This window comes from Sphingobium sp. B11D3A, assembly GCF_025961695.1.
GTDB lineage: Bacteria > Pseudomonadota > Alphaproteobacteria > Sphingomonadales > Sphingomonadaceae > Sphingobium.
In genome coordinates, this window is record NZ_JAOQOE010000001.1 from 2,079,403 (window position 1) to 2,137,073 (window position 57,671).

The window sequence follows — 57,671 nt, forward strand, 5'->3', positions numbered from 1 at the left end:
GCCGATATCGCGCGCCGACGCATTGGCGACTGCATCGGCGGCGCGTGATATTTGCGTATGAGCCGGCGTATCCTCCGCCGCTATGGCCGTATCGATCATGGTGGCGATCCCGCGGCCGGCATTCCGAACCGTCGTAACCGGATTTGTCGTCAAGACCGAGCGCACCCCCACGACCGTCTCTTTCGCCACACCGTAAAGACCTTCACCGACACCGCCGACAAACTCGGCGGCGGGATTTGGCTGCTCGCGCGGCGAACCAGCAGGCCTCGGCTGCGCCTCGTTTCCCGTGCCCCCGTTCGGCCTTTTGCCGAAACCCTGTGGTTGCTTGGCAGATGACGTCTCTGGTCTCGGTGTCCGCGCGATACGGAGATTGCCGCGACGTACGTTTCCTGGCGTACGAGACGCTGGCCCACTCCGGCCTCTGCCATGATAATTTCCGGATCCGGCAAAAGTGAACCGGCCATCTTCCGGATCATGCCACGGATTAAACTTGCACTCTATTGCATCGTTTTTTGGCACCGAAGCCACTTTGCCGGTGCGCAACCACGTCGAAAAGGCACGACGCCATTCGTCCTCTGATAACTCGATCATTCGCCGCACCCCTACATTGAGGAGAGAACATTTCAGGAACATTTTTCCAACAAGTCAAGCGGGAGCTGGTCGGTTTCTACCCCGGTCTTCAAGAATCACGCGACACCGCGACGGCTCCCGGCGGTAAAGCCACAGAGAATTGTTCTCAGCTGATAATGTATGTGGCTTGTCTCAATCCGGCTTTCCTGCCGGTTCAAAAATGGTGCCGCTTAGGTGACTCGAACACCTGACCCTCGCATTACGAATGCAATGATAACGTTGTTTTTAAAGTAGAATAACTAGATTTATAACATATCTTATAATACTTTCGCTAATGGCCGCACGCTTTCTGGTTCGTCATTCTGACAGGCTGGCGGCACCTTATGCGCCCTCATATTCCATTTCCTCCGGGATTGTAGTGCTCATACGGTCTGTCGGCACAGCAGTTCTGGCGAGCAAGGATCGTCAGTCTATCCACTTTCACGCAAGGTCAGCGTTCTAGGAAAGATATTGTATATAAATTATTGTTTTTGAATGAATTCAATTATTGCTGAATTAAGCTTAGAAATAGCTGAATATCTGGAAATGCACGATACCTTGTGGAATAAGATGTCTGGAAATGCGCTTATTTTTGGCATTGATATGCAATTCCAGAAAACATCGGATTTTATCGAGATCGAGTTTGGTACGGCGTCGATCAGAATTGATCGGTTCACCTATGAACTCTTGCCGGCTCAGCGCCTCTAGCGTTAACCTATATCCTGAATAGTAGACTCGGCTTAGGTCAAGAACGCGTTCGGGCTTCGCAACCTAGTTTTTGCCGGTGCAGCCAGAGGGGTAATCAGTGATTGCCAGCTGTTTGAAGTCTGATCCATTCCATTCGAAATAACCCTGCCCATGGCATTTGGGTTCGGCCCAAGCGTCGACCCACGCAACCTTCATCAGCCTACTATTTTTCTGAAATTCCCATTCGCTGTCAGGATGCTCTTCGCCTCCCAGCGGCAGGCTAACAATGTTACCGGTACTGAGATCTATAGCCAAACCTGACTTGCAACTCGTTCCGCAGCCAAATTGCGCTATCGCAACTCGACCTGCAAACACAGGCCCTTCAGTCACAGCTGCCTTTATGCGGGTCCGAAACGAACGAAATTCTTTTTGCGCGCCATCTAGTTGTGGTTCCACAACGGTGAAGATCGATGCTACGATGGGAAAGTCAGCGAAACTATAAGCATTTTCCAGAGGCGGTGTTTCCGCCCGATTCTTCGTTAAGGATCCTTCCGGATTTGGGTCTGCCGACGGATATCGTTTACCTAAAGTCTCTGGGTTCGACCTATTGCCGTCAATTATTTGGTTTGAACGTCCTGCTGAGCAAGCGGCAAAAACTCGCCTCACTATCGGATCATCCTGCTCAATTCTCAGCACCCCCTCTCGATCATTGGCCTGAATCGCTATTCTCAATAGTCGGGCGGAGGCCATATCGTTGACATCTACGCTCGATCTATGTCCATAGATCGCCGAGAGCTCCTTCATCCATTTCTCAGTGTTGCCAGCCAGATAGATTTCATTGGTGTAATTTTTGAAAGGGACGGTGAAACTCACTGCTGTTCGCTCATCAATGCGGACCTTGACCGTCGTAAACTGTCGAGCTTCACCCAGAGCATTTTCACCCAGCTCGTATCGAAACGGAACCCCCTCGCCCTCCGCATCGAAGGCTAAGAAGGTGTACGATAATTTCTCTGGAGCGATGCATTCGATATCGACGGCCATGTTGCCTCCGGCCCATGCGAAGTTAGCCGATGCTTTGCTGTGCGTCCGATCCGTCATTTCATCAACAGACTGGCTGTAGCTCCAAATGGAACCCGCCACGTAGTTTGCTTCGGCCTCATTCGACGTCCCCTGAAGCACCGTTTGTGCCTTCATGGTCAATGCATCCCAGTTTGAAATGGCGAAAATCGCTCCGCATGCTCCCGTCACCGCGAACGCAACCTTTGAGAACTTATCCATTTAACCTTGCCACCCCCTTTCTGCCGGACGACTCCTGAAAATCCTGCGAGCAACGACCTCACTTCGACAGCAGCCTCGCCGAGCCATCTCAGTAGACCTCCAGATGTCCCTAAAATGGGGACACTCTGGGTCAGCTATATGAGGTCTTGCTTGTTATCAAGCAGGTCCATTGATGAGCCAGGGATGGGTAGTTTCGCCTGCGTATCGTGCCACGGCCAATGCGGTCAGGCATGCTAGAGAAGCAGCAGGTGTTTCCCAGAGAGAGTTAGCTCGACGGCTGGAAAAGCCACCTTCGTTCGTAAACAAGATTGAGCTGCTAGAGCGTCGGATGGACCTCGTCGAGTTCATTGCTATTGCTCAGGCGCTGGAAATTGAACCGGAGCTTTTCCTCAACCAGGTTATCACAGAAATTGACGGCTCTGCCGTTCTTTAAGACTAGCCCTGTCTAGGGTGCGTGGACGAATTCCGCCCGGACGGGTGTCCGGAATTAATCGGTACGGAATACGCGGCCGACGGCTGAATGGGCGTGGGAAGCGGACAGACGGTTTACAGGAGTTAAGATATGAAAACGGCCGCTGCGCATTCAGTGTTTTTCGTTTCTGACTGACGAAGCGAAGTCAGTTATGCCCGCAGCATCAAGGCTTTTCATAATACAGGAAGTGACATCGAACTCCTTAGCCTGGACAAGAGTCAGTTCGCCATCCTTAACCAAAAGCATTCCTTCGTCTCCGCCGCATCTTGTAGCGATACCGTCTGCTTGGCTCTGCGTCAGTTCACCTGATTTAGCTTTGATAGATGGCGCACCACAGCCAGATAAAAGTGCCGCCGCGAACAGGCTAAGCCATCGACATTCCATTAGGGCGCCTCGCATCTTTGTCTCTCTAAAGCCGAGCCCGACCCACAGCGTCAATGTCCGGTTTAAGGCGGTGCATGATCGTTGTCGTTAGACCAGAAATTAGTGGGAAGCAGACATTGACCATTTCAATCGATGCGGGGGAAATCGGTGTAAGATGAAGCGCTGGTCAGACCTATCACCAACCGTACGAACTGGCATGGGTATAGTAGCGCTGGCGGCGATACCGCTTTGGATCGGGCAAGCATGGTTGATGGGCCTTTTTAGCTTGTCAACTGAGCGATCACTAGAAGGGGCACCGCCGGCTTTTGAGCAAACGACGAGCAGCGATGTCGAAAGCCTGAGCTTCTGCTTGGGAAAGAACTACAGTGGTCGATTGGCACTGGCCCATGTCCGTTCACCCTCCTCACCGGCTAACGCTTTGCGGTACAGGAACAGGTCGCAGCATATCGTAGTGGATGTTTTTCCTTCGGGGGATCGAACGAGCGTTAGGTTATATAAGCTGAATGGTCGGGCGTTGGCTGCAATCCATCGCAAGGCTGTGCAGAGTTGCATTCCAGAAAACAATTTCCCTGCTGCGGGCGATCCTCGGAATCGGAATTTCTACGCAAGGTGAATGTCCGCAATGGCATGGAAAGCGGACATCGCCGGCTCATTGACTCCAAGACCAGAAGTAGAGGTAGTTGTGTTCGTAAAGGACGCCACTGCTCCCATCGATCATGCCGCTTGGCACCCGGATTTCGGCATATGCTGTTGTCTGCTCCATGAAGGTTTTGGGCCAGAAAGGGGCTTGGCATATGGCTTGATCAGTCGGAACTGAGCGAGCAATCTTTTCGTGAGGGGTGAAGAGGCTATTTATGAAGTCGTTGGCCTCCGCAGGCGATAACTTCACCCTCATGCACATCGAATAATCGAACGCACCCTCGCGATAGATTTCGAGCGGGCTGAACAAAAAACGCGGGGGTAGACGCCAGCGCATGGGCTCGACAGTAAGGAAGGCTGCTCCCGCAAATAATACTGCGATAGCCGCTAGAATCCCCATGCTCCGTCGCGTCATTCGGGTCGAACCTACGATTGCCATCGCCTTAGTCTGCCAACTGTGGCGAACGTCAGCAATGTCGTTGTGTCCGGTCAGTCCGCTTTGCAAGTCAAAGTTCGGATGATAGCCATGACCGCTTTGGAGCACTGACGACGGATCGACGAACGGCGAGTTTGGCGTGGGGAGCGGACTGTCGGGTTTACGATTTGAAGTGGAGCAAGCGCCCTCAACGATTAGGAAGGTTTCGAACGCGACCATTTGCCATAATGGTGAACCTGCCGCCGCCATATCCAGTTGCGCCAGTCGTCGTAGATATTTCATAGACAACACCTCGGCGGAGTGGTTTCGCCGCGATCTGTTCGATGTCCCGTTGATGCCTTCCCCTGAGCGCTTCGCCATAAGAAAGGGGGAATTCATTCGCACAACTATCGTCGTAATCGACGCTCTCCAGCCACATCGTGTCGCCGCCTTGGGTGATCTCGATCCGGCGCAGGCAAGTCGGTTGCTGTGAGGACTTCGAGTCTACAATGAATACAACTCGCCCACCTCGGACGATCGCTGAAACGTCATAAATGTATGAGCAGCCACTCAGAATAAAAGGCAACAGGGACAACGCGGCGGTGCGGTTCAACATCAAGCTAGGTTATCCGATGTCCGCTCGCACACAAGGGTCCGCGAAGTTTGACGACAGCAATGGCGTGGAAAGCGGAAGATCGAGATGCGAAAATATTGAGGCGAAAGGTAGCGATTGCTACGCGGCGCGTGAGGCTTCAGGACACACCAGTGAGAAAATTGTTTGCTCTCTCGTTTGTCGTTCTTGCCGCCTCGATGGTCATGAGCTGCGATCGTGCCCCTGAGACATATGCGTCCAGCTGCTCGACGCCTCCCGCGGATTGGGGCGGCGAACGGGAAGGCATCGCTCATCTGAGATCCATTCAGTTCGTCCACATCAGGCAAGACGGTTCAACGCTTTGGAACAACGTGGCAATTTCCGACGAGAAGTTGCGGCGCTACATGGCGTTATCGTCTAACTTCAATCCCGAGCCGCAAGTTATCCTCGAAGTTTCGCCAGAGGCACCGTGCGCTCGAGTTGATGCCGTCCGAGCGATCATGGATGCGACTTCGCTTTGTAAAGGGCCTCATTCGCTTTGCAGCGAAGGATCAAATTGGAGGCGATGGCCCGAGCCAGCACAATAACGCCCTTCAATGGGGTTATGTCCGGAATGTCGTCGTGTCCGGAAAGTCCGCTTTGGAGGCGGCGCCCCTCATTTCCTGCCGTTCGCCCCTGTCCTCGTTAACCATCTTTCATCGACGACTGCGGAGCAAGTGGTGACGGTTGTAACAGCTAGAACCCTCAGAAAACTGCGATATTTTCTCGGGCAGCCCTTTCTCTCTTATTCAAGGATACCTGTGTGACTCAGCCACAACTCTATTTGGATGAAGTTGCGCGCAGCATCATCCTGAACAGACATCGCTTCTATGTGAAGCAGGTTCGAAAGCGCCTATTTTCTCAGTTTGACGACCTAGAGGGCCAAGCAGATCAATATAAGGATGAGCTGTTGGGCGCTCTCTCTCAATCACCACAATACCAATTCCGCGAGGAGCCAGACTTAGCTGAATGGGCATATGACGAGGCCATTGGTCACTACGGCCAACTGGTCGACCTGAAAAAGCAGGTTCTGCTCTCCAGCATCGCGGGAATGTATCATCAGTGGGACAAGGAGCTACGCGAGTTTTTAGAATTGGAGTTGCGTCACTACACGTCGCAGAAGTGGATAGATGACGAAATATGGTCGATCAAAACGAAAGTATCTGACCTATTTGATCTGCTTATCCAATTTGGGTGGAATGTGGAGGGACAGACATTTTTTGATCCCATTGAAGCCTGTGGATTGATCGTCAACGTCTATAAACACGGCAAGGGTCGATCACTTCAAACCCTGCAGAAGAAACACGGCAAATATGTTCCACCACGAACGTGGGATGACAAATTGAAGGCACTCATTGATCACAGGCGGATGGAAGTCAGCGACGCGGATTTTGACGAGTTTGCGCAAGCGATTGATGACTTTTGGAGCCAGTTTCCTGAGCGCTCTCATCTTTTGGATCAGCCAAGCCCTGAACCTTGAGCAGCGTTCTTACCCTACAAATTACCGTTAATCGGCACTGGCGCGATGCGGGCAAGTGGTTCCGGTTGTAACGCCCAAAATGTTGCAGAAAACTGCGAATGTCCGCTTTCAAGGCACTCGACTTGAAGCGGCTATGGCTTAAATGTCGGGGAAGCGGGTGTTGCCAATCAACACAACCCATGACATTATTTCTCGTATGTTTGTTAGTGAAAAGAGTATTGAAGAGCTTGGCCCTCCGTACTGGCGTGACTGGATAAATGGTATCTTCGCAGGCCTAATCGCGCTGGGATGGCTGATCGGCTTTGCAAAAAGTGTTCCGTCTATTCTAGTGGGGGGGCCACTTCTGTTTGCCGGTAGCGCTGTTTTCTGGTCATCAGACCCAGCTGTGTTTGCGTTGGCGACTCTCGTGCACGTTCTGCTAGCGCTGGTGGCACTGTTAGGAGCATGGTGGTGTTCGATTGTTGTTCGCCGACATCTAAAATTTCGATCCCGCTGACTGCCCAATGGCACCCTACCGGAAAAGCGATTTAGTAGCCAACTGTCGCATAACTGCCATGAGCGCTGGTAGCGCTGAGGAGAGATCAGCGAACGCCAAGTTTGTCGTCGTGTCCGGAAAGGCGTGGTTAGCGGGACTGGCGGGTTTCCGATCTCAAAGGCGAATTGCAGTCAGAGGCTTGGCAATTACGCCCCCATCTCATATCGTCAAGGCAATGATATCTAGAAGCTTGCAGACGTCTATTTTCTCGCTTTGCTGGGTATTAAGCGCCAGCGCGGCGTTTGCATGTTCGCCTACACGGCCAGATTACAAATCGCTACCTCTCTCTGATCAAGTGAAACAGAATATTAGGCAGGCCGACGCCATAGTAGATGGTGAGATCGTCCGAGTCAGCGGTTATGACTATAAGAACAAGAGAGAAATTCAGGCCCTTCTTAAAGTTAGGAAAATAATCAAGGGACCGAGTGTTCGAGTCTTCTCTCTTCGACTTCCGGCGGGAGGTTGCGAGATTTTCTTTCGCCGGAAGGAGAAAGTCAGATTGCTGCTGAGCGAAACGGGAGGAAGCTGGGCCGCTCGCGAAACTTTAAATCTGCCCTCGCCCGCATTGTCAGAAGCGCCGGGCGACCGTTTGATTGACAACCGTCTTCCTTACGCAAAGTTGATAGATAAGCAGATCGGAATACCCCGCAGTGCGGATACCGCTGTGGTGCCATGGGGATTTTGAGGACTTAACTTAGGGCAGCTTTGTTGTCGTGTCCGGACAGTCCGCTTTGCGAGTCAAAATTCGGATGATAGCCATGACCGCTTTGGAGCACTGACGACGGATCGGCGAAAGGCGAGTTTGGCGTGGCTAACGGACGTAGTATTTACGACAAGCGAGCCACACCAAAATGCTTCCCGCATATAATGCACCTAGAGCTGTCAAAACGAAAAAGGGTGACAGCCCGACACGGACCGGAACGAAAGGTATATTATACAGCCAGTTACGTACTAGCGTGAGAAACACGCCAAGAGCAGAGAGGGCGACCCAAGTTCGGATGGGCGCGTACTCCACTCTCAGTTGTGCTTGCGTTGGCGGGATCGGTTTCACATCGCCATTCTGGCCAATTAGTGGAACGTCCGCAATGTCGTCGTGTACGGAAAATCAGCTTTTACATCTAAGGGGCGGATAGCTGCCATAACAGCTTTATAGCGCCGACCGAGGATCGGCGAATGGCGTTTGGCGTGGTCAGCAGACGCTCATGGCCGTGGCGAATGAAGGCTCAAGAATGCGGTGTTGTCCCCTTGGGGACTCTCACCGGGCCTTGGTTCGGTGCCGACCATAGCAGAAAATGCAAATCCTACTTTACTTTGCACGCACCGCACGACTTCTAGGATCGATGGTTTGTCTGGCCGCCAGTTGGTTGGAAAAGCCACATATATTGAATGATTCCATGAGAGATCAATCGTTGCTATCGAAGGGCCGCAGGCAAGAACCGCCTCCGTCAAAGCTCTTTCCGAAGGCAAGCATTCCTCCCTCATGAGCATCCTGCCTGCTTTGTCCGTGCATCGCGCAGTGCCCTTTATTGCCCCGCCTGTTAAATCGGTGATGCTAAGGACGACAGATTTTTGCTCTACCGATGCACTCTGATCTTGAGTTGATGGTGAGGAGCAAGCTGTCAAACAAATCAGGCCGCAAGTTGCCGCGAAGGTATGCGCCCATATCTTGGTGACTGTCCGATCCATAGGACTGTATCAGATGGTTGCTTAACGTCTGCAAGCACGTCGTGTCCTGGCAGGCCGCTTTTGAAGTATCGCCCCTCAATTGAACCCTGCTAAGGTTGAACGCTTCGGCCGTTCCGATAGGAGTTGTTTGCACAGCGCGAGCCCCAGCGGTATCTTACGGATCTCAGGCTAAACCTTCTTGGCGTTGGTGATCGAGCAACGGGAAGTCGTAACTTGGCTATTGATAAAGCCCATGTTGACCTCTCTGATACGCTTCGAACCGTTAGCCGGAACCATGTCGTAAACGACCCGCGTATTGCTATCCATATCCGTGCCAGAGGGGCCTTGGTGGATACACTCTAACGTAAAGTCTTTGATGGCAAAGGGGGCCGAGTTCTTAACGGTAAAGCGGAGGAGCTGGATATTGCCAAAGCCTCCTTTTTCCCAGCTTATCTTCGTCAGTTCCAGCGCCTCCTCTGGATGACCCTCAAAGCGGGCAACCTTTGACAGAGCGGCTTTATACTTGTCCCGCTTAGCGCTGAACTCAGTGTTTGCAGGAGCCAGTTTGACCAGCTCCTCGTAAGCACGAGCATTGCCGCTTATGTCTGAAGCCGGAAGAGCCCTTGCCTCTTTCAGCCTAGCTGCGATCTGATCTTTGTTGCGCTCTTCAAGCGCTTTCGCTTCGGCAGGTGAGATGGCAGCAACTTGTTCGGTGTCGTTAGCGGGGGTCGGCTTCTCGTTGCTAGATGAAAACATGCTTATGAGCAGGATCACCACAATTAAAACCACGCAACCGATCGCGCCGTTCTGTTGGTTTTTAGCTTCCTGCGCCTTATCTGCGGCGATTTGCGCCTCTGAGTATTCATAGCCACAATGCTTGCAAACGCGCGCATCTTTTTTGATGACCTCAGCGCACCTAGGACACTTCTTCTCATTTGCCTTCATACACCCACCCCCTCAGATGATTTAAATGCTTGGACTGCATGATTACCGCTGGCTGGAATTCCTGCAATAACCTGGCAAGGATCAGATGATCCTTGGGACCTGGCTCGATCCGGTGAGCCTCAATTCCAATGTCCAGCAGCGCAAGGGCATTGTCGATCACTGTGCGCAAATCGTCTCCGCTACTAATCCCAAGGCCATGCCTGTCGTCCTTGAACCAGAAAACTATAAAACGTGGCTGACCGGTGATCGCGGTAGGCCTATGCGCTCACAGTTCCTTTTTGCGGGGAATCGAATGCATGTGAACTGAGCAACAACAAATTCAGTCAGTTTTTCACATCAGTTAATCATTTTCTGTTTGAGGGAGGCAAACTCGGCATCGCTCAGGATGCCCTGCTCTTTCAGCTTTCATCCCCGCCGGGGGCACGTCAGCCTGATATCAGCTTCCGTTACCAGTGTGAATCGCACTTGCGCCCGCTCGAGTTTACTTCTTACCAGTAAGGAGGTTAAAAGTTTTAACTCAACCTTTTCTGTTTTCAGTGGGTCGGTTCATTTGGGGGTAAGGTGCGGAAAAAACGTGGCACAAAGGTTACCGATTTCGAAGATATCGATGCTCTTCGAAAGGAAACGGACGAACTAGAAGCAGACTTTGCGGACTGGCAGTCTTCCGATGTCCAAGGAACTCATCAGCTTTGGAGGGTGCTTGGAAGAATTTATGAACTCGGCCACCGCTTAGAAGAAAATCAAACCGCAAAGTCGAACTTGGTCGCAAAGGTAGCTACCGACTCGAATGTTAGGAATAATCCGCGTTGGGATCCCTCCACTAAAGCTAGTCACGAACTCCTTCTGGTGAAGCTTCTAAGCTTGCAGGAAAATACCAAAGCCAAGAAAAGCCAGTGGCTCAGTGCAATTCGCGCCGCGAAAAAATCCAACATTCCTTACAGCCAGGGCGATTTTGTCAAATTTCTAGAGCAGATTGGCGGTGTGGACAAAGCGCGGCAATCTGCCCTTAAAATACCAAAAACAAAGCCAACTTTTGAAACCCTCGCAAAAGAATGTCTCTTGGCGCTAGACGCTCAGGCGCCTGAGTTCACAGTTCCAAATCCCTTGATGGACGAGACATTTTTAAATGGTGTTGCAGTGGTGCTGGTCTCGGGAACAAGCACGAAAGATGGTATGCGACCAGTCGCGGCAATAACCACAAAGGCCGTTGTCGAACGAGCGATATCTGCTTTTTTGCGGTCTTTGCAAGTGGCGGAAAGGGAGCAGTGGGCCGAGATTCAACAGGGATGGCGAGCAATTGCCCTGAATCAGCGCCGCCGGCTTCGAAAACTCTATGTCGAGTGGAAAAAAACGCCGGCTGGCAAGAAATATCGTCTCGAGTTTGAGGAGTTTGTAGAGGAGAAAATGATCGAAGATTCGGAGTTGGAGGAACTTGCTCCAGAGATACCTGATTTAGAGAAGCGAATTATCGATGGATCTAGGTATAGATCTTAGGTATTAAAAGCATCACTATATGATGTGTATCACGTCTCGGATACTGATATTACAGTCATCATATGATAAAACTGAATTTGCTTCGCAAATTACCTTCGGTGATTTAGATTTAATTTCTACACTTAGGCATTCACAGGTGGTCTGTGCAAACTTCTCCCCTTGAGGGGAGAAGCGGCTCAAAGGGACATTCACAGTCCGGTCCTAAGCCAATTCCATAAGAGCAACCTCTTTGGAGGGAAGGGCGGTTAGCCGTTCTCCTTTTACGCTCCGTCCTATCCAACGGATCCTCAGTGGCGCTATGGAACGACGATCCACTGAAGCGGCGGTTGCTTATTCCCAGAGCCGCCATCGTGCCAATCAACGAAAGCTGATCAGCTTATTCACAATCTTTTACCGTTCATGACGGAATCGATTGTTACTGCCTCGCGCCTCAATCCGCAGGGCTTCACTACGCGTCATGTTCCGCGCTCGTGGGACTTCTACTGGTGTCCAACCATGGCATACAGCCAATGAGGTGTCGGGTTATTTATGTGTCCGCGCAGATCCAAATTTTAGCGCTTAGCTGATTTTGCTTAGGCTAGAGAGAAGCAAGTTCGACCACCTTGCGCAGTGCTTCTCGATCCACATCAATGTAACGCTGAGTCATGACAAGTGACCGATGGCGCGCCAATTCTTGCACATCGCGGATGCTCCCGCCAAACTTGCTAATGTTGCGAGCCGCACGGGTTATAAATGTTCGCCGACCGGAATGACTGGAACATCCTTCAAAGCCTAGTTCCCGATACCAGTGGGAGAAGAGGTTTACGATAACTTGTGCTGAGGTCTTCCTGCTCCGTTGCGTCAAAATGACCCGGCACTCACCAGTCGTTGCGAAATTCGTCGCATAAAGCTCGCACAGCGTGGATTTCAAATCGCGAGCAATTGGGATTACGCCTCCGCTGTTGCCCTTGGTAGCGATGTTTAAAAGCTGGAGGCTGTCGGATACACTGCCTTCTGCGTCTGTGACCATTCCCCAAGTGAGAGCAGCTATTTCTTTAGCCCTTAACCCCGCTCTGATCGAAAGAAGGAATATGGCTCTGTTTCGCACGGAATACCGGGTTGCAGCCAAGTAGTTAAGCACGGCTTTTTCCTGCGAGACGTTTAGCAATTTGGCCTGCTTTTGGAGCATGATATCCGCTATTTTTCTGATCACCTTCATATTTAAATAACGGTATTATTGTCGCAAGGAGAGGGCGGAACAGAAAAATCACCATTTATTAAAAAGTTATCCGGAGTCGTGAGGTAATTATATTTATATAACGACTGACTGAAGCCATGACACGAGGTGACTGAAGTGTATCGGCCGCACGCACGGTGAGGTAGAGTACGCCAACAGAGCCTACGTTTCCGGAGCGAAATGACCTGGTCAAAAGCCGTCGTTCATTCACATCCTAGACGGTGACTTGGAAAGACCGCGTCTGGGACAGAGCCGCCAATCGCTACCGCGCTATGGAATGACCGGTTCCGCTGATACCGGTCATTTCTGACCAGCGAATATGGGTTCGCCGACGGTGGCAATTGGGCGGGTAGCAGACTGACCGCTAACGGATCGGCAGATCGCAAGACCGGACATTGTTACAAGCCCATCGAGCGGCGGCTGGATTTGGGCCGGATGCGGACTTGCCCGCCAACGGAGTGCTAGTCCTATGAAGCTGTCATTCGTCTGCTGACCCGACCCAGCCAAGCTTGAATACGTTTTGGCGCACACGGTCCGGCGCAATTGAGACGCAGCTTTACGGGATGGCAGGCCATAAACCCTATGCAGCTAGCTCGGTCGCAACCGATGAGAAATACGATGGATACGCCGCCAGTGCCGGAAGCATTGCCTCATGCCGACAGGCTGTGCGCACCCCGTCTCGGTCACGCACATTATTCCACAAAAACGACAGGAAGTTTGCCACCACGCGGTCGGCAAAACCCGACTCCATGAAAGCGATAGCGGCTGGATCACTGTGCCCGTATTTGATTTGCTTCTGGAGCCTAGAGAAGCCGTTGAAGAGGGTTTCGTCCATCGGCTCGGCGAGGTCGGCGACGGAGGCGGTGATCATCGCCAAGTCATAGGCAAAGGCCCCCTCGCAGAGGGCGACAGCATCCTCGACGGTTGCATGATCGCCGCTGACCCGGATGCCCAGTGCTGCCATCTTCGCATGGATATGGTGGAAGGGGCGGCCTGCGACCCAGTCCGCCAGTGCCTCGGGCAAAAAGCCATCGTCGGACAACGATCGGATGGAGGGGGCCGAATTCCAGGATATGATCTTCTCGCCCACCACTTGCAGTAACTGGTCGGCTTCGATCGCAGCCCGAAGCTCCGCTGCATTCTCGACAAGCCACGCCTGTAGCTCGGCGATGATCGCTGGCGGTAGCGGCGACTTCCGTATCACGGCCCGCTGGTCGCCGTCGGTGTTCGCAGCTATGGCGGCAGCGATCATCTGGAAAACATCAACTAAAGCAGGGCGAACCTCCTCGGGTGCCAGATGATAGGCCAGCGTGTGCGAGGCGAGGTCGGAAACACGATCCTGACCTTCCTCTTCTAGAAAGGTCATATTCGCGACGAGAAATGCCGCCATGGCCTGAATAGCCCGTGCCCGACGTTCGATAAATTTTCGAAACTCTGCTGCGCTGATGTTCGGCTGTATATTAAGCGCTTCCTGCACCACCGCCTCAATCCGGGCCTGATCCGCGAAAGCTAGGTCGAGCCATTGAGGCTGAATTGGTTGGACTACCGGCGGCGCGTCTTTCTGCCGCTGCACGTAATCGTCGAACAGGTTGAGGATGCTGCTTTTCGTCGGCTCTGACTTGGAAGCGTCCAGCAGCTCCTTTGCCTCATTCCAACGCCACCGGTTTCTATAGTCGTTGCGCTGGTCGAATATCGACGGTGTTGCAAAGATCACGCTTCCCTCGGTGTGCATTCCGGCGCGGCCCGCCCGACCCATCAGGTTTTGGAAGTCGCGCACCATGATGCTCTCCGCACTTTGGCGCGTGGAGGTGACAATCAGGTACTTGAGAGGGAAATTGACGCCCTGCGCGAGCGTGGAGGTGCAGACCACAAATTTGGCCAAACCGACCTTCATGGCATGCTCGATCGACAGCCTGAGGCCTTGGGGCGTGTCCGCATGATGGGCGAATATCCCGAGGGGCGCCGCTTTAGTCGCCACCGCATCGGGTCCTAGATGTGCTTCGGATAGACTTCTGAGTTTTTCGACCTCCATCGCATCCGACACATCGACGGGCTTCGGCAAATTTGCGCCACGATCAAAGATGTCGACGGCACGCCGACAGACGGTCGTCACGCTATCTTTCTTGCCGCAGAAGACCGCGACGCTCCCGTTGCCGACGACGTAGAGCCCGAGAAATAAACCTACTTCGCCGCCCTTCGATTTTTCAGGGAATCGTCGGACCTTTTTCTCTCTCCCGCGAAGGTTCAGGGGAAAGTCGTCGATGATGCGAGGAACCCAGAATTCGCTTTCTTCGGGATTAGTCGGGCTCACATATTCGAGTCGTCCTCTGGCATCCTGCCAGCTGGCAAAAGCTATGCTTTTCGACGTAGGGAGAAGCCCCGCGCCGTCAATTACGGCTTCCGGATCTCCAACCAGCCATTCCGCGACGGCGTTGGCGTTCCCGATCACCGCGGAAATCAGAATGACCTGCGTTGCTTCCGGCAGGGTCAATTTCAGGGAGGTGAGGAGAAGCTCGTACGTCGGCCCGCGCGTGAGACCATCAAATTGATGGCCCTCGTCATAGATGACGAGCCCGATGCGATCGACCAGCTCCGGCGCGCGACGTAGCATGTAAAGCAGCTTCTCTGGCGTCACGATCAGCACCGTGTTCACTGCAAGAATTTGCTCTAGCTGAACATCGAATTGAAAAGAGTCCGAAGCCTCGTCCAGACGGATGTCTTCACCGGCAAATGCCGTCACAAGATCGCCTCTGATGTCGTGACAGAGCGAGCGATAGGGGGCGACGATCACGGCCAAGGACGCCCGCTGAGACAAAAAGGCCGAGCGGATTATTAGTTCTGTTGCTCGGGTTTTACCCGCGCTCGTCGGCATTTGAATGACGGCGGAGCGGCCTCGCAGCAGGCCTGCGGAGGCAATTCGTTGTTGGGCAGGCCAAAGTTCAATGGGAAAATGAGATTTTTCGAGCGCAGGTTGCCACGCGGCAGGATCAAGACCCGATGCTTCAGGCAGGATCATGCGTGACGCGTTTCGGAGCTTGGTTGCACAGACTGCAGCTGTCAAATCCGCATAGAGCAGCTCGCGGGGCGAGCCGTTCTGATAAGCGACTTCCCGGAGAGTGCCGCATGCGGCGGACACCTCAGGCACACCAGATGCGAAAGTCATGAAGCCGTTCATGCCGGCGAGGACTGCATTCACCCGATCGGAGCCCGCATCGATTGGCGAAAAGTCGTTGAGCAAAATCTGATAGATCAGTCGGGCCAGCCCGGCGGCAAAATCCGGGGGCGGCGGTTCCATTTTTTTGACGATGACAGTCGCGTTTCCGACGCTGTTGTTGAGGTAATAGGCGCTTGCGCAAAGCAGCGAGAACTCGACCGAAATTGTCTCGTCGAGCTTGGCATTCAGGTAGGCGTCGAAGAACGTTGAAGCGAAGCGAAGGCCTTCCGATACGGAAAGCTCTTCGCCATCCCAGCTCACCGGCTCGACATCCGGATTGAACCCTTCAACGCTGTCAGCCTCGCGAAACTGATCGGCGGTGACGGCGGCCACGTCACCGAGGATGCCCACTGCCAGATCGAATAGCGTCGATGGGTCCCGGTATAGCTCAATGAAATACTCCGGGGCGACGCGGAACTCGTGCATTTTTGCCCGCGCCCGCGTTGTGGAAAGTACCCTAGTCGCGGTTGCTCTAGGCTTCATTAGCCGCTCTTTCGTAAAGGGCTTGGACAAGTTGCATCAGGGAGGGTCCCTTGATGACGAGCAGTCGCAGGTTTGCTGCGTTCTTGTGCCCGGTCGCGTCGGTTTCCTCCAGCGTCGTTGTCGCGAAGACATCGATGTCCAACACTGCGGCTGCTCCGTTGATGCGACGGAACGGCCGCTCGGTTTCGTTTTGGAATCGCTGGACGGCCTCGACCTGCGCGGTCTCCCCGCGCACCAGAAGGCGCTGCTTCATCGCATTCAGCGTCATGGCTTCGCGAAGGTGGTCCTTCATCGAGTCCGTAACCGCGTCTTGAAGTCGATTGCTTTTTGTCGCTGACAGCCCGGACTTTGATTCGAAGATGTAAAGCTCGTCGTTCGCGTTTTCGCCTTGGTTATTCACAAACTTGAAGCCGACGATGTCGCAGCCCTTGGTGGAGTCCTGTCGATTCCAGCGATCCTGATACCGAAGCTCCCGAGGGCACCAATATCCCAATATGAACTCGATAAAGTCGGCGACCAGTATCTCACCAAAGTCACCTGACCGAAGGCTCGGGCCGGGTGCCACCTTCGCATCGGGAAACAATATCGTGTTAAGAAACTCGGCTTTGCTTTTGCCGGTGCCGTCCACGAGTGCCGGAAGATCAGCGTCAGCGCAGTAATGATGTCGGAAATGTGCCGCCCACGCCGATAGAACGGCCTGGTCGTCAACGGGATCGAGTTCCCAGATTTGGATTTCTTGCCCGCATGCCGTCTGTCGACGTTCACCCGTGTCCTTGATCCAACCTATGTGCGGCGGCGCAGCCACTTCCTTCAAACCTCAAATCTAGATGCCGTGTCACGGCCAGATGTTATACAGCGGCGCCGTGGTTGACTACGATGTAATGGATCGAAAAAGGCCACAGAATTGCGTCGAAATTTCAGTGTTATTGCCTGCGGTGCATAATCGGGCCGATGGCGACCAATGCCAGCGAACGCAGTGCCCGCCGGCAGTGTAAGCGCTCGGGAAATTTCCCTGAACAAGCGTCTGCTTTTGGAAAGCGTATCAGGGATGCTGGCTGTCCGAAATTAGGGCGCAAAGCTGACTGGCCGCTGTGGGTATCCGATCGGCAGCTTCTGTCAGAAGCGGACGTCCACGGTGGTTAAACTGAACGATCGATTGTGGTCGCAAGCCGACACCTCGATCGCTGTTAATGGCACGGCAAGTATTGACCAGACCAGCTGCTCGCGCCCTTAAAAAATGTCGATGTAGGTCGATGTAGGGTTAGGCCAATTAGCCCTCAACACTTTCTCGATCCTTTTTACAAAGGCTCGATCCAAGGCGGCGGCAGTTCCGCAATACCCGTTTCCAGCGTCCCAAGTTTCGAGGCGAAATGTCAGATCAGAGATTTCTTGGCTGCCTACAACATCCGACAGATAAGCTTTCCCTTCGGAACTTACTCTCAATTGCCGATGCTGACTGTCATCTTTCGACGCCAAAAGCTTAGCGACGTCCTTGGTTGTGAATGACCGCCCCAAATCAAGCATCATGTCGTTTCCCCAAATAAAGATTCTATCGACTACCGAAAGCTCTGGAGGTTAGCAATTTTATCAGCAGGGTTGACCCTGCTAAGATAGAACCGCTCCAACTGATCCACACTTGTGCCTGCGTTTTTTGCAAGCGCCAGAATATCCACATTCTCGCCCTTAACGAACCGGAACATCAAGGCGGTGTGCCTCAGGCTGTACGTCGAACGCTTATGTCCAAATTGGTCTGTCTTCATGCCGAGCTCAGCTAAGAGGCTTTCAAAGGCATCGGCCATCCTCTCCCGAGCGGTTTGGCGATTGTGATATCCCGGTTTGAAGAGATAGGCGTCCGGAGCGCTCCCCTGCCGTTTTAGGATTCTCTCGAACACCTTAACGGCTGGTCCCATCGTGACTGATCTCCGTTGGGTTGTCTTACTGCGGGTCACAGCAAGCTCGAGATGAGCATTTACTCCACTGACCACTTTCACATGCCGTTGCCTCAGGTCTGGCCATTCTCCGGGCCGTAAAAAGGAGGCGACCATGAAGATGATGAAGTCCGAGAGCTCTTCCCAATGGTCCGCCATCATTAGATCGCCCTTGCTTCGGAAACCTCGAGCCTTGTTTCGTGAAACGATGTGAAGCTTCCGATACTCATCATGTTCGAACCATGCCCGGGGATTATCTTTCGTTCTCACCTTGGGCATGAGCGGCATGCGGTCGAGCAGACGAGCCTGATAGGCGAACTTCAATGCAACATTTAGGAGTACGATATTTCTCTTAATCGTCGTCGCCGCCAGCTTTCCCGTCGTACTTTTCTCTCGCTTGAAAGCGATGAACTGCTGAATTCGTTCAGGTGTAATAGTGTTGACATCGGCTTTGCCAAAGTAGGTGGCGAACCCTGTCTTGCCCAGAGCCGTTCCCCGGCAGTCCTTCCAATGCCGAAGGCGCCTCTCATCATCTCCAGCCTGCAGACTGATTGCATCCAACCACTGATCGACAATCCTATCAAATCTCAGCTGAGATTTTCGAACAGCTTCACGGGCTACTGGCAGCGTACCGTCCCTAATGCCCTTCTCGATCAAGCACTCACTGAAGAACTCCTGAGCCTTCTGACGAGCAAGCTTCGTGTCTGTCGTGCCCGTACTCTTCGTATGCACCGCTCGACCATTGAAAGGCATATAAACCCGAGCATACCAATTAGGACTGCCACGGCCCTTACTAACTGGCTGTTTATAAAGGCTCAGACCTCTCTGGATCGTGATCGATTCTGTTTTACCGGGGATAGCCTGTATTCCGCTGCTGAACTTACGTGTAAGCGTTTTATAACAGCAATTATAACAGTCTCAAGGAGCCCGAAGGCTCCAAAATAACTCGCTGATATCAATAGGAAAAAATGGTGCCGCTTAGGTGACTCGAACACCTGACCCTCGCATTACGAATGCGATGCTCTACCGGCTGAGCTAAAGCGGCTCCGGCTCGCCGGCAAACCGGCGATCATCATGATGCGTGTCCAGCGCGGCACACGATCATGCAGGCGGGGCGCTTATCAGCGTGTGCCGGGCATGGCAAGCGCCGATCGCGTTTTCGCCTGTGGTATCGCGCGGGCCGGCGGCGATATTTGGTGCCTTTACCGGGCCTTTACCCTTCATGGCGCAGGGTTCGCCCGTTGCACGCGACCACAGGCGAATCCTCGAATGGACGTACATCACAGCCAGGCCGACGCGGTCACTACGCTGGACGAAGCCATGGATGCCCCTCCGCTCGTCCGCTTCGACGAGCGGCGCATGCACATCCGCGCCTATAATTACTGGTCTTCGCTGCTGCGCGACCGGTCGCTGCCGAGCATCGAGGATCTCAATCCCGAGGAACTGCAGGATTTCGGCTCGCACAGCGTGCTGCTGGACTTCACGGCGGGCGTCGAGGATCCGACCATTGCCTTCATCGGTCCTGCTCTGGCCGCGCAGTGCGATATCGACACCTCCGTGCGCCGGGCCAGCCAGGTTCCGGCGCGCACATTGCTCTCCCGCCTGACCGACCATTATCTGCAGATCGTGGCCAACGCCGCACCGATCGGGTTCGAGGCGGAGTTCACCAACCAGCGTGGCGTCGAGGTCATGTATCGCGGCATCATGATGCCCTTCTCGACACGCGATGACGCGATCGACTTCGTCTATGGCGTGATCAACTGGAAGGAGGTCGCGACGGACGCGCTGACCGAAAGCATCATCGCGCAGGCCGAGGCCGCCGCGCCGGTGCGTGTGAGGACGACCGACGCCACCGCCATCTGGGCCGATGGCCCCTCCGCGCAGACGATCGCGGCTGCGTCCGTGACCGATTTCGCCGAAGACGTGCCGACCGACGATGCGCTGGACCTGACCAGCGAGACGATCACCCTGCCGGACCAAGATACGGCGCTGGCCGACATGCTGGCCCTGGCGCGCGATGCCGCCATGGCCGCCCATGCCCAGGAGGGGCGGACACGCCACGCGCTCTACCGCGCGGTCGGGCTCGCGCATGCGCTGGCGCAGGTCGCCGCCGCCCGGCCGGAGGATTATGCCGCGCTGCTCGCCGACTCCGGCATAGCCGTGCAGCCCCGCAGCCCGCTGACGGCGCTGGTAAAGCTGGTCTTCGGCACGCACTATGACAAGACGCGCTTGGCCGAGTTCGTCTGCGCCATCCAGTTCGCGCTCGATTCGCGGATGCAGCCTGGCGCCCTGATCGCGCATCTTCATGCCACGGTGGGCGGCCTCAAGGGCGTGGTAGCGCAGGTCCGCGCGGCGCGCCGCAACGAAGCTCCCAAAGAGCCGCACAAGGCCATCATGCGCTCCCGCCGGGTGCTGAAGCAGGCCCCTGCCCTCCCCGCCGATCAATTGGCCATGGACGGCGAAGGGCTGGCCGTGGTGATCATGCGGCGAGAGGCCGACGGCTCACTTGCCATGGTCGCAGCGCTCGATGGCGCCGACCAGCTTGCCGAACGGGTTCTGGCGAAGGCAGCCAAGGCCCTTCCGGCATCCTGAGCCGGCGCGGAGCCTAAGCAGGCCGAGCAAGGGTCCGGTTGCGGACCCTGCCGGGGGGGTTTAACCACACAGGCCCGACACTGCTTCCACAGATGTGCGTTAGGCAGACAAGGGCCGGCACAAGTGGAAGAGGATGTCCATGACCATCAAGACCAATCGCGACGACGCGCTGACAGCAGCCATCGCGGAGGCACTGGCCAAGGGCGTGCTCGAAAGCGAGCAACAATCGCCCCAACCGGACCAATGGGACGAGGCGGCGCGCTTCGTGCTGGAAGCCGCCGCAATGCGCAAGGATGGCGAGAGCGCCATCCTCATCGACAGCCTGACCGATGAGCGCAGTGCCGGCGCCGCGAGCCGGCGGCAGCGCATCGCCATCATCAACGCCGACATGCCCTTTCTTGTCGACAGCATCGGCAATTGCCTGAGCCAGGCCGATCTGGTGATCCACGTGCTCGCCCACCCGATTCTCCCGGTGCGGCGTAACGAGGACGGCGGGTTGCTGGCCATTGGCGATGAGGACGGCGCCGTCCGCGAATCGCTGATTTATATCGAGACCGACCGCATCGACGCGCGCGGTCGGCGGGAGCTTTGTCGGGCGCTGGAGGAAACCCTGTGCCACGTCCGCGCGGCGGTAAGCGACTGGCGGGCGATGATCGATGCGCTCAATGCCGACGCCAATCGCCTGGGTGCCGGCGAAGGCGGCGACTTTCTGCGCTGGCTGCTCAAGGGCAATCTCACTCAATTGGGGCACGAGCTGTGGACGCCGAATGCCCAGCCAAGCCGGCGCAAGGGCATCTGCCGGGCCGCCGAAAGCCCCGTGCTTTCGGACCAGTCCGCCGCTGCGGCCCTGGCTTGGTTCGAATCTGGCCATGCCGGGCCGCTGATCCTCAAATCCAACATGATGGCCAAGGTCCATCGCCATGTGCTGATCGACCTGTTCCTCGTGCCGGTGCGGGAAGAGGGCAAGATCACCGCCATTTCCATCCATGCCGGCCTGTGGACGAGCGCGGCGCTCGCCACCGCGCCGGAGGATGTGCCCATCCTGCGCGACACGCTTTCTGGATTGATGGCGCGGTTCGGCTACAATCCCTCCGGTCATGCCGGCAAATCGCTGGTGCACGCCCTCACCGCCCTGCCGCACGACCTGATGCTGGCGTTCAGCGCGCAGGACCGGGACCGCATCACGCTCACCGCCATGTCGCTGGCCGACCGGCCCCGCCCCAAGCTGGAGCTGGTGAGCGACGTGTTGGGCCGGCACCTCTTCGCCTTCGTCTGGATGATGCGCGACGACCTCTCGACCAGCCGCCGCGAAGGCATCTCCGCGCTAATCGCCTCGGCGGCGCACGCCAGCCTGCTCGGCTGGTCCATCGCGCTGGAGGAAAGCGGGCTGGCGCTGGTGCGCTTCACCTTCGACCTGCGTGATGAAGGACAGGTGCCCGATGCCGAGGCGCTGGACCTGCAGATCGCGCAACTGCTGCGCGGCTGGACCCCCGCCGTGGAACAGGGCCTGATCGAGCTTGGCGAAAGCTCACGCGCCGCCGTGCTCGCCCAGCGTTATGCGCCCACCTTCCCGATGTCCTACCGGGAAAGCGCCGGGCCGGATGAAGCCGCCCGGGACGTGCTGGCGCTGCACCAGCTCACCGGCCCCGATGATCGCAGCGTGCGCTTCTACCGCATCGCGCAGGATGGCGACCACCAGCTGCGGGTGAAGATCTATTCGCTTGAACCGCTCGTTCTGTCCGAAGCGGTGCCGGCGTTCGAGAATTTCGGCTTCCGGGTGCTGGAGGAGCGCAGCACCAGCGCGGGCTCGGAGGGGTCGCTCGGCCATATCCAGCGCTTCACCCTCGAGCGGCAGGATGGCGGCCCCGCGGCCGAGGTGCTCGACCGCGCGGCAATTGTCAGCGAGGCGCTGGATGCCGTGCTGGAGGGCCGGGCGGAAAATGATCGCTTTGCCGAACTCATCGTTACAGCGCAGCTGGGGCCGCGCGACATCGTCTTCCTGCGCGCCATCTTCCGCTATCTGCGCCAGACCGGGCTTGCCTACGGCCTTTTGACCGTCGTCGAAACACTGCGGCGCGAGGCGCATATCGCCCGCCAGATCGTGGACCTGTTCTTTGCGCTGCACGATCCCGCGCGCGGTAAGGATGCCGATGACGCCGCGACGCTCAATGCCGCCATCGACACCGCACTCGAAGGCGTCAAAGGCCTCGATGAAGACCGCGTCCTGCGGCTCTACCGCGCTGTGGTCAACGCCACGCTGCGCACCAACGCCTTCACCCCGGCCGCGCAGGAGGCGCTGGCTTTCAAGCTGGACAGCGCGCTGGTGCCCGGCCTGCCTAAACCGCTGCCCTGGCGCGAGATCTGGGTCTATTCGCCGCGCGTAGAGGGCATCCACCTGCGCACCGGGCGCATCGCCCGCGGCGGGCTGCGTTGGTCCGACCGGCGCGACGACTTTCGCACCGAAATCCTGGGGCTGATGAAAGCCCAGCGGGTGAAGAATGCGGTGATCGTGCCGACCGGCGCCAAGGGCGGCTTCTACCCCAAGATGCTGCCCAACCCGGCAAGCGACCGCGATGCGTGGCTGGCCGAAGGCACCGAGAGCTACCGGGTGTTCATCCGGGCCCTGCTCTCCGTCACTGACAATATCGTCAAGGGCAAGACCGTGCACCCAAAGGGCATGGTCATCCGCGACGGCGCCGACCCCTATTTCGTGGTCGCGGCCGACAAGGGCACGGCGAGTTTCTCGGACATCGCCAATGCCATCGCCATCGATCATCATTTCTGGCTGGGCGATGCCTTCGCCAGCGGCGGCTCCAACGGCTATGATCACAAGGCGATGGGCATCACCGCGCGCGGAGCGTGGATCAGCGTGCAGCGCCATTTCGCGGAAATGGGCGTCGATGTGCAGAAGGACCCGGTGCGGGTCATCGGCGTGGGCGACATGTCCGGCGACGTGTTCGGCAATGGGATGCTGCTGAGCAAGAGCATCCGCCTCGTCGCAGCCTTCGATCATCGCCACATCTTCATCGACCCCGATCCCGATGCCGCGGCGAGCTGGAAGGAGCGCCAGCGCCTGTTCAAGCTGCCGCGCTCAAGCTGGGCGGATTACAAGGAAAGCCTGATCAGCGAAGGCGGCGGCGTGTTCGCCCGCAGCGAAAAGAGCATCCCGCTCAGCCCGCAGATGCAGGCGCTGGTCGGCACCGACCAGACGGCCATGGAGCCGGCGGCGCTGATCTCGGCGCTGCTGCGCGCGGAGACCGATCTGCTCTGGTTCGGCGGCATCGGCACCTACATCAAGGCCGCCAACCAGAACAACGCCGAGGTCGGCGACACCGCGAACGACCGTCTGCGCGTGGATGGAGAGGACGTGCGCGCCAAGGTAATCGGTGAGGGCGCCAATCTGGGCGTCACCCAGGCCGGGCGCATCGCCTATGCGCTCAAGGGCGGCCGGATCAATACCGACTTCATCGACAATAGCGCGGGCGTCGATTGCTCCGATAATGAAGTGAACATCAAGATCGCGCTCAACAAGGAGGTCGCCGAAGGGCGGCTTGCGCAGGAGGCGCGCAATGACCTGCTGCGGGCCATGACCGATGAGGTCGCCGCCATCGTTCTGGAAGACAACCGCCTGCAGGCGCTCGGCCTCTCCATTGCGGAGCAGGGGGGGAGCGCAGACCTCGCCTCCTATGTCCACCTGATCCACACGCTGGAGGATGGCGGGCATCTCGACCGCAAGGTGGAAGGTCTTGCCCCGGATGAGGAGCTGATGCGCCGCGCCAGCGAAGGGTTGGGATTGACACGGCCGGAGCTGGCCGTGCTGTTCTCGACCGCGAAGCTGACGCTGCAGGACGCCATCGAGAAGAGCGACCTTGCCCGCGATCCCGCGCTGGAAAGCGACCTGATCGGTGCCTTCCCGCCCCTGATGCAGCAGCGCGAGGGGGATGCGATTGCCGCCCACCAGCTGCGCGACGAGATCATCGCCACCAAGATCGCCAACCGCATCGTCAATCGCCTCGGCGTGATTCTGCCCTTTGCCCTCACCGAGGAAGCCAGTTGCTCGCTCGATGAAATCGCCCATGCTTTCGTGATCGCCGAGCGCCTGTTCGGCGTGCGGCAGCTTTGGGACGATATCGATAGCGCCGATCTCTCCGAGCAGGCGCGGCTCGCCCTCTACCGCAGCGTCGCCAACGCGATGGCAGGCCATATCGGCGATGCGCACCGCTCCTTGCCGACCGGCATCGCGCCGCACAAAGCGATGGCGATGCTCGATGGCGCCATCGACACGCTCAAGACCAAGGTCGACAGCCTGCTGCAGCCCGAGCCGCTCAAGGCCGCCGAAGCCATGAGAGCCATGCTCACCAGCCTTGGCGTGCCGGATGCGCTGGCCGAACGGACCGTGATGCTGGTGAAGATGGATGGCGCCATCGGCCTTGCCCTGCTCGCGCAGAAGGGGTCGCAGGACGCGCTGAGCGTTGCCGCCGCCTTCACGCGGCTGGGCAGCCTGCTCGGCATTGACTGGCTTCAGGCCCTCGCCGCCCAGATGACGCCGAGCGACCCGTGGGAACGCTTGCTGGTTGCCGGCAGCGCGCGGGAATTGCAGCAGATGCGGCTCGGCTTCCTGGCCCGCGCCGGCGCGAAGACGAGCGAGGAGCATCTCGATCGCTGGCTCGCGGAGAACAAGGTTGCGGTGGAGAAGTTCACGGACTTCATCGCCCGCGCCCGGCAGGCCCCGGCACCCTCTGCCGCTATGGTCGCAGAACTGACCGGACAGGCCCGAACGCTGCTCAGCCGCTAGCGAACCGCGCCGCGCGGGCTCACCAGCCAGGGCTTCACCACGCCGCTCGGCTTGGCCGTGCCATCAAGCCGCACGGCGCGCTTGATCGTGACGCGGTCCTTGATCATCTGGCCGAACATCACGCCGCGCCCGCAGCAGGTGTCGCGCGCCATGATGCGCCTGACCACATCCATCCCCGCGACCACCTGGCCGAAGGCGGCATAGCCCGCATAGCCCGGCCTTGCATCGAGCGTGGGGTTGGCGCCGACCTGGATGGAGAAGTTGCCGGTACCCGAATTCGGCTCCTTGTGGCGCGCCATGGAAATAGTGCCATCGAGATGCTTGAGGCCGGTCTGATCGGTCGGCTCCAGCTCCACAGTGGGGAAGTAGACCCGCCGCGCCTCGGTATCGATCCCGCCCTGGACGAAGCCCGACTTGGGATCGTTCTTGCGGCGGAAGGCGCGGTAGAAGCTCGTCCCGTCCAGCCGGCCATCATCCACATAGATCATGAAATTGGCGACTGTCTTGGGCGCGCGGCGGGCGTTCAAAGCGAGCACGATGTTGCCCATGTCCGTCTCCAGCCGCACGCGGATGAAGCCCGGCGTCGGCTTCGTCGCGCTTTGCGCAAGCACCGGGCCGGGCAGCGCAACCAGCAGCAGGGTGAAGAGAGCGAGGAAGATGAGGTTCAGGCGCAGGACGGGGACAGGCTGAAGAAACAAGAGCATCGATCCGGGCAGTGGCAGGGCGGGCGAAGCCGCACCATGTCACATCGCGGCGCCCGGCATCAACCCGCCGGCGCGCAGAACCGGGCGGACCGAGGCGCGCTCCGGCTGCATGCCTACGTCTGCCGGCACAGCTTAGTGGCGGAAGTGACGCATCCCGGTGAAGACCATCGCCAGCCCGGCCTCATCCGCCGCCGCGATCACCGCGTCGTCGCCCAGCGACCCGCCCGGCTGGATCACCGCGCGTGCGCCAGCCTCGGCCGCTGCGAGCAGGCCGTCGGAGAAGGGGAAGAAGGCATCGGACGCTACGGCGCTACCGACGGTGCGCGGCTCGCTCCAGCCCGCAGCCTCGGCCGCCTCGCGCGCGCGGATGGCCGCGATGCGGGAGGAATCGCGCCGGTTCATCTGCCCGGCACCGATGCCCGCCGTCACACCATTCTTAGCATAGACGATGGCATTGGAGCGGACATGCTTGGCGACGGTCCAGGCGAACAGGCAGTCGGTCAGTTCCTGATCGGTCGGCGCCCGCTTGGTCACCACCTTGAGGTCATCCCGGCTGATGCGGCCATTGTCGCGCGTCTGCACCAGCATGCCGCCGGCGATGGACTTCATCGTCATGCCCGCGCGTGCCGGATCGGGCAGCGGACCGGTGAGGATGAGTCGCAAATTCTTCTTCTTCGCGAACACGGCGCGCGCCGCATCATCCGCATCCGGCGCGCAGACGACTTCGGTGAAGATCTCGGTGATCGCTTCTGCGGTCGGCCCGTCGAGCGGCCGGTTGACTGCAATGATGCCGCCAAAGGCCGAGACGGTGTCGCATTGGAAGGCGGCGCGATAGGCGTCGATCAGCGTCTCGCCGGTGGCGACGCCGCAGGGATTGGCGTGCTTGATGATGACCACCGTGGGCGGCCCGTCGCGGAACTCGCTGACCAGCTCCATCGCCGCATCGGCATCGGCCAGATTATTGTAGCTCAGCTCCTTGCCCTGCACCTGCCGGTGATCGGCAAGGCCGCCCTCGGGCGCGAAGGCCGGCAGATACAGCGCGGCCTGCTGGTGCGGGTTTTCACCATAACGCAGCGACTGGCCGAGCCGCAGCGGGACCGCCATGCGCGGCGCGAACGGCTCGCCCTGATCCACCGTGGCGAACCAGCTTGCGATCATGGCGTCATATTCCGCGGTCGCGGCATAGGCCTTGGCGGCGCAGAGGCGCCGGAAATCATAGCTGGTCGCGCCGCCCTTCTCGTCCATCTCGTCCATCAGACGCGCATAATCGGCCGGATCGGTGAGGATCGTCACGCTGGCGTGGTTCTTGGCCGCAGAACGGACCATCGAAGGGCCGCCAATATCGATATTCTCAATCACCTCGTCCCGGTCGGCGCCCTTGGCGACGGTGGCGGCGAAGGGATAGAGATTGACCACGACGAGATCGATCGCGCCGATCTCATGCGCCTCCATCGCCGCGACATGCTCGGCATTATCGCGCACCGCGAGCAGGCCGCCATGGACCTTGGGGTGCAGCGTCTTGACGCGCCCGTCCATCATCTCGGGAAAACCGGTGAGGTCCGAAATATCCTGCACCTCAAGCCCCGCCTCGCGCAGCGCCTTGGCCGTGCCGCCGGTGGAAACCAGTTCCACGCCATGGCGCGCCAGCGCGGCGCCCAGCTCGAATAGCCCGGTCTTGTCGGACACCGAAAGGAGTGCCCGCCGGATCGTCACATCCTGCATCTGTCTTGTCCTTATCCCGATTTCTTGAGCAGCCAGCCGATGCTTGTTCCGCCCGGCCCCGTGGTGGCGCTCACCACGAGTTGCTGCGTGGGGTGGGGCCTGCCTTCGCCGTCCACCCAGAGGCTTTCTTCCACTGCGAGTTCCCCGGCGCCGACCCGGAACTGCCACAAGGCACCGCTCGGCAAGCGCAAGAGGGCGCCCTGCCGATCGGCGGTTAACGTCGGCTCGATATCCGGGCCGAGATGGAAGCGGATGGCGAGCGGGCAGCTGACCGGCTTGCGGCGGCGGCTGCCGGGCAGCAGCACGTCCTCGCCGCGCAGCTCCCGCCCTTCATGCGTGAGAACCAGCGTGCGCCGATGCAAATGGCCAAGGCGCCGCGCATAGCCATCATGCGCAATCTCGAGCCGGCTGCCCTGCTCATGCTCCTGCCGATCCAGCTCCACTTCGCTCACGCCCTTACCGAGCGCGCCATCGGGAAGAATCGCGGTGGAATTGGTATCGTCCAGCACCAGCGTGGAATGCGCCGCCGTTGTGCGCAGACCCTGGGTCAGATCAGCCGGGAGAGACGCGCCCGCCAATGCCGCGCCGCCGCAATTGACGATGAGCCGCACCGGCCCATCCGAGACTTCCAGCGCCGTGGTCGAGGCGCAGCCATTGGAGGCCAGCCGGGCCACCGGCGGCGGGGCCGCATCGACCTGAACGACAGTCGTGCCGCCGCTCAGCCGCTGATAGCCCCAGTCGCGTGCCTGCCGCAGCGGCCGGGCGCGAATGCCGGAGGCCGCGACGATAGCGGTAATCCGTGCGGGATCGAGCGGCGCCCCGCCCTGCCAGCTTCCGGGCGCGCCATCGCCATGCAATATGCCGAGCAGAGCCGCGACGATGCGCTCCATCGTTTCAGCCAGCCAGGCCGGCAGGTCGGCGCGGCGGACGTCATAGACGGCGCGCAGCATCGCAAGCAGCGTGATCGCCTCGACCTGCTCCAGCGGCGAGCGGGAAATGATGCCGCCATCGCTCGAAAAGCCCGTCTCCAGCGCGCGCCGCAGCCCGGCCTCGCCAAACATCCGTCGCGGATCGCCACCGGGCAGCAGCAGGCCGGCCGCAACGATGCCGGTCCACGCGATCACGCGCGGCAGGCCCAGCGGCGCCTTGTCCGCGCCCCGATCGAGATGGCGCGCCGTGCGCGCGATGCTGTTGAGCACCAGGCTGCGGTAGACGAGATCGTTGCTCGAGAGGATCAGCGGCGAATAGGCCGTCCAGTACAGGATACGCCAGCCGGCATTATCGGCGCGCCAGGCAGGGTCGGTCGGCTTTTCGGCATGGGCGGTCAGCCAGGCCCGCATCTGTGCCTCGGCGACGGGCACCGCATTGTCCCGCGTGGTGGCGGCCGCCAGATCGCGCATCCAGCGGAAGCTGTGGAGATAATCCACGAACTCCGCCGGCTGCTCGATGCGGCGCCAGTCCAGCGTGGCCACGGGCTGCTTGAGGCCGCGAAACAGGAAATAGCCCGCCCGCAGCGCCTTGCCCGCCCGCGCGTCGCCCGGAATGCCGTCATCCGGCACGGCGAGCAGCTTGAGCGGATATTTGCCCTTGAGCCGCATATTGTGGAACGGCGTCGCCCAGCTCAGGCGGTAGAAATGATTGGCGAGCCGCTCGGTCAGCGACACGCCGCGATCATCCGAGACGCGAATCAGCCGCTTGCCCCGCTCAATACCGTCTTCCACCGGGGGTTCCGGGGGCGGCGTAGGCGTGGGGAGCGGCCGGGCGCTCATCCGCCCCTCAGCATCCGGATGTTGTCGGCATAGGATGCGGGGCCACCCCGGAAGGTCGCGGTGCCCGCCACCAGCACATCGGCCCCCGCCGCAATGACGCGCGGGGCGGTGATAGCATCCACGCCGCCGTCGACTTCCAGCGCAATCTCCTTGCCGGTCTTGTCGATGGCCTTGCGGACCGCCTCGATCTTGCGCAGCTGGCTGTCGATGAAGCTCTGCCCGCCAAAGCCGGGGTTCACGCTCATGATGAGGACCAGATCGAGATCCTCGAGCAGATAGTCCAGCATCTTGGCCGGCGTGCCGGGATTGAGCGAGACGCCCGCCTTCTTGCCCAGCGCCTTGATCCGCTGAACCGTGCGGTGAATGTGCGGCCCGGCCTCGGGATGCACGGTCAGGATATCCGCGCCGGCCTCCGCAAACGCATCGAGGAAGCTGTCCACCGGCGAGATCATCAGATGCACGTCAAGCGGCTTTTGAGTGTGCGGCCGCAGCGCCTTCACGACCATCGGGCCGATGGTGATGTTGGGCACGAAATGTCCGTCCATCACGTCGACATGGATCCAGTCGGCACCCGCCTCGTCGACCGCGCGGACCTCCTCGCCCAGGCGCGCGAAGTCAGCGGAGAGGATCGACGGGGAAATACGCACGGATGGCATCATGAATTTCGCTTAACCCTGCGATTCGGACAGTGCAACTGCCACAGGCCGAAAGTTGTGGATGGATTGCGCCGCGCGTGCCCTAAACCGAGTCAGAGCGGGACAGGCTGGCGATGAAGAATCCATCCAGCCCGCCCGCCGGCATCAACGCGCCGGGGAGAAGGCGCAGCACATGCCCTTCTGCCACGAGTCCCTCGGGCAGCAAGGCCGTGTCGATCGGCCGTGGCAGCATGTCGGGATGGTTCGCACGCAGGGTGTCCATCTGCGCCTCGCCCTCCTCGGACTCCAGCGAACAGGTGGCGTAGACCAACACGCCGCCAGGCTTCAGCCAGCCTGACACGCGCGCGACGAGCGCCGCCTGGATTTCGGCCATCTCGGCAATCTGTCGCGGGCCAACGCGGTGCAACACATCCGGGTGACGCCGGAAAATGCCGGTCGCGCTACAGGGCGCATCGAGCAGGATCGCGTCGACAGGTGCGTCCGGCGCCCAGTTGGTGAGGTCGGCGCGCAGCACAGCTGCCTCAAGCCCGGTGCGCGCGAGATTGGCCTGCATCCGCTCCAGCCGGCGCTGGGACTGGTCGACGGCGGTGACGCGCCAGCCCGCAGCCGCAAGCTGCATGGTCTTGCCGCCCGGCGCCGCGCACAGATCGAGCACGGAACGGCCCCCCCCCGCCCCGAGCAGCCGGGCCGGCAGCGAGGCGGCGAGATCCTGCACCCACCATTGCCCCTCAGCATAGCCGGGCAGGGCTGTTACCTCGCTATCCGCCGGCAAACGGACGTGACCGGGCATGAGCGATACGCCGCCAAGCCGCTTCGTCCATTGGTCAGTCGTTCCGGCATCGCGCAATGTGAGATCGAGCGGGGGGCGGTGCGCGATCAGCTGCCGCGCCGCGCCGACGACCTCTTCGCCCCACGCCGCGCCCCAGCGCGCCTCGACTTCGTCCGGCAGGCGTGGCGCCTCGGGGACGGCCAGCTGGCGCCGGAACAAGGTGCCCAGAACGCCATGAACGAGCTTGCGCGGCCCGCCATCGACCAGGGGCAGGGACGTCGCAATCACGGCATGAGGGGGTGTTTCGAGGATGAGCGCCTGCGCCAGCGCCAGCCGCAGCACCATGCGCGCCTTCGCGTCCACGGGCAGCGGACGGGCGGTTGCGCTGTCGATCAGCGCATCCAGTTCCGTCATGTAACGCAGCACCCCGGCCGCGATGCCATGCGCCAAGGCGCGGTCTGGCGGATGGCTGATGTTGCGGGCCGCAGCCCCCAGCGCCTGTTCGAGCGGCTGCCCCCGCCGGATCACGGCATCGAGCAGGCTGAGCGCCGCTCGCCGCGCAGGCAGACCGGCAGGTTGGGCATTTTGAGGGACGTGCTGCGATTTGGCGGTTGGGCGGGACATGGCTAGGCCCTATAACAGCTAAAGTCGATACGTGGCCGGGAAATGCCGCTTATGGCATCATCAGGTCACGAACCGCGTGCCATTGGCACGAAAACGGAGCACTAAAGCGTGGGAAAACGCCCCGATCATCTCAAGCCGCCGAGCTACCTTTCGAAAAGCCCGCCGGTGCCCCAGCCCGAGGAAGCCCCGGCGCAGCCGCGCCCTTCTGACGAGGAGCTGGACCCGACCCGCTTCGGCGACTGGGAGCGCAAGGGCATCGCCGTTGATTTTTGAGCGCCGCCCCCTGCACGCAATGTTGCATTTTTTTGGCGTTCGCCTTGGTACAACGCAATTTTCGGATGCACTATCGGCGGCTATCAGTCATATAGTACACTTAACACTCCACAAAGAGAGTGGGACGAAGAGTCGGTTCGCTGGTCTCGGGGCGAGATGCCATTGTGTCTGCTGTGATGATCCCACCATCATGCCGATGCGCGCTGTTGCCTGACGGATGAGCAACGTGTCCGATTCCCACCGAACTTCTGCTTCGCCCGGCAACAATGCCGGTGTCGAGCAAGGAACGCCGGTCGGTTCTCCCACGCCGACCGGCGAACCACTTTCAGAAGACCAGCCCGATCTTTTCCCCGGCGCACGACCTGCGACTGCGCCTGCCGATGGCGATGCTGCGCTGTTGCAGGCGGTCGGCCGCCTGATTCTCGCCTGGGGCCAGCTTGAGCGGACGACCGCCGACAAGGTTTCGACCATGCGCGAGTCGTTCGGCGATGTGCGCTCCGTCGGCGGACGAACCCGCCCCACGCTGCAAAAGCTGCTCGCCGAACTGCGCGCGCTGGTCGCCATGCGCGACCGGCACGATCAGGATGCGCTGGCGGTGATCGCCACCATCGATGGCAGCCTCCAGCGCACCGCGCAGTTCCGCCAGCTGATCATCGACGGCGCACAGGGCGCATCCGGCAAGATCCTGAACTGCCGGGATATCAAGAACTGCCCGCTGGAAATCGGCCTGCGGGAAGTCGAGCGGGAAGCCGCCTCACTTGACCGGATTTGCGCGCAGATCGCGGAAATCTAGGCGAGCGGGGGCGAGGCTGATCCTTAGCGCGCGCTGGCTAGTTCCAGCTCCCGCTCCACCTCCTGCTGGCCCTCGTCGATCTGGATGATGATCGCCCTGTAGCCCTGCCGCAGCAGCTCGCCCAGCCGCTGGACCGTGTTGACGACGATCGGAGGCCGCGCTGGCCCAGCCAAAGCGCTGGTGGGCGCGATTACGCCCAGCGTGAGATTGGCGGGCAGGATGATCTCGCCCGTGCCGGTCACCTGACCGCCGACGGGCGTGATGAACGTGTCCGTGATGATCTGGTTCGGGTTGATCTTGCCGCCAGCCACCACAGGCTGATCGTTGACCACGAACGACCCGTCGCCATTGCTGCTGATCTCCTTGAACACACCCTCGATGGTGCCGCCGGGCGCATCGACGATGAGCGCGCCGCCGTTGACCTGCACGTTGAGCGGCGTGTTCGACTGCAGCGAGATCGTGCCGCCCGAGCTGATGGTGCTGGTCACCGCGCCCGGTGCCGCCACCGACACGGCGCCACCGGCGTTGATCGCGCTGGAAATGCTGCCCGTGCCCGAGGTGACCGACGCGCTGCCCGCCGTGACGATCTGCGAGCTGATCGACCCGGCACTGGCCAGCACGGTGACCGGGCCGGTCGCCTTGATCGATCCGCTCACATTGCCGGACCCCGCCAAGACGCTCACGCCGCCGCCCGCATTGACCGTGCTCGATATGCCCGACTGCGAGGCGATGGACGCAGAGCCACCGGAGGTGACGGACGAGCTGACCGGCCCCGTCGCACTCAGCGCCACCGGCCCGGCCGCCTGGATGGAGCCACCCACGCTGCCGCTCGAGGTGAGCGAGACGCTGCTTTGCGAACTGACGTCGCGCGAGACATTGCTGGTGTAGGCAAGCTGCACCGGGCCGCCCGCTATGATCGAGCCAGTGCCCGAACCGCCCGCGCTGACCGCCACGGAGCCACCCGCCACGATGGGGCCGCTCTCGCTGCCAGTCACCGAAGCGCTCACATTGCCGAGCGTATCCAGCGTGTTCGCGCTGAACAGCTGGTTGCCACTTAATTGCGAGGTGAAGTCGCCCGCCAGCTTGACGGTTGCGGCGGAGAAGTTCCCGCCCGTGACGGACAGGCTGCCCAGCCGCACGCTTTCGCTGCCCAGATTGCCGAGGCTGACGTTACCATCCCCTGTGGCACCCGCAAGACCGGTGCCGGTGAGGAACGCCACGCTTTGCGCCGCATTGGCGGTGCCGATCAGATTGGGGCTGATCGCGATCGACCCGCCGGGACGCGCATCGAACTGGGTGAGCGCCTGTGTCAGGCGCAGCGCTGATCCGCTCGCCGTTCCGCTGAACGCCAGCCCGCTCGCCGTGTAGCTGCTGCCGTTCAGCACGACCTGATTGCCGGTCACGCGCGTTGCGCCAAGCCGGGTGATCTGGCCGATATTGCCCAGAGCCGCCGTGCTCGCATTCAGCGTAAACGTCTGGCCACCGCCTGCACTGCCGTTGATGGCGAGGAAACTGGCCACCGCCAGCGCATCGACCGTGGTGGCGCCGGCCAGCGTGGTGGCGCCGTTCACGGAGAAGCCGGTTGCGCTGTAGGTGCCGGCCAGCGTCGTCGCGCCGGTGTAGCTCTGCGCTCCCGTCGTGACAGCACCTGCGGTCATGATCTGACCGCCGGTCGCCGTGATGCTGCCGAGGTTCACCGACCCCAGCTCGATCGCGCCTTGCCCGGCGTTCACGGCCAGCGTCTGGGGTCCGCTGACGATACCCAGACGGACAGCTCCGCCGTTCGTCACCAACGTGGTTGCGCCACCAAGCGTGGTCGCGCCATCCACTCGGAAGGCGCTGCCGCCTGTGCTGAACGTGCCGGAGAGGCTGGTCGCGCCGGTATAGGTCTGGCTGGCGGTCGTGGCGATGTTGGTGGCCGAGAGCGTCGTACCCATGGCGTCCAGACGGCCGATCGCGGCGCTGCTGATCGCCACATTGTTGCCGCTCAGGCTCAGCCCATGGTTTCCGTCGACCGAGGCCAAGCTGATCGTGCCCGCCTGCGCTCCAATCACCATATCCCCGGAAAGGGTGAGGAGACCGGCGGCGGTAAAGCCACCCTGCCCCACCGTCACCGAGCCCCTGATGCTGCTGCCGGCCGCGCCGCCGCCAAGCGTCATCCCGTCCACAGTCGCGCCCTCGAAGATGAGCGCGCGCAGGCCGGACAGGCTGGCCGCTTCATTATAGCGCCCGGCGCCGACGAAGATCGCGTCGCCCGTGTTAGAGTCGTCGAAGGCCGACTGGAGCGAGAGCATCGCCGTCCCCCCGCCATCGAGCTGCCCCTCGCCGACATAATAGATGCCGCTGCTCGCCGTGCCCGACCAGCCCTGAACAAGGCTCGCGTTCGCCGCTGCAAGGTTGACGGCATAATTGAAGGCGTCCTGCCGGCTCTTCTGGAAGAAGGTGAACTGCGCGCCGTCCTGCCGGTGCTCCGCATTCCGGACGATATAATCGTAGCCTAGGATGTTGATCGCACCGGGCGCCGTCATCGTGGAAGAATTCTGCAGGTAGAGGCCGTTCGATTCACTGAAGCTGTTGCTCGCCTCGATCGTGATATTGGTGAGTTGCTGGGTGCTGCCACCACCGTCGATGTTGTTGGCCTGATAGAGCGCCAGCCCACCCCAGGCATTGCCGGCCGTCTGGCTGTTGCGCACAACGACATTGGCGCTGTCGGTGATCGAAATGCCGTTGCCGGCCACGACGCCGCTGACCGAAACCCCATCGATGGTCGCGCCGACGACGGCGTTCAGATCGAGACCGGTTTTGTGCGATCCGCTGATCGCCACATCAGTAATAGCAAAGCCAGTGTTGCGGGAGTCGGCATCGCCGCGCTTTTCAACCTTGATGCCATAGGTAGAGCTGGTGTTCGCTTGCGAGCCGAGCAACGCAAAGCCGCTCAAGGCGACATCGTCGGCATTCACCCTTATGCCGTAATGGCCGTGCCCGCTGGCATCGATCACGGTCAGCCCGGAGCCTTGGCCAACCACGTCGATATCCTTTGTGATAAACAGCGTGTCGGTGAGACTATGGGTGCCCGCCGACAGGTTCAGCCTGTTGCCATCTTGGCCCAGCGCCAGGGCGCGCCGCACAGCATCCGGGCCGGATACCGTGGTGACGAAGAGCTGGCCGGCCACCACATGGGCGAGACCCGCGCCGGCCACGTCGACGCCATGGGTAATCCGATCTTCGACAGCGAAGAGCTGGTCCAGCGTCAGTGCGCTCGCCAGCACCCCGTTGAAGCTGACTCCGGTCAGATCGAGATCATTCGCGCTGCGCCACACAATATGCTGCACGGTGGCGTCACCCGCGACGAAATTGTTGCCGCTGCCGAAGCTGAGTGTCCCCCCGCCGGCGACATTGGTCGGCAGGTAGAAATCATAGCGATTGTTGATGAAGCTGTTGCCGGTGATGGTCGTCGCCGTCGGCAGGCCAAAGCCGGGCTCGACAGCCAGAACCTGATTGTTGTTGGTGAAGATGTTGTCGGTGAGGTTCAGCGCCTCGACGCCGCGCATCATCAGCACGGCGCCGTAGGTGGCTTCGCCGCCGGGAGTCCAACTGCTCACGCCGACATCGCTGACGCTGTTGCCGACGAAATCGACGGTTCCGGCGCGGAACGCCTTGAAGATCGCGCCGAACGAGAGGTCCGAATCGCCGCCATTGCGCACGATATTCTGGGCGATCGTTACATCCGGATAATCGAAGTCGCCGCTCTGCTGCCGGAAGGCGATGTGCCCTGCCGTGTGGTCGAGCAGATTGCCGCTGAACACGACACTCCCAATCTGCGCGCCGTCATTGGCGCCACCCGCACCGCTGCGCGTATCGAACGCTGCCCAGCCACGGATATTGAGGAATTCCGAGCCGGTAATCGCGATATCGCCGCCAATCTGCCCGCCAATGAAGCCGTGGCGACCAGCGACATTCTCGCCGTCGATCCGCACGCCGCTCAGGGTTAGCCCGGTGATCGTCCCGCTGTTGCTGATCACCGCGGAGCCGGCCGAGCCCCGCACCGCGAAGTTCCGCAGGGTCAGTCCGCTCGGGCTGCCGCTGATCGTCATGCCGCCGGTGATGATCGTCTCATCCATGCCTGCGCCGCTCAGGGTCAGCGCCTTGGTGATGGCTGCGGTCTCTTCATAGGTGCCGGCGGCGACATTCACCGCCGCGCCGGACCGCGCATCGCCGATCGCTGTGTTGATCGACAGACCTTCGGCCACGGTGAAGATGTTGGTCAGGCCGCCCGGGCCGTATCCCTCGATCGAACTGGCCGCAGCATTGCCCACGTCCCGCGCGAAGCTGAGCGCATCCGCCAGGTCGGTGCGATAGAAGATGAACTGCCGGTCGAGATCATCGCTGCGATGATCGCTGTTGCGCACCGCATAATCGAAGCCGGTGAGGTTGAGCTGGCCGAACTGCTGCGTGGTCGATTCAAGCTGGCTGAACAGACCCAGCTGTTCTTCGAAGCTGTTGAGAGCAGCATCGATGGTGATGTTCGTCGTCTGCCCATTATAGCCGCTGCTCTTGTTGCTCTGATACAGGGCAACGCCGCCCCAATCATTGCCAAAGGTATGCACGCCCTCCAGCACCACATTGGCACTATCGGTGATCTGCACACCGGCCCCTTCCGTGAGAATTGCGTCGTCGGCGACGCTGCGGCCATCGGCGGTGAAGTTGGTGATGCGAGCACCGACCACACCGTTAAGGTCCAGCTCGGCTCGCCGCGAGCCACGCACCGTCACATTGCTGATCGCAAAGTCGTGGACCCGCTCGCTCGTTCCGCCCGGCGTGCTAACATGCCCCGCCGGATTGGGCTGGACCTTGATACCGTAATTACCGCCGGCGAGCGTGCTGCCATATAGCGTGAAATTCGACAGAGACACATTGTCGGCAAAGACGGAGATCGTCCCGAGCCCGTTGCCGCTGACCGCGCGTCCATCGAGGATCACGCCGCTTTCCGACTGGCCAGTCAGGGTCAGCGCCTTGCGGATGACGAGTTGCGAACTGCCAAGATCGTAGGTGCCGTCCCGCACCTCCACCATGCCGCCGGACACGACGGCGTTCACGCCAGCCTGTACCGACGACAGAGGCGTCGCCGCCGATCCCTGAGCGCCTCCGGAACCGTTTGTTGCGACTGTGACATGCGTTCGGTTCGAGGCGGTATAGGCCTGGTTGAACACGGACATACCGCCATTGGCGCCGCTCAGCGCCAGCAGTCGCCCCTGCTCCTCCAGCGAGATATTGGCGCCGAGCAGGCCGTTTCCGGACGTGGTCGTGGTGCCGTTCCACACCCCGTTCAGATGCAGGTTGATGCCCCACTCGTTGCCGAAAGCACCCGCGCTGTTGCCGCTGATCACGAACCCGGGGGCGGACCCATCGACATATTGGAGGGAAATGCCGCTCTTTGTATTGTCGATCAGATTGCCGGTGATCCGCAGATCGGCGACATTGCGTCCATCGACGAGAATGCCGTTGCGCACGCCGATGATGCTGTTGCCGGCGATCGTTGCGTTATCCGCGCTATTGAGCAGCGCGATGCCACGCGTAACCGAGCCTCCCCAATCAAAACCCGATGCGGTCGCGCCTTCGGGCAGCTTACCGATGAACCGCATGCCGGTAATCGTCACGTCATCGGCATTGACGGTCAGGCCGTTGATCTGCCCGCCGGTTAGCGGGAGCAAAATTGTCGCGAGACCATCTCCATTTATGGTGACGTTGTTACGCGAAACGGTCGCGCCGGCGGCGTAGATGCCCTCGCCCAGGTTCAGCAGCGTGCCACCGGCGACGGTGCCGATCACACCGAGCGCATCCCCGATCACATCGCCATTGCCGCTCACATCGGCACCGCCGATGTTGAGGGACATTTCCAGCGCCCCGTTGCCTACATTGATCTGCCCGGCCCCGCCGATGCGGGCGCCCTCCACGAGCATATCGCCAGACACGGACAGCGCCGAGGTGACGTCGATCCCGCCGGCCGCTCTGGCGCCGACCAGACCGTCCGCACCGGCATCGATGGTTCCGCTCATCGCAAGGTCGCCGCTCTGGGCGAACAGCACGACCGTCCCGTCGGGTTCGGAGGTCATGCCGGACGCCGTGAGCGTGCCGCTATTGACCACCTGATCGATCAGGGCACCGGCTGTCCGGGCCGTGAGCAGGATCTGGCCCCCGCGCGCGGCAATCGTGCCGCTGTTCTCGACCAGCGCATTGTCTGCACCGAGGCCGATTTCCAGAAAGCCGGTGCCATCCAGATCCAGTGTGGCGCTGCTGCCCGAGGCGAGCACGACGCGGCCAAGCCGGGCCGAAATCACGCCCTGATTGCGCACGCTCGGCGCAAAAAGCGCGGCAAGGCCCTGATCGGCAATGCTGATATTGGCGCCAGCGCTGACCACGATCTCGGCTGTCGATCCCTGCATACCGGTGAAGGCGAGCGGGCCGCCGTTCATGAAATCGGCATCCACCACATTGGCGCTGCTGGCGATCAAACCGCCGACATTCACGTCAGCCGTGCCGGCAAACATCACGCCATTGCTGTTGATCACCCCGACGATCCCGTTGGCATTGAGCGACCCGGCAATCTGCGATGGCGCGGTGCCCCCGACGACGCGGTTCAGCGCGACGGCGCTGGCGCCCGGCTGCGAAAAGGTGACCTGCGCATTCGAGCCGATGTCGAAGCTGTTCCACTCGATCAGCGCCCGATCGCTCGTCTGGGTGATGGCGAGGCTGGAGGAAGCAGGCGCGCCGATGATGGCGCTGCCGCCGACCACGACGCCGCCCGTCGGCAGAGTATTTGCGTCCTGCGCGAGAGCGGGGCGTGCGCTGGCCAGCGCGAGAATGGCTGCCGAGAGCAGCAGCGCGGTCCGGCGGCCACGAAGGGGTGAGAGGGCGGGCTGTGCTGCGAGAGTGGACGTGCTCATATCAGGTCTCCACGAAATCGGAACGATCGGCGCGACGAGGGTCGCGCCGGCTCAGTAAGCGGCGCTCAGGGACACGAAGATGCGGCCATCCCGGTTGCCCTCTGCGCTGACGGCGCGGTGGACGGGCTTGGCGTATTCCATCGAGAGGCTGAAACGGTCGGCAATGCCGGCCCGCAGGCCGACGCCATAGGATCGCAATCCGGCGCGCGGGCGCTCGCCCGGCAGCAGATCGTTCTGCCAGACACGGCCGCCTTCATAATAGACATAGGGTTCGACCGTCCCCATGCCGCGCGCGGCGATGGTGTAGAAAAGCTCCACCTTGCCGGCGATGCCCTTGTCCCCGGTGATCTCGGAGGGATCATAGGCGCGGCCATATTGGGCGCCACCCAAGCCGAACTCCTCAGAGGCCAGCAGGCTTTCGGCCGACCACTGACCCGTGGCGCCGAGCAGAAGATGCAGGCCGCGATAGAGGGGCTGCACCCGCGTGACTTCGCCATTGAGACGGGTGAACATCGCCGATGCAGTCCCTCGTGATTTCGCGGGGTCGCCCAGCCTTGTCGCATCGAAAACGTCGAGCCCCTGCGTCACGGAGGCGCGCAGCGTCGTCTGGCCGCCCAGCCGGTCGGCATGATTGCCCAGCAATTCGGCGGTGACGGTGCGAATGCGGTCATCGAAAACCGGATCGATCAGGCGATTGCGGGAACTGCTCTCCCGCGATTGCCAGGAGAACCGCCCGAGAACGTTGGTCTGCCGGCTGCGCACCAAGGGGTATTGGAGAGCAAGGCCCCAGCTGAAGCTCTTGCCCTTCACGGCCAGCACTCGCAGCTCGTCGCCCGGCTTGGTGCGCGCGAAGCTGGCAAAGCCGCTCATCCGCAGCCCGGAACCGCCGAGCGGCTGATCATAGGCACCAGACACGAAGGCCAGTTCACCGCTTTCATCAGGGGCGGCCACCGCGGTGAGGGCAAGGCGTCCGCCCAGCTGCGCGAGATCGTTGAAAACCAGCCCTCCGAAGAGTTGCACCGGCCCGAGCCAGCGCGATCCGCGATTATCCACCGCGACAAAGGCCTCGATCGGTTGGCGCGCGACGAGGAGAGAGAGGTCGGCGGCCCCTTCGTCGCTCGACGGGGTCAGCACGGCACGCACGCTGGCGCCTTTGAGGTCGCGCGCGAGCAGCAGCGCACGTGCGAGATCATCGCCCGAGGTCGGCCGCTCGGCCCGCACCGGCGCGAAATAGCCTTCGAGGAGCGGGCGATAGCCGCCGGGATCGCCCTCGACGCGCACGTCACCGATGAAGCCCTCGACAATGTTGATCGTCGCAACGCCGTTTTCGATACGCTGCGGCGCGACCACCGCGCGGGACAGCACGAAACCCCGGCGCCGATATTCCGTCGTCACCGCTTCCGCGAGCCGGAAAAGGTCGGCCAAGGTGATGTCGCGGTTGAGATAGGGTTGGGCCAGAGCGTTCAGAACGTCGAGCGGCACCGCGGTCGCTCCCTCGAACCGGATGAGGGAGAGGCGGAGCGGCGCCGTGCTCTCCGGCGCAGCCTCCGATGTGGGCGCCTGCGGGAGTTCCACCGGCGCGACCGAGGGCATGGCCGGCTGCCCGCGCAGACGCTCGTCGACCCTTCCGGGATCGACAGTCTGCTGCGCATGCGCGGATGTGCCCGCCAGCGCGATGGCGGCCAGCAATAAGCTACGAGTCGTCATGGTCATTCCGATCCCCTTGTTCCCCATCGGAAAGTGATTGAGCGCCACGATGCAGCCCCCCTGCATCGCGGTGTGCGAGCGCCGTCAGGCGGCTCTGAAATCTTTAACGAGAGCGGTTGTCGCGCGGCGGTCGGTAACCGTGACAGGCTGGCGGCCAAGTCCCGGCCCAGCTGAAGCCCGACAAGCCTTTTGCTCTTGCTGCAAAGCCCGTGATCGCAGGGCTCCGCAGGGCCACCTCACCGTGCCGGCCCGCTCATTCTGCGGTGGCAGCGATGTCAGCGGCTCAAGGCTACGCCATCGCGCGCCCCACATTCGGCGCGCGAAAACGCGCCTGTTTTCAAGATATTCAAAGGAAAACCCGCATAGCTCCACGACGGAGCATGGCGGCTTTCGAAGGCTCCTGGGGGAGCCCGGAAGATCACGCGGTGTCATGTTCGACCTTTCGGCAACCCCGCTATCCTGAAGGCTCAGGACCGGAGGCTTTGCGTCCCGCCGTTACCGACGGTTTGCCCTTTCGAGATCAAGGCGATCTCATCGGTCTGTTAATGGGCATAGTTAATCGAGCCCGTCAAGGTTAATGAGAGCCGATTGCAAAGATGAAGGATTAATAGAAATTTCACGCTGACCCACGTTCGCGTGAAAATTTCGTAGATTCCGGAATAATCCGGGCAGTCGCCAAGATAAGGAACGAGATTTGTCTTATGGCATTGCGGCTTCGCTACTCGCGCATCGCAATTGCTCTGCTAGGTTGCGCTGAAGACTATAGTTAAACTCTATTTAACTGACGCGGACCCTGGGATTTTGACATGCTCACTGCGATCGGCGGCGCGGTCGCTCCCCTGGCGGCCAACTGCTTACGCCGTAGGCGCGGACAGACCCACGCGCAGAAGCGCTCCGCACGTCCATTCAGACTGCCGGCGCTAGCTTTATCGCTGGAAGGAACCCGCGCGCACCTCGGCGCGCCGGGCGACCGTCAGAACGGAATTTCGTCGTCGTCCAGCCCGTCGTCGAACGCGCTGCTGCTCGAGCGCGCGCCGCTGCCGCCAGACGAGGAGCGACCACCGCCGAAGTCGTCGTTACCGCCGCCCCAGCTATCGTTGCGGCTGCCGCCACCACCGCCCTGACCGCCGCCGCCACCGCCACCGCCTTGGCCGCCGTCGAGCATCGTCATCACAGCGCCGGGGCCGGAGAGCACGATCTCGGTGGAATAGCGGTCCTGCCCGTTCTGGTCCTGCCATTTGCGGGTCTGCAACGAGCCTTCGAGATAGACCTTCTTGCCCTTGCGCAGATATTTTTCGGCAATGCCGATCAGGCCATCCGAGCGGATCACGACGCTGTGCCATTCGGTCCGCTCACGGCGCTCGCCGGAGGCGCGATCGGTCCAGTTTTCCGACGTCGCGATGCGCAGATTGCAGATGCGTCCGCCATTGCTGAAGCTCTTCACTTCAGGATCGGCACCGAGATTGCCGACCAGAATGACCTTGTTGACGCTGCCTGCCATGGAGCCCTCCGAAAAACGCGACGAGGATAGGAAATCGAACGGCTGCTTATAAAGCTGAACGGCGTCTCGTCCAGATCGCAATACCGCTCTGCATGTGCCTTGCGTCGATTAAAGGCCGAAGGCGACGGCCGTCCAATAGGTCGCGCCCGCGGCCAGCCAGGCCAGCCCGAACAGATAGGCCGTCATGAAGAGCGGCCAGCGCCAGCCATTGGTCTCCCGCCGGGCAACCGCGATGGTCGACAGGCATTGCGGAGCGAACACGAACCAGGCGAGGAAGGCCAGCGCCGTCGGCAGCGACCAGCGCCCCTGCAGGCGTTCGCCAAGTGTGCGGGCGGTCTCGTCCTCATCCTCACTGGCCTCGATGGCATTGGCCGTCGCGAGCGCCGACACCGCGACCTCACGCGCTGCCATGGCCGGGATCAGCGCCAGCGCGATTTCATGATTGAACCCCACGGGCCGCAGCACCGGCTCGATCACGCTCGCGATGCGCCCCGCCGCACTATACTCGACCAGGCTGGCCGAACTGCCCGCCGGCGGCTTGGGGAAGGAGAGCAGCAGCCACAGGACAATGGTGGTGCCGAAGATGATCGTGCCGGCGCGGCGCAGGAAGATCCACGCACGCTGCCACAGGCCGATGATGACGTCGCGCAGCATCGGCATCTGATATTTCGGCAATTCCATCAGGAAGCTGCCGCCCGGCCCCTTGATGACGCCCATGCGCAGCAGCATCGCGACGATGACCGCGCCGATGATGCCGGAGACATACAGCGCGAAGAGCACCAGACCCTGCAGGCCAACCCCGCCCCAGACCGTGGTCGAGGGGATGAAGGCGGCGATGATCAGCGTATAGACCGGCAAGCGCGCCGAGCAGGTCATCAGCGGCGCAATGAGGATGGTCGTGAGGCGATCCTTTGGGTCCGAGATGGTCCGCGTCGCCATGATGCCGGGAATCGCGCAGGCGAAGCTGGAGAGCAGCGGAATGAACGCGCGACCGGACAGGCCGACCCGCGCCATCAGACCATCCATCAGGAAGGCGGCGCGGGTCATGTAGCCCGTCGCCTCCAGCATGAGGATGAAGAAGAAGAGAATGAGGATCTGCGGCAGGAAGACGACCACCGACCCCACGCCGTTGATGACGCCCTGTACGATGAGATCGCGCACGAAGCCTTCGGGCAGGATCGCTTCCATCGCTGCCTGAAGGGAGGCGAACGCTTCCTCGATCATCGCGATCGGGGCCTCTGACCAGGCGAACACGGCCTGAAAGATGACGAACAGCAGCGCCAGCAGGATGAGCGGACCCAGGAGCGGGTGGAGCACGATCCGGTCGATCTGGGCCGTGATCCGGCGGGTCGGCGTTTCGGCGACGATGGCGCGCTGCGCGATCCGGCGCGCTTCGCGCCGCAGATCATCTGCGTCCCGCGCTGCGTGCGTTGCGAGGACGGCGGGCGCGGGAGCATGGGCTGGCACCGCCGCCACCATGGCCGCCTTCAGATCATCCAGCCCGCGCCGGCGCACGGCGACGGTCGGGATGACCGGTACGCCGAGGTCGGCCGCAAGCTGCGTCGCGTCCAGTTCCAGTCCGTCGCGGGTCGCCAGATCGACCATGTTCAGCGCCAGAACGCAGGGCGAGCCGAGCGCGATCAATTCCAGCGCGAAGCGCAGGTGATTGTCGAGATTGGCGGCATCGACGACGATGACGAGGAGGTCCGGCCGCCGTTCGCCTTCCTGATGGCCGAACACGACGTTGCGGGTCACCTGCTCGTCCGGGCTCTTCGCATCGAGACTATAGGTGCCGGGAAGATCGACGAGATCGGCTGTCCGCCCATCCGGCAGCACCAGCCTTCCGAGCTTGCGCTCAACGGTGACGCCCGGATAATTGCCGACCTTCTGGTGCGCGCCGGTCAGCGCATTGAAGAGCGCGCTCTTGCCGGCATTGGGGTTGCCGACCAGCGCGATGGTGAAGCGATCATCCATCACGCCGCTGCCCCACCTGCATCAGCCGCAGTACGGACATGGATGGCATCGGCATGCGCTGCCCTCATGGCGACGATCATGCGCCCGATGCGGCAGGCATGCGCGCCGCGACCGGTAAATCCGGCGCGATGGAGCAGTTCAACGCTGGCGCCCTCATGCAGGCCGAGCTCACGCAAGCGGCGACCGTCCATCTCGGATATGGCGTTCCAGTCGACACTGTCGACATAGGCTGGGCGATTGGGTTCTAGGGAGGTCAGGCGCAACGCAATATCGATCTCTGGTGGTTTTGCGAACGACTATCAATATCGCCCGATAGAAGCAAGGCGATGCTGGCGCGGCCGTGGCTTATCGGCAGGACGCCAGATGTTTAGCGCCCCCGGTAGCGCAGCCTGCCCAGGAAGCGCGCCATGCTGAAATGCTGGTCGGTCTGCCCAGTCAGCCGGCCCTTGGCTTTCTCGAACCGCATGATCCCTTCGATCCGCCGCGCCAGAAAGGCACGGGTGTCGGCATAATCTGCGCTCTCGTCATTGACGAAGACGAGCAGGGTCGCGGCATAGACCCCTGCCAGCGTGGTGCGCTTGGAATAATGATTATAGTCCACCGCGCGGTCGCCAGCGGCACGCCACATCGCATCGGCAGCGCGCCAGCCCAGCCGGGTCGCCCGCGGCAGGTTGAGCGGCATCGCCAGCACGGCCTGAGCGCGGCGCAGCGCCTCGCGATTGGGCGCCAGCACCGCAAGCCGGGCTTCGACCAGTGCCGTGATCCGCTCACGAATTTTCATCGCAGCCAGACGCTCCGCCGGCAGGGCATCGAGCATGGCCTGATCGACGCTGGCGAACCACGCATCGATCATGGTCAGAGCGCCGCCGGAGAAAGCCAGCGCCGCCACGTCCCGATCCACACCAGCGGTGTCGGCTGCGACCGCGAGCGCCGCGTCGGACCAGCCATCGAAGGCGGCATTGGCCGCGATCAACGGCGCGAGCCGCAGTCGCAGGTCGTCCAGGGTCTCATCAGCCAGCAGACCGGCGGTCTGCGGCGCGGCGGTGGAGGGCGCGAGGGTCATGCCTCTGCTCTACGGCATTTTCACGCGCGAGGAAATCGCTGCCGCCATCGCCATGACCGTCTCAGCGATACTCTTCGGCGATCTCCAGCATGCGGATCGCAGCAACGGCGGCCTCGCCACCCTTGTTCTTGCGGGCCGGATCGGCACGTTCGAGCGCCTGCGCCTCGTTTTCCACGGTCAGAATGCCATTGCCGATCGGGATGCCATCCATGGTGAGCGCCATCAGTCCACGCGCGCTCTCGTTGGAGACAATCTCGAAATGATAGGTTTCGCCACGGATCACGACGCCGATGGCGACGAAGCCCTCATAGCGCCCGCTCTCCGCGGCCAGCGACACGGCAGCCGGAATCTCCAGCGCGCCGGGCACGGTGAGTACGTCGACCAGATGCCCCGCCGCCTCCAGCGCCGCCCGCGCGCCGGCGATGAGCATATCATTGAGGTGGTCATAGAAGCGTGCTTCGACGATCAGAAACTTGGCCATGTCGGTTCCTTTCAAGACATATGTTCGTGAGCTTATCTGAACGCCGTGCCGGCAATCACCGCGAGCGTGCCCGCCATCACCAGCAGACCGCCCGTCAGGCGGCGCCAGCCGAGCCTCTCCTTGAGCATCCAAGCGCCGAGCACAAGCCCGAAGACGATGCTCGATTCGCGCACCGCCGCCACCGCGCCGACTGGCGCCAGACCGAGCGCGAACAGCGCCGGGGCAAACGCGACCACGGCCATCACTCCGGCCCGAAGCCCGGCGACCCTGTCGCGGATCATAAGGGACAAGGCGTTGCGACCGTGCCGCACCACCAGAGCGGCCGGCATGGGGAATGACCCGAGCAGGAAGAACCAGGCGATGAAGGTCAGCGAATCGGGGGCCGCCCGTACGCCCTTGGCATCGACCAGCGTGTAACAGGTGGTGAGCAGCCCGGCGATGGCGGCGGCGGCAAAGCCGGCTGGCGAAATGGAGCGGCCGCTCGCCAGCACCAATATGCCGGCGCTCACGACCGCGATCCCAGTCAGGACAAAACCGTCCAACCGGTCGCCCAGCAACGCCATACCGAGCAAGGCGGTGAACACCGGCACGAAGCCGCGGGCGATGGGATAGGCGGCATTGAAATCGCTGACCGAATAGGACCAGGAGAGGACGAGCTGGTAGATGGCATGAACCACGACGGCCGCGAGCAGCCAGGGCCAGAGCACTGCCGGCGGCAGGCCGATCCACAGCACGAATGGCAGGGCGAGCACGAATTCGACGCAGCGAATCCAGGCTAGCACCGCCAGCTTGTTCTCGCCCGATTTGAGCAGCGCATGCGCTGCCGCCGAGGCGAGCGCCGAAAACAATGCGAGCAGGAGGCCGGTCAGAACCGCCGCAGCGCTCCCTTCGATCATGGTCAGACGCCCGTGATCGCCCGCTCCTCGACAACCGCCAGATCATAGCCATCCAGCGCGATCAGATTGTGGTGGCTGTTGGTGAGCAGGATCATGTCATGCACGCCGAGATCGGCCAGGATCTGCGCGCCGACGCCATAATCGCGCAGCTCGTCCATACCGGCTGGGCTTGCTTCACCAGTGCGGATTTTCATCTGCCGGCTGAACCGGTCTTCGCTCGGGCGATTGATGACGACGATGACGCCGGCCCCTGCCTCGGCGATCATTTCCATCGCGCGGGAGAGCAGGCTGGCGCGCGGCCCTTCTTCCCCGAAAATATCGGTGAAGACAGACACCTGATGCATGCGCACGAGCGTCGGCTGCTCGGGCGTGACATGCCCCTTGATGAGCGCGACCTGTTCGGACTCGGTCGCGCGATTGAAGAAGGTCACCGCGCGCCACTCGCCGCCCCAGCGGCTGGTGAACGTGGCTTCTGCGCGTCGCTCCAGCATGTGATCGTTGCGGCGGCGATAGGCGATGAGATCGCGAATGGTACCGATCTTGAGGCGATGCTTCTGCGCGAAGGGGATGAGATCATCGAGGCGGGCCATGGTCCCGTCGTCCTTCATAATCTCGCAGATCACGCCGGAGGGATTGAGACCCGCCAGCCGCGCGACGTCCACCGCCGCCTCAGTATGGCCGGTGCGCACGAGCACCCCGCCATCGCGTGCGATCAGCGGGAAAACATGGCCCGGCGTCACGATGGCCTCGCGCCCCTTGGAGGCATCGATAGCCACAGCGACGGTCCGTGCGCGGTCGGCTGCGGAGATTCCGGTGGTCACGCCTTCGCGGGCCTCGATCGATACCGTGAAAGCCGTCTCATGCCGGGTGCCGTTGCTGGCGCTCATCAGGTTGAGGCCCAGCGTTTCGACGCGCTGACGGGTCAGCGCCAGACAGATGAGGCCGCGGCCGTGCGTGGCCATGAAGTTGATCGCATCCGGGGTGGCCATCTGCGCGGGAATGACCAGATCGCCCTCATTCTCGCGATCCTCGTCGTCGACCAGAATGAACATCCGGCCATTGCGCGCCTCGTTGATGATCTCCTCGGCGCTAGCCAAGGCCGTCCCGTGCGCGCGGGCGAGCAGATAGCTTTCCAGCTTGCCCAGTGTGTCGGCGGTGGGATTCCAGTCGGCTTCATCCAGCCGGCGCAGGCTGTTGGCGTGGAGCCCGGCGGCACGGGCGAGACCGGAGCGGGACAGAATGCCATCGCGCACCAGCTTACGTACGTTTTCGATCAATTCGCTGCTCATGAAGGGCAAATATCACATCGTAATGTGATTGCCAATATTTCTCGGCAACTGCGCCTTAGCTGCGGGCCTGATGATCCTTCATGCGCGCCAGATATCGGGCCAGCACGTCGATTTCCAGATTCACTGGCTGGCCCGGCGCGAGCTGGCCGAAGGTTGTCACCGACCAGGTGTGCGGAATGATGTTGAGGCCGAAAGTCGAGCCCTCCGGACCGTCTTCCACGGAATTCACGGTCAGCGATACGCCATCGACCGTGATCGACCCCTTGGCCGCGACATAGGGGGCAAGATCGGCCGGAAGCCGCACGGTGACCCGGTGCGAATCACCTTCGGCTGTGATGTCTGCGACTTCGCCGATGCCATCGACATGACCCGTGACGATGTGCCCGCCCAGCTCGTCCCCGAGCTTGAGCGCGCGCTCCAGATTGAGCAACCGCCCTTCTGCCCAGGCGCCCTGCGCGGTGCGCGAGACGGTCTCGGCAGACAGATCGACCGCGAACCAGTCGGCGCCCTTGTCCACCACGGTGAGGCACACGCCGGAACAGGCGATGGAAGCGCCGATATCCACGCCCTCCATGTCGTAATGGCAGCCGATGACCAGACGCAGGTCGCCGCGCTGCTGCGCGCTCTGGATGGTGCCGATGTCGGTGATGATGCCGGTAAACATGCCTGCTGCTCTATGCGGGCCGCACGCGTTCGTAAACCTCCAGCCGGTCTGGCGCGAAATCGCGCGCGTCGACCAGCCGCCAGCGACCGTGGGCCTCGGCCAGACGATTGAGCCCGATGTCGCCCAGCGCCGCCTTGCCGCGCCCGATGAGGATCGGCGCGCGATACAGCAGCAGACGATCAACCAGATCGGCCGCAAGAAAGGCGCCAGCCGTCTGAGCGCCGCCCTCGACCATCAGATGATCGCCGGGAAGGCCCGCAATTTGAGCCGGCGTCTGGATCGAAAGCCAATCATCCGGCGCCGCACCGCTGCGACTTAGGAGCACCCGGACGGGCGAACGCGACTCCAGCCCGGGCAGGCGCACGTCCAGCCGGGGCTGATCCTGTGCGAGCGTGCCGCGCCCAACCAGGATCAGCTCGTGCCGCGCCCGCTCCAGATGGGTATGTGCCCGCGCCGCCGGACCGGTAATCCACTGGCTCGTCCCGTCTTCCAGCGCAATGCAGCCATCGAGCGAAGTGGCGAGCTTGAGCGTCACGTGAGGTCGCCCCGCCCGCTGGCGCGTGAAGAAGCCAGCCATTGCGGCCCGCGCCGCGGGCGCCAGCTTTGGCAGAGTATCGACGATCAGCCCCGCGTCCCGCAAGCGCGCGATGCCGCGACCGTTGGTCCGTGGATCGGGATCGCCTGCCGCCACGACGACGCGGCGCACGCCGGCCTCCACCAGCAGATCCGAACAGCAAGGGCCGCGCGCGGATTGGTGCGCGCAGGGCTCCAGGCTGACATAGGCCGTGCTGCCCCGCGCCGATGCCCCGGCCATGGCCAGTGCCATCGCCTCGGCATGGGGGCGGCCGCCAGGCTGCGTCCAGCCTCGCCCGACGACGCGGCCTGCGGCATCGAGCATTGTGCATCCGACATTGGGATTGGGCGCGGTGCGACCGCGGGAACGGTGGGACAAGGCGATGGCTGCCATCAGCCAGGCGCTGTCGCCCGGAAGAGTCAGGGCGTTGCCGTGGCGGTGTTGCCCGCTACGCCGCCTTCCTTGGCCAGAGCCGCAGCAAGCTTCTGCTGCAGCTCCTTTTCCTTCGCATCGAACAGTTCTTCGCGCTCGCGCTTGGTGCGCGCAGCATCCTCGCGCCAGTCGATACCGAGACTATCGGCGAGGCGCTGAAACTCGCCCTGCTTGCTCTCAAGCGCCACCCGATACCGCGCGAAATCCTCAATCTGGCGCTGGATGATCGCACTGTCCGGCCGGTTGGCCTCCCAATTCTCGATGTAGATGATCTGCCGTTCCTGCTCCGGCTTGCGCGAGTCGATCGCGAACCCCCAGAGCAGAACGCCAGTCAGCGTCACCGAGAGCGCAAGAATGCTCCAGCGGTGCGGGCGATCGGGCGCGAACATCTCGCGCAGATCGGACGCAGCACTCCGTGGAGAAACCGGGCGGGGAAAAATGGCCATGGCGCCTACATAGGGAGGCACCATGGCCTTGAAAAGCAGCGCGTCATCGTGACGCCCCGCTTAACGCTCCAGTTCGAAGCGCAAGGTGAGCACCTGCTCGGACGCGACCGGTACGCCATCCCGCGTGGCCGGGCGGAAACGCCAAGCCCGCAGCGCGTGGCGCTGGGCCGCCTCGAAGAAGGCCGGATCGCTCGCGCGGACCTGCTCGACCGCGGTCACCCGTCCACGCTCGTCGATGCTGACCCGCACCGTGACGCTGCCCTCGCGCCCTTCGCGCTGCATGGCGGGCGGATAAGGCGGGCGAAACCGGTCAGCAAACCGCGCATCCGGCTGAGCGGGCACGATGACTGGCGCAGCGGGCGGCGTGACGATGGTCTTGCCGGCATCCGGGTCAGGCAAAGGCGGGTAGGGCTTCGTCGTCAAATCGGTCATGGTGCCGAGGTTGATTTGCGGATCGACCCTCACCGGGTCGCGTGGCGTATCGAGCGGGCGAGCCGGCTGAGTCTCCACTTTCGCGTCCGGCTCCGGTGTGACGGGCGGCGGCAACGGAGCGGTCGGCACGAACCGTACATCAATGGGAGGGGTCGGTGCGGGCCTCAGATAATGTGTGGCCGGCAAGGCGATCAACAGCCCGATGAGCCCGCCATTAAAGGCAATGGCCGCTGCCAGCGCGCCCGGTGACCGCCGGGCCGCATAGCGGGTCCGGGGTGCATAGGATGATTGAGACGACACAAGGGACATGACACCTCTCCTAATTTTATTTGTGATGTTATACTATCACTAAAAAGAGGCTACGCGAAGCGGTTTTTATCGGGTGTCAGAGCGCGCATGGATCGGCCGCCGGCGGGCGTTACCGGCGCCGACGATCGCTCAGCTGCTGGCGGCAGCGCGCAGCCGTGCGAGCGCGCGATCCTGCCCGATCAGCGGCAGCAGGGCGGCCATGTCAGGGCCGTGATCCACGCCGGTCAGGGCGAGGCGCAACGGCAGGAAAAGCGCCTTCCCCTTGCGCCCACTGCTCTGCTTGAGGGCGCTCGTCAGCGTGCGCCAGGGATCGGCGGCAAAGTCGATATCCGCTGCCACCTCGGCAGCCTGGGCGAGGAACGCGCGGTCGTCGGCATCGAGATCGGGCCGCGCGATCTCACCGTTGAGCACCGCCACCCAACCCGCTGCCCCGGCTACCGTTTCGAGGTTGGGCTGCACGACTGGCCATGCGGCAGCATCGATCTGCGCCGGGAGGCGATCGGCGACCGCCTCATAGGGCAGCATGTGGACGATCTTGGCGTTGAGGCCGAACAGCTCTTCATCCGAGAAGCGGGCGGGCGCTCGCCCGAAATGCGCGAAATCGAAGCGCTCGACCAGCGGGGCCATGTCGATCACCGGCTCCACCGGATCGCTGGTGCCGAGCCGCGCAAGCAGCGCGCTGATGGTGATCGCCTCGACCCCCGCTTCCCGCAGATCGCCAACGCCGACCGCGCCGAGTCGCTTGGAGAGCTTCCCTTCCGCGCCGGTGAGCAGGGCCATATGGGCAAACTGGGGCAGCGGCGCGCCCAGCGCAGCAAACATCTGCAACTGCGTGGCCGTGTTGGAGACATGATCCTCGCCGCGCAGCACATGGGTGACGCCCATGTCGATATCGTCGATCACCGAGGGCAGCATGTAGAGCCAGCTTCCATCGGCCCGGCGAATCACCGGATCGGAGAGCAACCGGGGGTCGAAGTGCTGGTCGCCCCGGATCAGGTCGACCCATTCGATCGGCGCATCATGATCCAGCTTGAAGCGCCAGTGCGGCTGCTCGCCGGCCGCCTGCTTCGCCGCGATCTCGTCCGCGCTCAGCGCCAGCGCCGCACGGTCATAGACCGGGGGCAGACCGCGCCCGAGCAGGATCTTGCGCCGCAAGTCCAGCTCCTGCGCCGACTCAAAGCAGGGATAGACCCGCCCGGCGGCCCGCAGAGCCGCCAACTTCTCCTCATAGAGATCGAACCGCGCGGACTGGCGCACCTCGCCGTCCATATCGAGGCCGAGCCAGGCGAGATCAGCCCGGATGCCCTCGACAAAGCGCTCTTCGCTGCGCGCGGTGTCGGTATCATCGATGCGCAGCAGGCACTGCCCGCCCATCTTGCGCGCCCACAGCCAGTTATGCAGCGCCGCGCGGATGTTGCCAACATGCAGATGGCCGGTCGGCGACGGCGCGAAACGGGTGATGACGGTCATGGTTCAGGCGGTCCGGAAAGCATTGGTGATGGGATAACGTCGGTCGCGGCCGAAATTGCGGCCACCCAGCTTCACCCCCGGCGGCGCCTGACGACGCTTATACTCCGCCACATAGAGCAGCCGCTCGATGCGGGCGACGGTTGCGCGATCGAAACCCATGGCAGCAAGCTGATCGACCGACTTTTCCTGTTCGACCAGGCCGTAGAGGATGGGGTCCAGCACCTCATAAGGCGGCAGGCTGTCCGAATCCTTCTGGTTCTCGCGCAACTCTGCGGTGGGCGGCTTGGTGATGACCCGCTCCGGCATCACCGGCCCATCCGGCCCTAGCCCAAGCGACGGCTTCTCCGCGTTGCGCCAGCGCGAGAGATCGAACACGGTTGTCTTATAGGCATCCTTGAGCACCGAATAGCCGCCGGCCATGTCGCCATAAATGGTGGCATAGCCCACGCTCATTTCGCTCTTGTTGCCGGTGGTCAGCAGCATGTGGCCGAACTTGTTGGAGAGCGCCATCAGCGTCACACCGCGAATGCGCGACTGGATATTCTCCTCGGTCAGATCCGCGGTCCGCCCGGTGAACGCCTCCGCCAACATGGCATCGAACGCGCCGACAGCGGGCGAAATCGGGATGGTATCGAGCCGGCAGCCGAGCAGCCGCGCGCATTCCGCTGCATCGTCCAGGCTTTCCTGGCCGGTGAAACGCGACGGCATCATCACGCACCAGACGCGATCCGCCCCCAGCGCATCCACCGCCACAGCTGCGGAAAGCGCGCTGTCTATCCCGCCCGAAAGGCCCAGCACCACGCCGGGAAAGCGGTTGCGATTCACATAGTCGCGCAGGCCCACGACCATCGCGTGATAAATATCCGCCGGATGCGCATCGAGCGCGTGCACCTCGCCCGGCTTGCAGAACCACCGGCCATCGTCGCCTCGGTCCCACTGAGTGATGACCAGCGCTTCCTCCCAGTCCGGCAGCATATGGGCGATGTCGCCATCCGCATTCAGCACGAAGGAAGCACCGTCGAACACGAGCTCGTCCTGCCCGCCGACGCGGTTGAGATACAGGAGCGGCAAGCCTGTCTCGTTGACGCGCTCCATGCACACGCCGCGGACGCGGAAATCATCCTTGGCCACCTCATAGGGGCTGCCGTTGATCGAGATGAGCAGCTCCGCGCCCTTTTCCGCCAGATGCCCGGTGACGAACGGGAACCAGATGTCCTCGCAGATCGGCAGACCCAGCTTCACGCCGCGAAACTCGACTGGGTCGGGCAGCGGCCCGGGCGCGAACAGGCGCTTCTCATCAAAGGTTCCGTAGTTGGGCAGCTCGCGCTTCTGGCGGATCGCGACGACCTTGCCGCCATCGAGCAGCGCCACGCAATTGAACAGCAGGCCTTTGTTGGCGATGACCGTGCCGACAAGCATCGCCGGGCCGCCATCCGCCGTCGCCTCGGCAAGCCGATGCAGCGCGGTCTCGGCGCGTGCGGCCAGCGCGGGCTTGAGCACCAGATCCTCGGGCGGATAGCCGATGAGCTGCAACTCGGGATACACGATCAGATCCGTGCCCTGCTCGCGTGCTTTGTCCCGGCAGGCCAGCATGGCCTCTGCATTACCCGTGATATCACCCATGCTCTGGTTGAGCTGGGCCATGGCGATCCGGAGAGAGGCTGTCATAGCGCCGCTTTATGGGCGGGCGGGGGCGGGAGCAAGGGCGTCGCCGAGCCGGATATGCGGCCTTGCCGCACCATTGACCGCAACCCCTTGTCCCCGAACCGTCACAAGCGCCTTTTCAGCGGGGCACCTGCTCGCTAGAGGGGCCGCGACAACCGCAGCCATGGGGACCCCGACATGAAGATCATCTCTGGCAACGGCAACATGCCGCTCGCCCAGGCGATTGCCGATTATGTGGAGCTCCCGCTCACCGATGCGAGCGTGCGGCGTTTTGCGGACGAGGAAATCTTCGTCGAGATTCACGAGAATGTGCGCGGCGAGGATGTGTTCGTCGTGCAGTCGACCAGCTATCCGGCCAACGACAATCTCATGGAACTGCTAATCATGATCGATGCGCTCAAGCGCGCATCGGCGCGGCGCATCACGGCGGTGGTTCCCTATTTCGGCTACGCCCGGCAGGACCGCAAGCCCGGCCCGCGCACGCCGATCTCGGCCAAGCTGGTGGCAAACCTCATCACCACCGCCGGCGCCAATCGTGTCCTTTCGGTCGACCTCCATGCCGGACAGATCCAGGGCTTCTTCGATATCCCGACCGACAATCTGTTCGGCGCACCGGTGATGTCCGCAGACATTCAGGCCCGTTTCCCGAATGAGAATCTGATGGTCGTCTCGCCGGACGTGGGCGGCGTGGTCCGTGCTCGTGCGCTGGCCAAGCGGCTCGACAATGCGCCGCTCGCCATCGTCGACAAGCGCCGCGAGCGCGCCGGCGAATCGGAAGTGATGAACATCATCGGCGACGTGAAGGGCCGCTTCTGCATCCTGATCGATGACATCGTCGATTCGGCAGGCACGCTCTGCAACGCCGCCGCCGCGCTCAAGAATGCCGGCGCGACCGACGTCGTCGCTTATGTGACGCATGGCGTGCTCTCGGGCGGCGCAGTCGCGCGGGTGGAAGGCTCGGCTCTGCGCGAGCTGGTCATCACCGATTCGATTCTCGCCACGCCCTCCGTCGCGGCCTCGACCAAGATCCGTCAGTTGCCGATTGCGCCGCTGCTCGGTGAAGCGATCCGCCGGATCGCGGACGAAAGCTCGGTCAGCTCGCTGTTCGACTGATCGGGCGCCGGGGCAGCTGACCCGGCCGCAGATCAGAAACCGGCGTCGAGTCGGCGCAGACGCATGGTGGCGCCGACAAAGCCCATCACGCAGATCATCAGCGACCAGCGCGCCGCCTCGGGCGCGGAACGCAGCAACAGCGCAAGGCCCAGCGCCGCGAACAGAGCCATTATTGCGCCTGCGATCCTGCCAAACCCGAACATGATACGCCTTCCGCTCCCGCGATAGCCGATGACACGGATTCGCCATGCGCCGAACAGCGGCTGACAATCCACGACATTGACGGTGCCGGCCGGCCCAAACCGGGGTGGCGCGTCGATTTTGGGAGAGACTGTGTCATCCAATCCACAGCCAAGGCGGCACGAACGGTCCGCCCAGCAAGGGATGCGCCCAGGTGGCACCGAGCCAGAGGATGACGCCGCCGAGCACCGGAACGACGCCCGGCCACAGCGCGTGCCACTCCGCCTTCCCGGACAGGAGCGCGACGAATGGCACAAAGCTCGTGCGCGCCTGCCACTGGCGCCATGGCGCACCCAGGAGCCGCGCCTTCTTCCGGTCCTGCCCCAGCGCACCCACACAGGCGAGCAGGGCGATGCCGCCACTCAGGATCAGCGTCCGTCCGGATGGCCAGAGCGTGGCGTGAACCAGCGCCCAGAGAATGAAGCTCCACATCATCGGGTGGCGCGTTACGGCATAGACACCCCGGGCGCGCTCGGGCGCGGTCATCTGCCCGGTGGGATCGACCATCGCCGGATTACCGATGAGCGAGCCAACCAGCATGACGCCGGCGAGCGCCATCACCAGCCCGCCAAGGTGCCACAGGCCGATGGGCGCCATCCACAGCAGCGGCGCGGCGGGCGCGGCCCGGAAAGCGAGGATCGTCCAGCCCAGCGTGGCAAAGGCGGTGAGGGTATAGAGGCCAAGAAAGCCCCGCTCGCCCAGCCGCGCCACCAGAGGCGCACGAAGGGGATGGGACAGGAGAAGGTGCGTGCCGACGAAGCTCCCCATCGCCAAAGCCAGATGTATCAAAGCCTGCATGAGACGAACCTCCTCGACGCTGCCGCCTGTCCAGCTTCTACACCGAGTCTGACGGTCCTGAAACGCTGGCCTTGATGCCATCACGCTGCCAATAGGGCGCCATGACTCGCCTCGCCCTGCCCATATCGTCCGACGCGCCTTTCGTGCTGCTCGATGATGCGCGGGCAGACGGATCGGGCAGCGCGACGCTGTTCCGCGACCCGTGCGACATCATCCGAGCCGATCGGCTGGCCGATGTGCTGCCTGCGCTGGCGCGGGTTGAGGCTGCCGTCAAAACCGGCCTCCACGCCGCCGGCTACCTTTCCTACGCCGCGGGCCACGCCTTCGAGGCGCGGCTGAACGGCTATGTGCCGCGCGAGGGCGATGCCGGACCCTTGCTCTGGTTCGGCTTGTTCGACGCGCTCCAGCCCATCGCGGCGGATGCCGTGGATGCTCTGTTGCCGGAGACGCCCGTCACGATCGGCCCGATCGAGCCGATGATCTCGCGCGCGGACTATGGCCGCGCCATCGGGACAGTGCTGGACTATATCCGCGCCGGCGACATCTATCAGGCGAACCTGACCTTTCCCGCCCGCGTCGCCATCGATGGCAATCCCCTCGCCGCCTATCGCGCCATCCGGCCCCGCGCCGCCGCCGGCCACGGCGCCTTGCTGCGTCATGATGACCGGCATGTCCTGTCTTTCTCGCCCGAGAGCTTCTTCACGCTGGCCGATGGCATGGTGACGACCCGGCCGATGAAAGGCACTGCGCGGCGCGATGCCGATCCGGACCGCGATGCCGCCGCCGCACGCGACCTCGCCAGCGACCCCAAGCAGCGCGCCGAAAATCTGATGATCGTTGACCTTTTGCGCAACGATATCTCGCGCGTCACGGAGCCAGGTAGCGTCGCGGTGCCCGCTCT

General features: G+C 61.7%; 42 protein-coding genes, 1 tRNA gene and 1 riboswitch (2 of these 44 only partly in view). Of the genes, 12 read left to right on the forward strand and 31 right to left on the reverse strand.

The genetic code is table 11. From position 1 onward, the window contains the following. Positions 1-591, reverse strand: the 5' portion of a protein-coding gene (locus M2332_RS09935; protein ID WP_264573914.1) for a hypothetical protein. It extends 480 nt beyond the left edge of the window; 591 of the gene's 1,071 nt are visible here — the first part of the coding sequence; it begins with the start codon at positions 589-591; its stop codon lies beyond the left edge, outside the window. Between the two features lie 513 nt (positions 592-1,104). On the opposite strand from M2332_RS09935, the gene M2332_RS09940 reads away from it, so the two are divergent. Beyond that, positions 1,105-1,317, forward strand: a complete 213-nt coding sequence (locus M2332_RS09940) for a hypothetical protein (protein WP_264573915.1) — start codon at positions 1,105-1,107, stop codon at positions 1,315-1,317. Between the two features lie 63 nt (positions 1,318-1,380). On the opposite strand, the gene M2332_RS09945 is transcribed toward M2332_RS09940, so the two are convergent. Beyond that, positions 1,381-2,574 (reverse strand): hypothetical protein, encoded by a 1,194-nt coding sequence (locus M2332_RS09945; protein ID WP_264573916.1) that lies wholly within the window; start codon positions 2,572-2,574, stop codon positions 1,381-1,383. Between the two features lie 172 nt (positions 2,575-2,746). On the opposite strand from M2332_RS09945, the gene M2332_RS09950 reads away from it, so the two are divergent. Further along, a complete protein-coding gene (locus M2332_RS09950) occupies positions 2,747-3,007 on the forward strand; it encodes a helix-turn-helix domain-containing protein (protein WP_264573917.1) in 261 nt (86 codons plus the stop codon). A gap of 1,072 nt (positions 3,008-4,079) precedes the next feature. Here M2332_RS09950 and M2332_RS09955 read toward each other — a convergent pair. Further along, complete coding sequence (locus M2332_RS09955; protein WP_264573918.1) at positions 4,080-4,865, reverse strand: hypothetical protein; 786 nt, start codon at positions 4,863-4,865, stop codon at positions 4,080-4,082. A 1,013-nt stretch (positions 4,866-5,878) separates the two neighbouring features. Here M2332_RS09955 and M2332_RS09960 point away from each other — a divergent pair. Together M2332_RS09960 and M2332_RS09965 are read left to right on the forward strand one after the other, a co-directional pair. Further along, positions 5,879-6,595, forward strand: coding sequence for a hypothetical protein (locus M2332_RS09960; RefSeq protein WP_264573919.1), 717 nt, complete (start codon positions 5,879-5,881; stop codon positions 6,593-6,595). A gap of 674 nt (positions 6,596-7,269) precedes the next feature. Further along, a complete protein-coding gene (locus M2332_RS09965) occupies positions 7,270-7,815 on the forward strand; it encodes a hypothetical protein (RefSeq protein ID WP_264573920.1) in 546 nt (181 codons plus the stop codon). Between the two features lie 1,169 nt (positions 7,816-8,984). On the opposite strand, the gene M2332_RS09970 is transcribed toward M2332_RS09965, so the two are convergent. Next, positions 8,985-9,740 carry a zinc ribbon domain-containing protein gene (locus tag M2332_RS09970; protein ID WP_264573921.1) on the reverse strand — a complete coding sequence of 252 codons (756 nt, stop codon included), beginning with the start codon at positions 9,738-9,740 and terminating at the stop codon, positions 8,985-8,987. 85 nt (positions 9,741-9,825) lie between these two features. Here M2332_RS09970 and M2332_RS09975 point away from each other — a divergent pair, with 85 nt between their 5' ends. Both M2332_RS09975 and M2332_RS09980 read left to right on the forward strand, forming a co-directional pair. Further along, positions 9,826-10,047, forward strand: coding sequence for an SOS response-associated peptidase (locus tag M2332_RS09975; RefSeq protein ID WP_264573922.1), 222 nt, complete (start codon positions 9,826-9,828; stop codon positions 10,045-10,047). Between the two features lie 254 nt (positions 10,048-10,301). Then, positions 10,302-11,234, forward strand: a complete 933-nt coding sequence (locus M2332_RS09980) for a hypothetical protein (protein ID WP_264573923.1) — start codon at positions 10,302-10,304, stop codon at positions 11,232-11,234. Between the two features lie 577 nt (positions 11,235-11,811). On the opposite strand, the gene M2332_RS09985 is transcribed toward M2332_RS09980, so the two are convergent. The 5 genes from M2332_RS09985 to M2332_RS10005 form a co-directional block, all read right to left on the reverse strand. Then, positions 11,812-12,432, reverse strand: coding sequence for a tyrosine-type recombinase/integrase (locus M2332_RS09985; protein WP_264573924.1), 621 nt, complete (start codon positions 12,430-12,432; stop codon positions 11,812-11,814). A gap of 598 nt (positions 12,433-13,030) precedes the next feature. Beyond that, complete coding sequence (locus M2332_RS09990) at positions 13,031-16,090, reverse strand: DEAD/DEAH box helicase (protein ID WP_264573925.1); 3,060 nt, start codon at positions 16,088-16,090, stop codon at positions 13,031-13,033. Between the two features lie 46 nt (positions 16,091-16,136). Continuing rightward, a complete protein-coding gene (locus M2332_RS09995; RefSeq protein ID WP_264573926.1) occupies positions 16,137-16,952 on the reverse strand; it encodes a DUF1837 domain-containing protein in 816 nt (271 codons plus the stop codon). 751 nt (positions 16,953-17,703) lie between these two features. Further along, complete coding sequence (locus M2332_RS10000) at positions 17,704-18,828, reverse strand: tyrosine-type recombinase/integrase (protein WP_264573927.1); 1,125 nt, start codon at positions 18,826-18,828, stop codon at positions 17,704-17,706. A 216-nt stretch (positions 18,829-19,044) separates the two neighbouring features. Then, positions 19,045-19,120, reverse strand: a tRNA-Thr gene (locus M2332_RS10005). A gap of 224 nt (positions 19,121-19,344) precedes the next feature. Here M2332_RS10005 and M2332_RS10010 point away from each other — a divergent pair. Next, positions 19,345-20,667 (forward strand): hypothetical protein, encoded by a 1,323-nt coding sequence (locus M2332_RS10010; RefSeq protein WP_264573928.1) that lies wholly within the window; start codon positions 19,345-19,347, stop codon positions 20,665-20,667. A 139-nt stretch (positions 20,668-20,806) separates the two neighbouring features. Then, positions 20,807-25,462: an NAD-glutamate dehydrogenase gene (locus tag M2332_RS10015; RefSeq protein ID WP_413715953.1), complete on the forward strand. Its 4,656-nt coding sequence runs from the start codon at positions 20,807-20,809 to the stop codon at positions 25,460-25,462. Here the strand turns inward: M2332_RS10015 and M2332_RS10020 are convergent. The 5 genes from M2332_RS10020 to M2332_RS10040 all read right to left on the reverse strand — a co-directional run bounded on the left by M2332_RS10020 (position 25,459) and on the right by M2332_RS10040 (position 31,706). Beyond that, positions 25,459-26,166, reverse strand: a complete 708-nt coding sequence (locus M2332_RS10020; RefSeq protein ID WP_264573930.1) for a peptidylprolyl isomerase — start codon at positions 26,164-26,166, stop codon at positions 25,459-25,461. The genes M2332_RS10015 and M2332_RS10020 overlap by 4 nt on opposite strands. Positions 26,167-26,298: 132 nt before the next feature. Then, a complete protein-coding gene (gene purH / locus M2332_RS10025; protein WP_264573931.1) occupies positions 26,299-27,888 on the reverse strand; it encodes a bifunctional phosphoribosylaminoimidazolecarboxamide formyltransferase/IMP cyclohydrolase in 1,590 nt (529 codons plus the stop codon). Positions 27,889-27,899: 11 nt separating this feature from the next. Next, positions 27,900-29,657, reverse strand: coding sequence for a heparinase II/III family protein (locus M2332_RS10030; protein ID WP_264573932.1), 1,758 nt, complete (start codon positions 29,655-29,657; stop codon positions 27,900-27,902). Further along, positions 29,654-30,316, reverse strand: a complete 663-nt coding sequence (rpe, locus tag M2332_RS10035) for a ribulose-phosphate 3-epimerase (RefSeq protein WP_264573933.1) — start codon at positions 30,314-30,316, stop codon at positions 29,654-29,656. The genes M2332_RS10030 and rpe overlap by 4 nt, the downstream gene beginning before the upstream one ends. Positions 30,317-30,395: 79 nt before the next feature. Further along, positions 30,396-31,706, reverse strand: a complete 1,311-nt coding sequence (locus M2332_RS10040) for an RsmB/NOP family class I SAM-dependent RNA methyltransferase (protein WP_264573934.1) — start codon at positions 31,704-31,706, stop codon at positions 30,396-30,398. 108 nt (positions 31,707-31,814) lie between these two features. On the opposite strand from M2332_RS10040, the gene M2332_RS10045 reads away from it, so the two are divergent. Both M2332_RS10045 and M2332_RS10050 read left to right on the forward strand, forming a co-directional pair. Further along, on the forward strand, positions 31,815-31,979 hold the full coding sequence (locus M2332_RS10045) for a DUF1674 domain-containing protein (protein ID WP_264573935.1): 165 nt from the start codon (positions 31,815-31,817) through the stop codon (positions 31,977-31,979). Positions 31,980-32,205: 226 nt separating this feature from the next. Next, positions 32,206-32,772: a hypothetical protein gene (locus M2332_RS10050; RefSeq protein ID WP_181561165.1), complete on the forward strand. Its 567-nt coding sequence runs from the start codon at positions 32,206-32,208 to the stop codon at positions 32,770-32,772. Between the two features lie 23 nt (positions 32,773-32,795). Here M2332_RS10050 and M2332_RS10055 read toward each other — a convergent pair whose 3' ends face one another. The 15 genes from M2332_RS10055 to M2332_RS10125 form a co-directional block, all read right to left on the reverse strand. Further along, entirely contained in the window at positions 32,796-39,716 is a 6,921-nt protein-coding gene (locus M2332_RS10055) for a beta strand repeat-containing protein (RefSeq protein WP_264573936.1), read from the reverse strand. A 51-nt stretch (positions 39,717-39,767) separates the two neighbouring features. Continuing rightward, positions 39,768-41,429 carry a ShlB/FhaC/HecB family hemolysin secretion/activation protein gene (locus M2332_RS10060; protein WP_264573937.1) on the reverse strand — a complete coding sequence of 554 codons (1,662 nt, stop codon included), beginning with the start codon at positions 41,427-41,429 and terminating at the stop codon, positions 39,768-39,770. Positions 41,430-41,864: 435 nt separating this feature from the next. Further along, positions 41,865-41,944: riboswitch (cyclic di-GMP riboswitch) on the reverse strand. Positions 41,945-42,396: 452 nt separating this feature from the next. Continuing rightward, positions 42,397-42,924: a single-stranded DNA-binding protein gene (gene ssb / locus M2332_RS10065; protein ID WP_264573938.1), complete on the reverse strand. Its 528-nt coding sequence runs from the start codon at positions 42,922-42,924 to the stop codon at positions 42,397-42,399. A 108-nt stretch (positions 42,925-43,032) separates the two neighbouring features. Further along, entirely contained in the window at positions 43,033-44,898 is a 1,866-nt protein-coding gene (gene feoB / locus M2332_RS10070; protein WP_264573939.1) for a ferrous iron transporter B, read from the reverse strand. Then, the gene (locus M2332_RS10075; protein ID WP_264573940.1) at positions 44,898-45,161 is read right to left on the reverse strand and encodes a FeoA family protein; all 264 of its coding nucleotides are present in this window, start codon (positions 45,159-45,161) and stop codon (positions 44,898-44,900) included. Before M2332_RS10075 ends, feoB begins: the two co-directional genes overlap by 1 nt. Before the next feature lie 104 nt (positions 45,162-45,265). Then, positions 45,266-45,961, reverse strand: coding sequence for a COQ9 family protein (locus tag M2332_RS10080; protein WP_264573941.1), 696 nt, complete (start codon positions 45,959-45,961; stop codon positions 45,266-45,268). Positions 45,962-46,022: 61 nt separating this feature from the next. Next, a complete protein-coding gene (gene ribH / locus M2332_RS10085; RefSeq protein ID WP_181561158.1) occupies positions 46,023-46,442 on the reverse strand; it encodes a 6,7-dimethyl-8-ribityllumazine synthase in 420 nt (139 codons plus the stop codon). Between the two features lie 32 nt (positions 46,443-46,474). After that, entirely contained in the window at positions 46,475-47,338 is an 864-nt protein-coding gene (locus M2332_RS10090) for a DMT family transporter (RefSeq protein WP_264573942.1), read from the reverse strand. Positions 47,339-47,340: 2 nt separating this feature from the next. Beyond that, positions 47,341-48,627, reverse strand: coding sequence for a 3,4-dihydroxy-2-butanone-4-phosphate synthase (ribB, locus tag M2332_RS10095; protein ID WP_264571710.1), 1,287 nt, complete (start codon positions 48,625-48,627; stop codon positions 47,341-47,343). A gap of 55 nt (positions 48,628-48,682) precedes the next feature. Continuing rightward, positions 48,683-49,291: a riboflavin synthase gene (locus tag M2332_RS10100; protein WP_264571709.1), complete on the reverse strand. Its 609-nt coding sequence runs from the start codon at positions 49,289-49,291 to the stop codon at positions 48,683-48,685. A 10-nt stretch (positions 49,292-49,301) separates the two neighbouring features. Then, positions 49,302-50,258: a bifunctional diaminohydroxyphosphoribosylaminopyrimidine deaminase/5-amino-6-(5-phosphoribosylamino)uracil reductase RibD gene (gene ribD / locus M2332_RS10105; RefSeq protein WP_264573943.1), complete on the reverse strand. Its 957-nt coding sequence runs from the start codon at positions 50,256-50,258 to the stop codon at positions 49,302-49,304. A 26-nt stretch (positions 50,259-50,284) separates the two neighbouring features. Beyond that, a complete protein-coding gene (locus M2332_RS10110) occupies positions 50,285-50,743 on the reverse strand; it encodes an OmpH family outer membrane protein (protein WP_181561153.1) in 459 nt (152 codons plus the stop codon). 60 nt (positions 50,744-50,803) lie between these two features. Continuing rightward, on the reverse strand, positions 50,804-51,484 hold the full coding sequence (locus M2332_RS10115; protein WP_264573944.1) for an energy transducer TonB: 681 nt from the start codon (positions 51,482-51,484) through the stop codon (positions 50,804-50,806). A gap of 129 nt (positions 51,485-51,613) precedes the next feature. After that, positions 51,614-52,954, reverse strand: coding sequence for a glutamate--tRNA ligase (gene gltX, locus M2332_RS10120; protein ID WP_264573945.1), 1,341 nt, complete (start codon positions 52,952-52,954; stop codon positions 51,614-51,616). A 3-nt stretch (positions 52,955-52,957) separates the two neighbouring features. Further along, on the reverse strand, positions 52,958-54,622 hold the full coding sequence (locus M2332_RS10125; RefSeq protein WP_264573946.1) for an NAD+ synthase: 1,665 nt from the start codon (positions 54,620-54,622) through the stop codon (positions 52,958-52,960). A gap of 174 nt (positions 54,623-54,796) precedes the next feature. On the opposite strand from M2332_RS10125, the gene M2332_RS10130 reads away from it, so the two are divergent. Further along, positions 54,797-55,732, forward strand: coding sequence for a ribose-phosphate pyrophosphokinase (locus tag M2332_RS10130; protein ID WP_181561149.1), 936 nt, complete (start codon positions 54,797-54,799; stop codon positions 55,730-55,732). Between the two features lie 32 nt (positions 55,733-55,764). Here M2332_RS10130 and M2332_RS10135 read toward each other — a convergent pair whose 3' ends face one another. Both M2332_RS10135 and M2332_RS10140 read right to left on the reverse strand, forming a co-directional pair. Continuing rightward, positions 55,765-55,902, reverse strand: coding sequence for a hypothetical protein (locus tag M2332_RS10135; RefSeq protein ID WP_264573947.1), 138 nt, complete (start codon positions 55,900-55,902; stop codon positions 55,765-55,767). Positions 55,903-56,068: 166 nt separating this feature from the next. Next, positions 56,069-56,770: an NnrU family protein gene (locus tag M2332_RS10140; protein ID WP_264573948.1), complete on the reverse strand. Its 702-nt coding sequence runs from the start codon at positions 56,768-56,770 to the stop codon at positions 56,069-56,071. Positions 56,771-56,871: 101 nt separating this feature from the next. On the opposite strand from M2332_RS10140, the gene pabB reads away from it, so the two are divergent. Next, on the forward strand, positions 56,872-57,671 hold the 5' portion of the coding sequence (gene pabB / locus M2332_RS10145) for an aminodeoxychorismate synthase component I (RefSeq protein WP_264573949.1). Its footprint extends 388 nt past the window's final position; the window shows 800 of its 1,188 coding nt (coding positions 1-800); it begins with the start codon at positions 56,872-56,874; the stop codon falls past the right edge of the window.

What these genes read in the sequence shown, in the direction of transcription:
- M2332_RS09940 (WP_264573915.1), top strand. Translation starts at nt 1,105, where the DNA reads ATGAATTCAATTATTGCTGAATTAAGCTTAGAAATAGCTGAATATCTG.
- M2332_RS09945 (WP_264573916.1), bottom strand. Translation starts at nt 2,574, where the DNA reads ATGGATAAGTTCTCAAAGGTTGCGTTCGCGGTGACGGGAGCATGCGGA.
- M2332_RS09950 (WP_264573917.1), top strand. Translation starts at nt 2,747, where the DNA reads ATGAGCCAGGGATGGGTAGTTTCGCCTGCGTATCGTGCCACGGCCAAT.
- M2332_RS09955 (WP_264573918.1), bottom strand. Translation starts at nt 4,865, where the DNA reads ATGGCGAAGCGCTCAGGGGAAGGCATCAACGGGACATCGAACAGATCG.
- M2332_RS09970 (WP_264573921.1), bottom strand. Translation starts at nt 9,740, where the DNA reads ATGAAGGCAAATGAGAAGAAGTGTCCTAGGTGCGCTGAGGTCATCAAA.
- M2332_RS09975 (WP_264573922.1), top strand. Translation starts at nt 9,826, where the DNA reads ATGATCCTTGGGACCTGGCTCGATCCGGTGAGCCTCAATTCCAATGTC.
- M2332_RS09985 (WP_264573924.1), bottom strand. Translation starts at nt 12,432, where the DNA reads ATGAAGGTGATCAGAAAAATAGCGGATATCATGCTCCAAAAGCAGGCC.
- M2332_RS09990 (WP_264573925.1), bottom strand. Translation starts at nt 16,090, where the DNA reads ATGCACGAGTTCCGCGTCGCCCCGGAGTATTTCATTGAGCTATACCGG.
- M2332_RS10000 (WP_264573927.1), bottom strand. Translation starts at nt 18,828, where the DNA reads ATGCCTTTCAATGGTCGAGCGGTGCATACGAAGAGTACGGGCACGACA.
- M2332_RS10010 (WP_264573928.1), top strand. Translation starts at nt 19,345, where the DNA reads ATGGACGTACATCACAGCCAGGCCGACGCGGTCACTACGCTGGACGAA.
- M2332_RS10015 (WP_413715953.1), top strand. Translation starts at nt 20,807, where the DNA reads ATGACCATCAAGACCAATCGCGACGACGCGCTGACAGCAGCCATCGCG.
- M2332_RS10020 (WP_264573930.1), bottom strand. Translation starts at nt 26,166, where the DNA reads ATGCTCTTGTTTCTTCAGCCTGTCCCCGTCCTGCGCCTGAACCTCATC.
- purH (WP_264573931.1), bottom strand. Translation starts at nt 27,888, where the DNA reads ATGCAGGATGTGACGATCCGGCGGGCACTCCTTTCGGTGTCCGACAAG.
- M2332_RS10030 (WP_264573932.1), bottom strand. Translation starts at nt 29,657, where the DNA reads ATGAGCGCCCGGCCGCTCCCCACGCCTACGCCGCCCCCGGAACCCCCG.
- rpe (WP_264573933.1), bottom strand. Translation starts at nt 30,316, where the DNA reads ATGATGCCATCCGTGCGTATTTCCCCGTCGATCCTCTCCGCTGACTTC.
- M2332_RS10040 (WP_264573934.1), bottom strand. Translation starts at nt 31,706, where the DNA reads ATGTCCCGCCCAACCGCCAAATCGCAGCACGTCCCTCAAAATGCCCAA.
- M2332_RS10055 (WP_264573936.1), bottom strand. Translation starts at nt 39,716, where the DNA reads ATGAGCACGTCCACTCTCGCAGCACAGCCCGCCCTCTCACCCCTTCGT.
- M2332_RS10060 (WP_264573937.1), bottom strand. Translation starts at nt 41,429, where the DNA reads ATGACCATGACGACTCGTAGCTTATTGCTGGCCGCCATCGCGCTGGCG.
- ssb (WP_264573938.1), bottom strand. Translation starts at nt 42,924, where the DNA reads ATGGCAGGCAGCGTCAACAAGGTCATTCTGGTCGGCAATCTCGGTGCC.
- feoB (WP_264573939.1), bottom strand. Translation starts at nt 44,898, where the DNA reads ATGGATGATCGCTTCACCATCGCGCTGGTCGGCAACCCCAATGCCGGC.
- M2332_RS10080 (WP_264573941.1), bottom strand. Translation starts at nt 45,961, where the DNA reads ATGACCCTCGCGCCCTCCACCGCCGCGCCGCAGACCGCCGGTCTGCTG.
- ribH (WP_181561158.1), bottom strand. Translation starts at nt 46,442, where the DNA reads ATGGCCAAGTTTCTGATCGTCGAAGCACGCTTCTATGACCACCTCAAT.
- M2332_RS10090 (WP_264573942.1), bottom strand. Translation starts at nt 47,338, where the DNA reads ATGATCGAAGGGAGCGCTGCGGCGGTTCTGACCGGCCTCCTGCTCGCA.
- ribB (WP_264571710.1), bottom strand. Translation starts at nt 48,627, where the DNA reads ATGAGCAGCGAATTGATCGAAAACGTACGTAAGCTGGTGCGCGATGGC.
- M2332_RS10100 (WP_264571709.1), bottom strand. Translation starts at nt 49,291, where the DNA reads ATGTTTACCGGCATCATCACCGACATCGGCACCATCCAGAGCGCGCAG.
- ribD (WP_264573943.1), bottom strand. Translation starts at nt 50,258, where the DNA reads ATGGCAGCCATCGCCTTGTCCCACCGTTCCCGCGGTCGCACCGCGCCC.
- M2332_RS10110 (WP_181561153.1), bottom strand. Translation starts at nt 50,743, where the DNA reads ATGGCCATTTTTCCCCGCCCGGTTTCTCCACGGAGTGCTGCGTCCGAT.
- M2332_RS10115 (WP_264573944.1), bottom strand. Translation starts at nt 51,484, where the DNA reads ATGTCCCTTGTGTCGTCTCAATCATCCTATGCACCCCGGACCCGCTAT.
- gltX (WP_264573945.1), bottom strand. Translation starts at nt 52,954, where the DNA reads ATGACCGTCATCACCCGTTTCGCGCCGTCGCCGACCGGCCATCTGCAT.
- M2332_RS10125 (WP_264573946.1), bottom strand. Translation starts at nt 54,622, where the DNA reads ATGACAGCCTCTCTCCGGATCGCCATGGCCCAGCTCAACCAGAGCATG.
- M2332_RS10130 (WP_181561149.1), top strand. Translation starts at nt 54,797, where the DNA reads ATGAAGATCATCTCTGGCAACGGCAACATGCCGCTCGCCCAGGCGATT.
- M2332_RS10135 (WP_264573947.1), bottom strand. Translation starts at nt 55,902, where the DNA reads ATGGCTCTGTTCGCGGCGCTGGGCCTTGCGCTGTTGCTGCGTTCCGCG.
- M2332_RS10140 (WP_264573948.1), bottom strand. Translation starts at nt 56,770, where the DNA reads ATGCAGGCTTTGATACATCTGGCTTTGGCGATGGGGAGCTTCGTCGGC.